General features: G+C 58.9%; 38 protein-coding genes and 1 pseudogene (1 of these 39 cut by a window edge). 19 read left to right on the top strand and 20 right to left on the bottom strand.

Features of this window, described 5'->3' with window-relative positions; genetic code table 11:
- Together ACQ4W7_RS25400 and ACQ4W7_RS25395 are read left to right on the top strand one after the other, a co-directional pair.
- A partial coding sequence (locus ACQ4W7_RS25400; protein ID WP_436534206.1) for a hypothetical protein occupies positions 1–189 on the top strand: 189 nt, incomplete at its 5' end.
- Between the two features lie 442 nt (positions 190–631).
- Positions 632–961 carry a helix-turn-helix domain-containing protein gene (locus tag ACQ4W7_RS25395; protein ID WP_436534204.1) on the top strand — a complete coding sequence of 110 codons (330 nt, stop codon included), beginning with the start codon at positions 632–634 and terminating at the stop codon, positions 959–961.
- A 245-nt stretch (positions 962–1,206) separates the two neighbouring features.
- On the opposite strand, the pseudogene ACQ4W7_RS25390 reads toward ACQ4W7_RS25395, so the two are convergent.
- Together ACQ4W7_RS25390 and ACQ4W7_RS25385 are read right to left on the bottom strand one after the other, a co-directional pair.
- Positions 1,207–1,293 (bottom strand): annotated as a pseudogene (locus tag ACQ4W7_RS25390) (hypothetical protein); the annotation flags it as partial.
- Between the two features lie 32 nt (positions 1,294–1,325).
- Positions 1,326–7,160 (bottom strand): ATP-binding protein, encoded by a 5,835-nt coding sequence (locus ACQ4W7_RS25385; RefSeq protein ID WP_436534202.1) that lies wholly within the window; start codon positions 7,158–7,160, stop codon positions 1,326–1,328.
- A 782-nt stretch (positions 7,161–7,942) separates the two neighbouring features.
- Between ACQ4W7_RS25385 and ACQ4W7_RS25380 the strand changes: the two genes are divergently transcribed.
- From ACQ4W7_RS25380 to ACQ4W7_RS25370, 3 genes are all read left to right on the top strand, one after another.
- Entirely contained in the window at positions 7,943–9,070 is a 1,128-nt protein-coding gene (locus tag ACQ4W7_RS25380) for a Fic family protein (RefSeq protein WP_436534200.1), read from the top strand.
- A 349-nt stretch (positions 9,071–9,419) separates the two neighbouring features.
- Positions 9,420–10,268 carry an HNH endonuclease gene (locus ACQ4W7_RS25375; RefSeq protein WP_436534198.1) on the top strand — a complete coding sequence of 283 codons (849 nt, stop codon included), beginning with the start codon at positions 9,420–9,422 and terminating at the stop codon, positions 10,266–10,268.
- Between the two features lie 231 nt (positions 10,269–10,499).
- Entirely contained in the window at positions 10,500–11,462 is a 963-nt protein-coding gene (locus tag ACQ4W7_RS25370; RefSeq protein WP_436534196.1) for a hypothetical protein, read from the top strand.
- Here ACQ4W7_RS25370 and ACQ4W7_RS25365 read toward each other — a convergent pair.
- Positions 11,418–12,020 carry a hypothetical protein gene (locus ACQ4W7_RS25365; RefSeq protein ID WP_436534194.1) on the bottom strand — a complete coding sequence of 201 codons (603 nt, stop codon included), beginning with the start codon at positions 12,018–12,020 and terminating at the stop codon, positions 11,418–11,420. The two genes, ACQ4W7_RS25370 and ACQ4W7_RS25365, sit on opposite strands and share 45 nt — an antisense overlap.
- 819 nt (positions 12,021–12,839) lie before the next feature.
- Between ACQ4W7_RS25365 and ACQ4W7_RS25360 the strand changes: the two genes are divergently transcribed.
- On the top strand, positions 12,840–13,901 hold the full coding sequence (locus ACQ4W7_RS25360) for a hypothetical protein (protein WP_436534192.1): 1,062 nt from the start codon (positions 12,840–12,842) through the stop codon (positions 13,899–13,901).
- Between the two features lie 43 nt (positions 13,902–13,944).
- On the opposite strand, the gene ACQ4W7_RS25355 is transcribed toward ACQ4W7_RS25360, so the two are convergent.
- A complete protein-coding gene (locus ACQ4W7_RS25355) occupies positions 13,945–14,349 on the bottom strand; it encodes a hypothetical protein (protein WP_436534190.1) in 405 nt (134 codons plus the stop codon).
- Between the two features lie 189 nt (positions 14,350–14,538).
- Between ACQ4W7_RS25355 and ACQ4W7_RS25350 the strand changes: the two genes are divergently transcribed.
- The 3 genes from ACQ4W7_RS25350 to ACQ4W7_RS25340 all read left to right on the top strand — a co-directional run bounded on the left by ACQ4W7_RS25350 (position 14,539) and on the right by ACQ4W7_RS25340 (position 16,662).
- A complete protein-coding gene (locus tag ACQ4W7_RS25350) occupies positions 14,539–15,057 on the top strand; it encodes a hypothetical protein (protein ID WP_436534188.1) in 519 nt (172 codons plus the stop codon).
- Positions 15,058–15,145: 88 nt separating this feature from the next.
- A complete protein-coding gene (locus ACQ4W7_RS25345; RefSeq protein WP_436534186.1) occupies positions 15,146–15,826 on the top strand; it encodes an endonuclease NucS domain-containing protein in 681 nt (226 codons plus the stop codon).
- Between the two features lie 353 nt (positions 15,827–16,179).
- Positions 16,180–16,662, top strand: coding sequence for a DUF1203 domain-containing protein (locus ACQ4W7_RS25340; RefSeq protein WP_426073910.1), 483 nt, complete (start codon positions 16,180–16,182; stop codon positions 16,660–16,662).
- Here ACQ4W7_RS25340 and ACQ4W7_RS25335 read toward each other — a convergent pair.
- Entirely contained in the window at positions 16,659–17,075 is a 417-nt protein-coding gene (locus tag ACQ4W7_RS25335) for a hypothetical protein (RefSeq protein WP_426073909.1), read from the bottom strand. The two genes, ACQ4W7_RS25340 and ACQ4W7_RS25335, sit on opposite strands and share 4 nt — an antisense overlap.
- A gap of 204 nt (positions 17,076–17,279) precedes the next feature.
- Here ACQ4W7_RS25335 and ACQ4W7_RS25330 point away from each other — a divergent pair, with 204 nt between their 5' ends.
- Positions 17,280–17,528, top strand: a complete 249-nt coding sequence (locus tag ACQ4W7_RS25330) for an SDR family NAD(P)-dependent oxidoreductase (protein WP_436534183.1) — start codon at positions 17,280–17,282, stop codon at positions 17,526–17,528.
- Positions 17,529–17,618: 90 nt separating this feature from the next.
- On the opposite strand, the gene ACQ4W7_RS25325 is transcribed toward ACQ4W7_RS25330, so the two are convergent.
- Positions 17,619–21,200 (bottom strand): ABC transporter permease/M1 family aminopeptidase, encoded by a 3,582-nt coding sequence (locus ACQ4W7_RS25325; RefSeq protein WP_436534181.1) that lies wholly within the window; start codon positions 21,198–21,200, stop codon positions 17,619–17,621.
- Between the two features lie 9 nt (positions 21,201–21,209).
- A complete protein-coding gene (locus ACQ4W7_RS25320; RefSeq protein ID WP_436534179.1) occupies positions 21,210–22,124 on the bottom strand; it encodes an ABC transporter ATP-binding protein in 915 nt (304 codons plus the stop codon).
- A 250-nt stretch (positions 22,125–22,374) separates the two neighbouring features.
- Between ACQ4W7_RS25320 and ACQ4W7_RS25315 the strand changes: the two genes are divergently transcribed.
- Entirely contained in the window at positions 22,375–22,884 is a 510-nt protein-coding gene (locus ACQ4W7_RS25315) for a hypothetical protein (protein ID WP_436534177.1), read from the top strand.
- Between the two features lie 6 nt (positions 22,885–22,890).
- Here ACQ4W7_RS25315 and ACQ4W7_RS25310 read toward each other — a convergent pair whose 3' ends face one another.
- Positions 22,891–23,739: a porin family protein gene (locus ACQ4W7_RS25310; protein ID WP_436534175.1), complete on the bottom strand. Its 849-nt coding sequence runs from the start codon at positions 23,737–23,739 to the stop codon at positions 22,891–22,893.
- A 256-nt stretch (positions 23,740–23,995) separates the two neighbouring features.
- Here ACQ4W7_RS25310 and ACQ4W7_RS25305 point away from each other — a divergent pair, with 256 nt between their 5' ends.
- Positions 23,996–24,733, top strand: a complete 738-nt coding sequence (locus tag ACQ4W7_RS25305) for a metallophosphoesterase family protein (RefSeq protein WP_436534173.1) — start codon at positions 23,996–23,998, stop codon at positions 24,731–24,733.
- Here ACQ4W7_RS25305 and ACQ4W7_RS25300 read toward each other — a convergent pair whose 3' ends face one another.
- The 5 genes from ACQ4W7_RS25300 to ACQ4W7_RS25280 all read right to left on the bottom strand — a co-directional run bounded on the left by ACQ4W7_RS25300 (position 24,734) and on the right by ACQ4W7_RS25280 (position 33,217).
- Entirely contained in the window at positions 24,734–26,077 is a 1,344-nt protein-coding gene (locus ACQ4W7_RS25300; protein WP_436534171.1) for a sigma-54-dependent transcriptional regulator, read from the bottom strand.
- Entirely contained in the window at positions 26,070–27,977 is a 1,908-nt protein-coding gene (locus ACQ4W7_RS25295) for a sensor histidine kinase (protein WP_426073900.1), read from the bottom strand. The genes ACQ4W7_RS25300 and ACQ4W7_RS25295 overlap by 8 nt, the downstream gene beginning before the upstream one ends.
- A 109-nt stretch (positions 27,978–28,086) precedes the next feature.
- Positions 28,087–29,079: a porin gene (locus ACQ4W7_RS25290; RefSeq protein ID WP_436534168.1), complete on the bottom strand. Its 993-nt coding sequence runs from the start codon at positions 29,077–29,079 to the stop codon at positions 28,087–28,089.
- Between the two features lie 108 nt (positions 29,080–29,187).
- Complete coding sequence (locus ACQ4W7_RS25285) at positions 29,188–30,501, bottom strand: dicarboxylate/amino acid:cation symporter (protein WP_426073898.1); 1,314 nt, start codon at positions 30,499–30,501, stop codon at positions 29,188–29,190.
- 382 nt (positions 30,502–30,883) lie between these two features.
- Complete coding sequence (locus ACQ4W7_RS25280) at positions 30,884–33,217, bottom strand: catecholate siderophore receptor Fiu (protein WP_426073896.1); 2,334 nt, start codon at positions 33,215–33,217, stop codon at positions 30,884–30,886.
- A 292-nt stretch (positions 33,218–33,509) separates the two neighbouring features.
- Here ACQ4W7_RS25280 and nudC point away from each other — a divergent pair, with 292 nt between their 5' ends.
- Together nudC and folE are read left to right on the top strand one after the other, a co-directional pair.
- Positions 33,510–34,346 carry an NAD(+) diphosphatase gene (nudC, locus tag ACQ4W7_RS25275; RefSeq protein WP_426074003.1) on the top strand — a complete coding sequence of 279 codons (837 nt, stop codon included), beginning with the start codon at positions 33,510–33,512 and terminating at the stop codon, positions 34,344–34,346.
- 77 nt (positions 34,347–34,423) lie between these two features.
- Positions 34,424–34,990 (top strand): GTP cyclohydrolase I FolE, encoded by a 567-nt coding sequence (gene folE / locus ACQ4W7_RS25270; protein WP_426073895.1) that lies wholly within the window; start codon positions 34,424–34,426, stop codon positions 34,988–34,990.
- Positions 34,991–35,038: 48 nt separating this feature from the next.
- Here the strand turns inward: folE and ACQ4W7_RS25265 are convergent, their stop codons facing one another.
- Positions 35,039–35,857, bottom strand: coding sequence for an AraC family transcriptional regulator (locus tag ACQ4W7_RS25265; protein WP_426074002.1), 819 nt, complete (start codon positions 35,855–35,857; stop codon positions 35,039–35,041).
- A gap of 193 nt (positions 35,858–36,050) precedes the next feature.
- Here ACQ4W7_RS25265 and ACQ4W7_RS25260 point away from each other — a divergent pair, with 193 nt between their 5' ends.
- Positions 36,051–36,488, top strand: coding sequence for a hypothetical protein (locus ACQ4W7_RS25260; protein ID WP_426073894.1), 438 nt, complete (start codon positions 36,051–36,053; stop codon positions 36,486–36,488).
- Here ACQ4W7_RS25260 and ACQ4W7_RS25255 read toward each other — a convergent pair.
- Complete coding sequence (locus ACQ4W7_RS25255) at positions 36,482–36,847, bottom strand: hypothetical protein (protein WP_426073893.1); 366 nt, start codon at positions 36,845–36,847, stop codon at positions 36,482–36,484. The genes ACQ4W7_RS25260 and ACQ4W7_RS25255 overlap by 7 nt on opposite strands.
- 325 nt (positions 36,848–37,172) lie before the next feature.
- Between ACQ4W7_RS25255 and ACQ4W7_RS25250 the strand changes: the two genes are divergently transcribed.
- Positions 37,173–38,819 carry a methyl-accepting chemotaxis protein gene (locus ACQ4W7_RS25250; RefSeq protein ID WP_426073892.1) on the top strand — a complete coding sequence of 549 codons (1,647 nt, stop codon included), beginning with the start codon at positions 37,173–37,175 and terminating at the stop codon, positions 38,817–38,819.
- Between the two features lie 4 nt (positions 38,820–38,823).
- Here the strand turns inward: ACQ4W7_RS25250 and ACQ4W7_RS25245 are convergent, their stop codons facing one another.
- Positions 38,824–39,249, bottom strand: a complete 426-nt coding sequence (locus ACQ4W7_RS25245) for a hypothetical protein (protein ID WP_426073891.1) — start codon at positions 39,247–39,249, stop codon at positions 38,824–38,826.
- 188 nt (positions 39,250–39,437) lie between these two features.
- On the opposite strand from ACQ4W7_RS25245, the gene ACQ4W7_RS25240 reads away from it, so the two are divergent.
- Positions 39,438–40,136, top strand: coding sequence for a glutathione binding-like protein (locus tag ACQ4W7_RS25240; protein ID WP_426073890.1), 699 nt, complete (start codon positions 39,438–39,440; stop codon positions 40,134–40,136).
- Positions 40,137–40,150: 14 nt separating this feature from the next.
- Here ACQ4W7_RS25240 and uraH read toward each other — a convergent pair whose 3' ends face one another.
- Both uraH and ACQ4W7_RS25230 read right to left on the bottom strand, forming a co-directional pair.
- Entirely contained in the window at positions 40,151–40,561 is a 411-nt protein-coding gene (gene uraH / locus ACQ4W7_RS25235; RefSeq protein ID WP_426073889.1) for a hydroxyisourate hydrolase, read from the bottom strand.
- Positions 40,562–40,571: 10 nt separating this feature from the next.
- On the bottom strand, positions 40,572–41,066 hold the full coding sequence (locus ACQ4W7_RS25230; protein WP_426073888.1) for a GlcG/HbpS family heme-binding protein: 495 nt from the start codon (positions 41,064–41,066) through the stop codon (positions 40,572–40,574).
- Positions 41,067–41,203: 137 nt separating this feature from the next.
- On the opposite strand from ACQ4W7_RS25230, the gene ACQ4W7_RS25225 reads away from it, so the two are divergent.
- Together ACQ4W7_RS25225 and ACQ4W7_RS25220 are read left to right on the top strand one after the other, a co-directional pair.
- Positions 41,204–41,914 carry a heavy metal response regulator transcription factor gene (locus tag ACQ4W7_RS25225; RefSeq protein ID WP_436534163.1) on the top strand — a complete coding sequence of 237 codons (711 nt, stop codon included), beginning with the start codon at positions 41,204–41,206 and terminating at the stop codon, positions 41,912–41,914.
- The gene (locus ACQ4W7_RS25220; RefSeq protein ID WP_436534161.1) at positions 41,911–43,323 is read left to right on the top strand and encodes a heavy metal sensor histidine kinase; all 1,413 of its coding nucleotides are present in this window, start codon (positions 41,911–41,913) and stop codon (positions 43,321–43,323) included. The genes ACQ4W7_RS25225 and ACQ4W7_RS25220 overlap by 4 nt, the downstream gene beginning before the upstream one ends.
- Before the next feature lie 59 nt (positions 43,324–43,382).
- Here ACQ4W7_RS25220 and ACQ4W7_RS25215 read toward each other — a convergent pair whose 3' ends face one another.
- Together ACQ4W7_RS25215 and ACQ4W7_RS25210 are read right to left on the bottom strand one after the other, a co-directional pair.
- Positions 43,383–46,721 (bottom strand): DEAD/DEAH box helicase, encoded by a 3,339-nt coding sequence (locus tag ACQ4W7_RS25215; RefSeq protein WP_436534159.1) that lies wholly within the window; start codon positions 46,719–46,721, stop codon positions 43,383–43,385.
- A 172-nt stretch (positions 46,722–46,893) separates the two neighbouring features.
- Positions 46,894–47,191, bottom strand: the final stretch of a protein-coding gene (locus tag ACQ4W7_RS25210; protein WP_436534157.1) for a methyl-accepting chemotaxis protein. 1,418 nt of this gene lie beyond the right edge of the window; only the last 298 of its 1,716 coding nucleotides appear in the window; its start codon lies beyond the right edge, outside the window — the gene reads right to left on this strand; the stop codon is at positions 46,894–46,896.

Here is a 47,191-nt window from a genome sequence, read left to right as displayed (position 1 = left end):
GCCAGCGGCGCCACTCGCGCCTCGGCAATGTTCCGCCCGCGTTGTTTGCTGAAAAATTCAGCAAACAACCACAGGCGGCTTGAAACAAGAGTGTCCGCTATTGACAGTACACCTCACCACTCGCGCCTCGGCAATGTTCCGCCCGCGTTGTTTGCTGAAAAATTCAGCAAACAACCACAGGCGGCTTGAAACAAGAGTGTCCGCTATTGACAGTACACCTCAGATTAACTCACGTCCAGTTCTCGCCATGGCCCGGTCGAGACGGAATTCCGTGGCGTATGCCTGGGTTCGAGCACTTTCAACGCAATCTGGCTGAGCGGATATCCAATTCAAGTACTCGGTAACGCGCACCAAATCTGACTGTGCCAAGCCCTTGGTGGCTTCCCTGAACGCTTTCGCCACGGCCTTGCTATCGGCATCGGTTCGGCCTGGTGGCGGGCCTCCGCGGAATGCGGCTACTGCAGCTGAAAAAATGCAGTAGGAAGAAAGGAATTGGGCTGAAGTCATTTCGTAGTTAAAAATTGCGTTGGTCAAAACTTCACGTGGATGCGTTCTGCTAGTAAATGAGAAGGAACAAAACTGCGCCAAACTTCTTTACCCCTATTGATGGCAGTAAAAACAGAGTCTAGAAATGACGCAGAAGCACGTGCCAAGCTTGATTTGCCGCATTATGAAATATTGTATCGTATACTTTATAGACCGGGCAAAGCATATCACTCATGCTGCGACTGTCATGAGCCGCCCTTACACAGTCCAAACAGCCCGAGAACGACTCGCTCGTAATCTAAAGGATTGGCGTGCAAAAAGAGGTATGAGCCAGGATGTTTTGGCGGAGCATTCAGGTCTGTCCCGAGTCTTTCTTTCTCGCATAGAGAGTGCTCTCGACACTGTTTCTCTCGACAATATCGAAAAAATAGCCGAGGTATTGAAGATTGATATCCTCGATTTACTGCAGCACTAGCACCCTCACAGAAATGCCATCTACCGCTATGCCACCATTGCGGTGGCACCTACAACAGCGGATTCGAGTTTTTGTGCTGGCTCCGGTAGGAGCTTAGCCGAGGCGTTTCGGTCATCCCGCTTCGAACTTCCGAATGTCATCTGGGCTAGCCGCACCGCCATCACAATGACCGGCCAACGCTCATCACAATCCTGAACTCGTGCTCGACCTTCCCTCACGGTCGCTAGCTGGCGCATCTCCTCCCGCTAAGCCTGCTCCGCCACATAGTCCTTCAGATACTTGTTGCTGGCCGAAGAGAAGGTGCCCTCGATGGCGCGACGAACTCGCCAGTTGACGCTGCCCGCCTGGTTGTTGTGGGTACCCTTTACTGCATGAGAATGCCGTAAATGGGCGGGTCTTCGTCAAAGGCGCCGTAGCCACTCTGCCGCCTCAACCTAGTCAGGGTCCAGAGATAGAATTGTCCATCCGGGGATGCGTCGCCTTCTTTCAACGCTTCCTCAACTTCTCCAACAAGAGCCGTCCCGCAAAGCCCACTGATTGATGTCGGATGACCTGGTGACCACCCTGCGTTCCAGTAGACACTGGTGGCTACGAGTTTCCCCTCTATTGACACCGTCAGTTCTCCGGCAGACGGGTCCACGGCAACCTCACCATCGTGACCGGTAATGACCGGTAGATACAGCCGTTTTGGATATAGGTCTTTCTGAAGATAACCAACCCGGTTAACGGCATGGATGGTGGCCATTGGGGCGGACTGCGTCTCCTCGTCAAGTACATCGTCGAGTTCTAGGCTGGATACGTGGCTACGTGTGCCCCACGCATGCGCATCGAATGTTCCGTAGACGTTATGCTTCTGGCGGCTATCAAACCTAGCTGCTAACGAGTCGGCGTCGATAGGACGATTCCCCCACATTCTCCAGCGAACAACAGACAGCTCAATAATCTCGTAGGCGCTCACAACAACCGGTGTCACCATTGCCAATAGGACCGCTCCTGGATTATTTACTGTCAAAGTACTTTGTGCTTCGTTAATGAATGCAGCGACCGATGTGTTGTCTTTGACGACATTGAGGCTAAGTTGCGGCATCCACAGCGGACGGGCTGGCCGCAAAAAAGCCAAGGTGGGTTCAAGGGGAAGCGCGTAGCATGCGTAGTGGAATGCTATCTCGTTCGGCATCCTCCACAATTTCCTTGCAACCTCCAGGGTACGCTGAAACGCTGTCAACATCCGAAGAAGGGTCCTACATGCGAAGCCTCCTGTCGCTTTGTCCCCCGCCGGGCGAACGAAGTAGACCAGGTCACCCTGGAGCGGCGCATCAGGATAAGCGGCTTCAGTCAGAGACCATTCGAACGCGAATTGCCTCGTAAACGGTAGGTTCGACTGCTGCTCTAATTCATTCATGAGTGTCAAGTAGATTCGAGGAACGCTGGTTCCTTGGACTCGCTCGAAACCTATTGGTACTTCAAAGTCACGAGGGGCAACTTTCAAGGATTGCGTGATGTTAGATGAGGGCGTTTGACCCATGTCATCCAACAATCGCTCAGTCAACAAAGAAGGATGCCTTACTGCGGCCCCGAGGTCGGGAACGACAACCCAGCCTCGATTGAAGGCCATCCAAAAAATGCTGAGCAGTTCAACTGTCTCTGCTTCCAAACGACAGAGGCGAAGCTCGCTCAATAAGCGCTGGCATACCTCCGCGTGCGAACTAGGCGAAAGAAGCAGCGAGGCCAGCTCTTGCATCGCCCACCAACGGGTCGCGGCAATTGGCCAACGGAGGCGTAGCATCAGCATCTCAAGTTCGACGTTTAGGTCTGGGAGTTTCTCCGCCCAAGACGGCACGCTAAGGCAAAGCGTGCGTGTGTCCTCTTGAACGCATCGAACCATAGCTTCTGCAAACTGAACTGCTTCGGTCGTTCTTCCTTGTAATCCAAGGAAGTAGACCATCATGTCACTGGGGATGACGCGGGTTCGCTTGGGCCTATCAAGCCAGCCGTACGTGGACTTAAGAAAGAATTCATCGCAGCGACGCCTATACGTCTTCACGACCTGCCTCAATCTATCCTGAGTTTTCTCCGACGGCTCCATATAATAGCGAAGCCAGCCTCCCCTGAATAGTTGCGCTTGAACTATGTATGGAAATGCCTTAGCCGGCCCCTCTAATCGAAGTTTGGTAGCAAATGCTAAGTCGAGGAGGTCGCTCAAGTCATTGTCGCGACATGAGTCTGATAGCAAGATAGGTTCCAAGGCCCCAATTAGTTGAGAACCTTGCCCTTGCGCTTCCCAATAGACGTACCACTCGCACAACACGTCTGCTCGCACGCCAAAGTGCTCTTTTAGGTCATTCGTGAGCCGGGGCAGGTCGGTAATTGGGTAGGTTTTAACGTCACCAAGAAAGGGTTTCCAGTCGGTATCAGAGCCTTTGGAGGACTGCTCGTCGATGCGCCCGACGTCCCCTCCTCGATGTTGTTCGACCTCCGCCAACATCTTGGCAGCAATGGCATCACCGCTATCGGCTGCCACTTGTAGTGACTCGATTGCCTCGAGATGGATGCCCGTTCGAAGGACAGCACTTGTGAACTCACACTGAGTTTTCGCGGTTCTGAGAAATGCTCTCAGACAGTTCTCGGCTTCGGACCAGTCGCTGCATTCAGTGTGCTTCCGACATTTTTCGACAAGTGCTCCTCTATCCAAATTCGCTAGCAGGTCATCGGCCTGGGCCAAGACGTGCCTAGTGCCTTTCCCGTCTGTATAGGCTAAGACGTTATGTACCTGTGGGGCCACCTCCACCAGCAATCGTCGGGCTTCATGAGGTTCGACAGGCATGAGATATTCGAGCGCATCCATGACCTCCGATAAAGCTGGGTCCTTACGCTGTGCATATCCAAGGGCAAGCTCCCAGGTCCTGCGGCACAAGTCCACTGCTAGGGGCGCGATATCATGCCGTATCGCCATCTCGCACAACTCTAGCATTGCCATCATACGGATGCCGGTTTCTTCCTGGTTGTCTGCATCAAACCCGGAAAGTTGATGGCGAATGAACGCCTCTGCGGCCCCATCTGACAGCACTTTGGCACAGCCTGACACATACTGTTTTCTGAATTCCGCTGTATCGAACCAGACTTGCTTCATCGCGAGCTGCAAGTCAGCTACCTCAACGAGAGGAGCCTGTCCGAACCGGGTACTCATGAGCTGAATGTCGACAGCAATGCCATGAAGCGCGCGTCTGAAATCAGAGGCGCCTTGGCCAAGGTTATAGTTGTGGTCAAAGCCCGAAAATTTGATTGAGCTGAAGGCTTGGTACAGTTGGGAAAATTTGATAGCGTGGCCGGCTGCCCAGCGCTCTGCAAATTCGCGGCCAATGCTGCCGAGTTGGTCGAGGTAGCTCGAAACGTTTTCGCGGTTCTTGAACTTAGGTACTCTTAGCGTGGACACGTTTTTTCCTGCAGTCAGCTCTAGGTGAGCCGAACCGAAGAACCAATCATGTGCCAAGTTGGACAGCGCTTCGCGGCTCTCTTCATATCCACCTTCCTGCCACTTGTAGTCCAACGGCCTAACCGAAAAATTGACATCGCCCCTCGCCAGTGCGTTGAGACATCCGACAAGAATCCCGCGAGACATTGCAGGAAACTCAGTCCAAGCGGCGAGGTCGACCTCAGCGAGTGCTGCAGCACGGAAAGCAGCATCGCAGACCATCAGCTTTGACTCACCTTCGGGTAGGGCCACGGAAATTTCAACCAATCTACGCAATTGGTTGCTGTCTACGAGCGCTTCTAGGCGCTTGTGTGCCATCGGAGGCCATTGCCCGGCAATCCATTGCGCCTCTTTTTCCGTAGTCGAGTCAAGCACATTGAGTTCAGCAAACGCTCTCGCCAAGTAGAGCATTTTGCCCTGTGCCTCAGAGCCTTGATTTTGCGTTGCAAACCGGCTTTCTCCTCTGTGCCGACGTAATGCATCTTGAGCGCACTCTTTGGCGGCAGACCCGTTGCCTCGCGCAGCGAGGGCCAACCCAAGCGCTGCTACGTCGACCACTGTCGTTTCATGTCGCGAAGCAAATGCCTCGTCAATCACATTCCCATCGGGGGCCAAGGTCCAAGTGCAGGCCTTAAGTCGAGCGGCATCCTCTCCCATTAGTTGATAAGACAGGCTATTGAGCAGCCGGTACTTGAGATGCCGAAGACGATATGCGTCAGCATACTGGGTCCGTTGTACGGCCAGCTCCTCCGCTTCGTCGAGAAGATTCTCGAAAAGGTCCGTTGGATAGCCTTCCTGCAAGCGCTCCAGAACCCAATCACGCTGAAGACCTGCAATTAGCTCATCTGGATGGCCCCTTTTCGCTTTTACTGACCAGAGCCAGTTGACTCGCAGTGCCGTCGGAGCGGTAGTATCCAGCCATGCCTCTACAAAGGCCGCCAATTCATCGACTCGTTGCTCGAAAGTGTCGGTTTGCCTGACATAAACGATAAGACTTTCGTGGAATGGGCGTAGGCCTGCCGAAGATGCATGCAGCAAATGCTCCACAGCAGTTACCTCGGGCCGAGGGGAGCTCGAAAGAACGGCAATTTCCGTAAAGGCGTGCTTTGGCCAGAAGAATGGAAATGCGCAAACGAGTCGCAGGACATCCTTTTGGCTCGCGGTTAGCAGGTGCCATAGCGAGCTGTAGTAGGTTTTGGCATCACGACTCATGTCGCCCGAGAGCTTCTCAACGCTCCACACGGACAACGTTTGACCCGACCTTACGAGCTCTTCTGTCGCATAGATGACATGAAGTGGATGGCCCGAAGTACGTTCACGCAGCTTTGCAGCAGCTGCCTGTAGTTCGGTTTCGGCCATCGGCTTGCCAGTTCGAAGTTGAAGGCGCCCCTGTTGCACCTCTTTGCGCAAGTACTGAAGCACTGCGTCAGCCGACATGGCCGGAAGCTCCAGCCAGGTGCCGCGAGGTGCCTCAATAAGTAAGCGATTTGGAAGTTGAGCATCCTCAACGGGTTGCGTTCCGACGACCAGAACTAGGTTGTCGCAAGCCGGTAATAGTTGATTAAATACCTCGTCAAGAGAGCGTTTGTCATAGCCTTGGCTGCGCCAAACATGGTCGAGTCCATCAAGTATCACCACGAACGGCATTCCTTGCCCGCGGTAGTGTGCTGCACACGCCATTAAGGCGGGCGCAAGTGCTCTGTCGTGTACCACAACGTCATTGTGGAACTCTTTGACCTGTGCAAGGAGTGATTCTTGCACCGCGAAGCTCGTGTATCGGTCGCGAGTGCGGTCGTTTGCCGACAGGTAGTAGTGATGGCGAACGAAAGGGATGTCTCCTTTCTGCAGCAGCTCGCATACCTTACTTAGGTATGTGCTCTTGCCTCGGCCAGGCGGGCCAGTCAGAACCACGGGCTGCTTCGGCGCCGCCTTGAGCGCAGCCATAAACCTGGTGTGAAAGCCCGTGTCAGGTACGCGATAACCCAGCGGAATGACAAAGTCTTCGGGAAGTGGTTCCGGGGCTATGACACGTAACGTGGCTTGAAGTACCTTGAATGTAATCCAGCCGTCTGGCGCCGGTTGGTTTTTCTCGATGGACCAATGAACCGCCCTGTTCTTGAGCGTTTCGATACCCTCAACTGTCGAGTGCCTTCGCAGTCGCTGAGTCAAGTGTGTCTCGATACTGGAGAAGCCTTTGTCGCTGTGCATAACCTCCAGCGCCTGGAAAAGACGCACTGCATTGGCAGCGCCACCGAGGTCCTGTTCCACCTTCTTTTGAATATCTGCAGGTGCAAGCGTGTAGTCAATAAACGCACCACCGGCCAAACAGGTTTCCATTGCAAGGTCGGGCACCCGGTTTGTGAGTAAACGGATATCCCCAACTTTTGCTGGCTCGATTGCGTCGAGCGCATCAAACCACTTGCGTAGGTTTGTTCGCGCTGTCCCACCTGCTTTGCCCTTTTTTTCCAACAACCATTTCCAGTCAAGCGCATGTTTAGCTGGGGATGGCGTGAACTTGACTTGCCAAAGGTCTATTCGACCGTCAGGTCGTTCTGCGACCAAGTCATCTAACCCTTGGGGCGCAATCGCGTCTTCATCACACTCGAAGCGAATTCGCGCGTATCGCGTAGGGGCATCAAGCCAGTCGCAAAGTAGGTTCACGCCTTGCATAGTTTGATAGACGTATCCCGCAGCAATAATTGCTGAGGTCTTGATTTTTGTGCTCACGGGGTCCCTAGGCTATAGGTTGGCAAAATAAAGTAACCGTTGGCTGTCGGCGCCAACTACGTGCATCGCCGTCAAAAAAAGAAGAAGTTGGCCGCGAGCAATGAGGCAATGTAGCATTGATGGAGGGCCGATGCACCCCAGTGCATATTTGTTCGCCTAAGGTCGAGGAAAATATTGTTAAAACACTATTTAATTTCACTGTTTTTAGCGGCTAGACGACATGAATTGCATTTACTTAGTGATTGGGCGACAATTTAGGTCGATTTTCTAGTTTTTTTAGTGATTCCTGCTACGTCTGAGATACGCTGGTGATACTAGGAAAAGGCTAAAACTAAGTGGCTAGACGACAAAACTGACATTTTTTTAGTGTTTTAGCGACACGCCCTTTCAACTTCTAAGTGGAAAACTACATGCGCACAGCCCGGCTCCCACGCCCCATCTCTGACGAGCTGTACTTCGCCGCCTCAATGCCCAAAACTGAAGCTCGCAAGCTCCAGCGACAGGCTGCGGCCGGAATACTTCTGCGAGTTTGCAAAGGAGTTTATGCGCCCCCCATAGCCGCTGAGGAACTCGCTGTTTTGGTTCGGCGGAACTGGCAGGGGGTAGCAGGGGTTGTAGTTCCTGGCGGTGTTGTCTCTCATATCAGTGCTATGAAGGGGGGCATACTGGAGTCGGGTGATGTAACCCTTTCGCATCCAACGGCGTTCAATAAGAACGTGTCGCTTCCGGGACTCCGGCTTCGTGTTGTTCGAGGGCCCGGACCGCTGCCAGGGGATTTACCTATGGGAATCTCCGGACTTCACTATGCCGGCCGCGCGCGAATGCTATTGGAAAACATTGGTCGTAAGGGGGACCTACGAGCGCCACGCGACGAAGTAGAAAATCTTCTCGTCGCAGTGCTAAATGCATCGGGTGAAAAAGCGCTCAACGAAATCCGTGACCTGGCCACAGCCTTAGCGCCCACTCTCGGGGCAGAGAAGGCCTTGGACGAGTTGCGCAGCATCATTGGAGCTTTGTTGGGTACTCACTCAAAAGGCGAGTTGCGAACTATGGCTGGGCAGGCGGTTGCGCAGGGCATGCCTATAGACCAAGAACGCATGGCTCGGTTCGAGACTCTAGCCGCGAATCTTCGGCGTGAGCCATTGCCTAGAATCGAGAGCTCCGTTACCGGCGTGTCAAGGCAAAACTTTGCGTTCATCGAGTCCTACTTTTCAAACTACGTTGAAGGAACGAAGTTCGACATCGAACAGGCACGCGACATTGTCATGCTTAACAGGGTGGTATCGAACAGGCCGAAAGACTCTCATGACATCCTTGGTGTGTTTCGGCTTGCAATTACGTCACCATATCGGGACAGCCCACCAGTAGCGGGGGCGGAATTCATTGAGGGTCTTGAGGGGTGGCACGCAGAGATGCTGAAGATGCGCCCGGAGGCTAACCCTGGCAAGCCCAAGTTGGAGGTCAACTACGCAGGTACAACGCAGTTTGTCGACCCCGCCTTCGTGCGCGGAACACTTGCCGAAGGGTCAAAGCTCGCTCGGTCGGTTCCGGAGGGCCTTGCGCGCGCCATCTATTACGCCTTCCTCATCTCCGAAGTCCATCCGTTTGACGATGGAAATGGTCGGCTGTCCAGGCTTGTGATGAACGCTGAACTCACGAGGGCCGGCGTCGGCCGCATCATTATCCCGACGCTGTATCACCCTCAGTACGTTGACTGTGCGCGTGCCCTAACTCGAGGGAACAACCCTGAGGGTTTTGTGCGTAGCTTAGCGAAGATGGCCCAGTGGTCGAGCCAGTTCGATTATTCGAACCTAGACGTACTAATCGCCGCATTGCGGGGCACAAACGCTCTCGAGGAATCCCCTGCACAGTTCCGTCTGCTGAACGTCGACGGAAGTACTGAGGCATGAAGAACGAATCAAAAAAATCAACAGTGCGCAGTGCCAAGTATCCTTGTAGCTTCCCCTGCGGCTGCCCGGCCGGCGAGCTATGGGCCGCAGGGTTCATGTAGACCACCACGTTTGCGACCGGAGGTTATTGAATGTAGTGGCGAGACCAACAAGGGACGGCATCCTCCGCGCCATGCAGGCGGGTTGGCTTGGTTCGGTCGCCCCTACCTTGCCGTGACAGGTCCTCAACGCTGGTTCGACGGCGTATTGTGTTCGCAAATTCGTTTGACGAAATGTCCATGTCACTGGCACCATGCTTTAAAGCTCCTACCGTGTAGGGCACGAGGTACAGCCATGCTGCCGGATTGTCATGTTCAAGGGAGACTATATGGCACGGACGGAAGACCGTCAACGACGCTGGCAACCCTTATTGCCGGTGCTTGAACAGTCCTTTGAGGGACACCGACTGATACCGGAGAAGTTGACGACAGGCTGGTCAATACTCAATCAGAACAAGCAGCAGTTATGCACCCTTTATTACCGAAACAATAAGGCTGAACATTGCCTTGAACTCGCCGTGTCGCCCAGTCAGCCTTTAGGTATCTGGATGGGAGAACAAGTGGCTTTGTGGGTGGAACAGGAAATTATTTCCAGTGGCCGGCGTGGTAAGGTGCATAGCCATTTCCCGTTTCCTGTTGGGCATTGGCCTACTCTCGGTTTCGTCGACGAGGCCCAGGCCCTGCATTTCTTCGAGCGCGTGCTTGAGAAACGCTTGATGGTTGGGCTTCCTGTAGCCTACGAACATGCAGTCATGGCCCTTCCGGAGCATACGGTTGTTGAGCGGATAACCAAGCAGCGAAGAGGCCAGGCGATGCTGCGCAGAGTCTTGCTGCTAGCACGAGGGGGGCGTTGCGAGCTGACAGGCCTAGCGGTGCCACGACTACTGCGTTGCTCTCATATTAAAGCATGGGCCGAGGCTTCTCGAGATGAACGGTTCAACCTGGACAACTGCCTGTTGCTTTCTCCGCACGTGGATGCTCTGTTCGACGCCGGATTCCTCACCTTCGACCCACGAGGGACTGCTTTGTTTTCCCACCGATTACGACCTGCAGACCTTGCCGCCTTAGGCCTGTCAATTGAGGCGCGACTGATAACTATGCCCAATTTGACTCAACAAAATTTCCTGACGTGGCATCGTAATTATAGGGTTCGCGAGTAGTCAGCCATGGGACATAAAAAGTCGGAATTTTGGAGCGATGTTGACGTTGAGCGCGGGTTCCATGATTTGTTGCTGTAGACAGCCCCGTGGTTGAGGCGCTCGTAGTCGGCAACAACGACATCTGCGTCCATTAAGGAATTCTTAATCATATCAAGGAATTAATCAATAATATTGCCAATGGGCACTATTTGATGCACAGTAGGCTATGTTTGTGATACCTAGGGAAAACGAATGCCTTTTATAGCTTTCAACGAGTTCAACCAAGAGGTGACTGCTTCGCAGTGCCATGATGAGTACATTAGTAACGGAACAATATTCGAGAAATTTCGATGCGCCTTCTGTGAGGTTCGTTACCACTCGAGAAATATTTACAAGGATGCCTTATTAGGTAAGGCGCCGCACTTCTATCTTGCCAAAGGAGTTCGTCATATCGGATTGTGTGATGGTGAACCTATTGTGGCAGTGCCGCCGGCGGCGGCCAAGGAGCCTATTAAGACGGTCACGAAGCGCGAATTCGACTTTCCCGAGAAGTTGACCGCTAGACCTAAGCCACGTCTTGTTAGTGTGCTGCCTGGTGAGGGTATCGTGCCACCAGATGAACAGGAGATTCGCAAACGCAGACTCCGTGCAGGCAAAGAATATGGTGCGTCCTGTTTTACGACAAGTCTGCTACAAAATATCGTTGAATCGAAGAATAAACTCATTTCTTGGTGTTACGAAGAAGCTAAGCGAAAGAAGCTAGCTGTAGGCGTGCGAAACCAGCTAATTAAGGAAACTGCGGAAAGCTATCCCTTGCAGCTTTTTGACCAAAAAGACCTTACCTACAACTCGGCTTTTGGCCGCGCTGATTATGCATGGCGTGATGGAAGCACTCGAATTTTCCATGCCAAGAAAGGTACAGTGACGCTGACGGATGGTGGCTTTATCATTCGCTCTGAGCCAGAGGTTCAAGCCGCCGCAATCGAAAGAGCGGCGCCGAGACGAACGTCGGAAGTTCACTATCACAGCTCCTCTAGTGACTTGATAGGGGAGATACCGCGCTCTCATGTGCGTCTGTTGGAGGAATTGAAGTCAGCGGCAGAGGCCGGCACGGCACTTCAATGGTACGTCTACGGTGGATTGGAGTTTATGAATGAAATCAATATGATTTCATTGGCGAACCTGGACCACCTGTTCTTCAGGAAGGAACGCTAGGCCAAGGCTAGATATTGCCGCGAAAATCAAGTCGATGGTTGGGATACACGCTTCACCCCACCAGGTGAATTCGTTAACAGAAAATGATGGTAGGTGAAATTCATCTGCCAAGTTTTTTGTGGATGTAACGTTGACGGTCGCGGCACCCCCACTCTCGGTGCCAAGTTGGAGAACATGAAAACCGAGTCCGGAGTCCCAAAAAGAAACACAGGAGTGCCTCGGACTGTGCTGATGTAGTACAAGGTCTTCGAGCCACAGAGCGACGTCCTTTTGCGTCGGGCGGACATCTGGCATCAGGTCAGTCGCAACTGATGGTTTAGCGGCAATGAGTCCCCACCTACCGCTACCGTAGTATTTGATACAAAATGATGCGATGTCTACCTCCCACGACTCGGCATCCGAGACCACAATGACGTCGGTACTGACGAATCGGAAAATGACGCCAGGTTCTTGTGGAAAACCATCGGAACAAATTGTCGTGATGGCTTCTTGCCGATTTAGCGGCATGGACTTAAGTTCTCGCTGAGTGCCGTAAATGTCTTCCAAGAAGTGCTTCATGTAGGTTGCTGTCCGAGATAGATAAGCTGGGTATAGCAACCATCTTCAAATCTCCACATCTGTAATGTAGCCGTTCGGTTGCTCGGCCTTGTACTCCTGCGACAGCAGTTCCATCATCGAGCTGAAAGCAGGCGAAGCGAGGGACTCATCCATCGGCCAAATCGCCCGATACATTGGGTGGTACGCGGATAAAGAGGCAAGCCGCCACGGTCCATGTTGGTCGCAAGTGGAATCGCGGAGCCGGTGCGCTGGGCGGAGAAGGCCATTCCTGGGCTAAAGCTGGTGACTTAAAGAGTGCAGCTCGCATTCGAAGAAGCGACCGTGTAAAAAATAAGGGAGACGGTGTCTCGCCTTCCCCCGCCACTTCAGCAGCGTAAGGAGCGCGCCCGCCAAGGACTCGGCCGGTAGAACTGGGTTTATTTAGCGGGGTATGGGCCACAGGGTCCATTTAGACCACCACGTTAGCGCCGCCGGCGGCAACGCCAAGGGTGGTGTCTTCCGTATCGTGCAGAAAGGTTTGGATTTAACGCAAGAACAGTCGTGTGAGTCGCAATCAATCCTTTCACCTACCTCGGTGGGTAAGCCGAGGGCGCCGCTTTCCCCCCTTTCAGGTCAACCCGATAAGCCAGAAAGCCGAGGATTCAATCCTTGACATGCCCGCATGCTGCGGTGTTACTATATGTCAAGGCGTCTGGGCCTAACCTGCTCCCGGGTTAAAGCAGACTTGCAATACACGCAGCACCTGCGTTCCATCATTTTGGTCACAGTGCGTAATCGGGAGACACACGACCTCATGTTTAAAATGATTGGAATTTCACCATGGCTAACTTTGCCTTGTCCTCGACATCCGTGTTTTCGCTCAAGAAAGCCCTGCGAGACCGCTTCCCCACTGTCAAATCGGCCCACCTTAGCGAAGCTATCGCCGCTACAACGGGCTTTCGCACGCACGCAGCACTACTCGCTTACACCCAGGGAACAACGTCCGTGCCTATCGTTTTCCTGGATGACAAACCGTTCGTTCAGCGCCTACATGAACTGGGTTACCCCAGCATCCAGCCATTCTCCTTTAGCTCTGTCTGGCTCGGTGGCACCGGCGTCCCTGATGAATTCAAGGACCTGATTGCCCGTCTATTGACCCTCGAAGAGCGTCCAGAAGGGCGCTACCCCGCAATTCATGCATTGCGCCGCGAATGCGCCACATTGTTCGCGAAGACCTTCGGCGTTGGTTTTGTCGAACCGAACGAGGACGACAAGCGACTGGTGAAACGCTTCGGTGCAGGCATCGACCACCTGGCTTGCAAACCAGGATGGGGCAGTGCCGTCAATACGAACAACTCAAGCCTCGACTTTCCTGGTAGCGACCATCAAGTCCGTTTCTACGAGCGACTCCCGCTGTCCAACGGTAAGTACGTGGAATACAGTACGGCGCTCGTTTCGATGCCGTACACGGGTTCGTTCCGCATTCCAGAGCTGCCGAAGGCCCAAGCTTTGGCTGAGCGTGTGGGGTGGCAGTACGCTGAGCTAGCGGACTGGAGCTGGTACGCAGCCCATGCAACGACTCTCATCTTCTTCCGCCGTACTAGCACGCACGAGGAGATGTTGCGGACGTGGTCGACGTCGTTTAAGCGCTGGCTGATTGAAAATAAGAGTCGACTGCTCAAGGGCGTCAGCAGCGACCGCCGGCATGTCATTGAGGACGCAATCGCCTGTGAGCATCTGCCTCTCGACGTCCAGAGCTGGGATGACCTGCGCGAACGCTATTTCAAGGAGTTTGCGCCGTCGATTTACCACTTTGAAGAAGCACCGATGGCGCGTGCTTTCAAAAAAGTATTCGAAAAGTGGCAGAACGAGACGGCAACGCCGAAGACGATGGCGGCCTGAGCCTAGGAGAGGATTAACAAAGCCGCCCGAGGGCGGCTTTTGTTTAGTTCGCGGCGGATGGAGGAACCTGCCATCCAACCAGTTCGGCGGTTCGGCGCATTACCCACCTGGCCTCTGGCTCGGATACCCAACCCGTTGCAATCAGCCGCGGCAAATATTGGTCGAGAATCTCAGTCTCTGACATGTGCGAGCGTTTCCCGGCTTTGGAGTCAAGGGACGTTACAGCAAGTTGTTGCGCAAGGTCTTCGCAATTGTTCCAGCGCTCAAGTAGCTCCGGCGGCGAGCAGCCAGGGCTGTAGAAACGGCCTTGGTACCGATTCATGGAATATTTAGGCTGGGCGCCTGAAACCGCCCCTAAGTTGCTTGGACGTGGGAAATCTAATGGCAGCGCGGCAAAGAGCACCGCTTCCGATTCATTTTGCTGCTCATCGCCGAGTTCAATATTCATAGTGCCTTTTGCGTCCATATTAACCTCTCGCCATCATACTCCAGCGTCGATTACTCGGACTAGATGGGGGCGATGAATATCCTCGAATGGTCATGTTGGGTATAGCCGGCAGTTCACATACCTCAAAAACTTGTCGTTTACTTTAGCGTCAATATGTCGCATACTTTGGCGACACTAAGGAGGTTTCAAATGACCTACGAACCAATTGAGAGCAACGATGACGACAGCCTGTTCAGCCTCACGTCCGAGGAGCGCACTGAACATTTCAAGAAGCTGCTGGAAGAACTGGACGAAAAGCCCACCGAGTTGGCCTCGAGACTGATTCGGCTGGGCGACTACCGTAATGCTGCCGCCATCATGCGTGGTATCCAGCGGATGGCCGCCGGCGATACCAAAGTGAGCGGCGAGATGCTGGTAATCGTTCGAATGCTCGTAAACCAACAGCGGCTGCAGTACAGTAAGTTGAGTCAAGTGGAGTGGGCACAGCAAGCGAATGGCGCCTGGGTCGCGAAATTTGAGGGATTCAAAATCACCCTTCACCCGCAAACTAAAGACCGCTGGAGCATCTATCTGCGGGTTATAGAAACTGATTACAGCCCCGCGTGTGGCTCGTGGCAGGTTGGCCTGGAAGCTGCAAAACGGAAGGCGTTAGTGCGCTTGGCCGATGGTCAGATGGAGGCGGCTGACTTAGCCGCTGGCCGGCTGTAAAGAGGTACTACTTTGTTGTTGTCAGCTCTTGGGCCAGACATGTAAGCTAGTCGCAGGTTGAAAATTTTATATAAACAAAAAGGCCCGAATGTCACGCTACACCCAGCTCACGCAGCACCTGCTTGCAAACCCCAATGCTCAGTTCATTCTGTCATTTGACGAGCTGGACAAAGTCGTTCTCGGCGGCCTACCTGCGTCAGCACGTCAATACCACGCGTGGTGGGCAAATAACGCAGCAAGTCAGCCGCATGCTAGATACTGGTTAGATGCAGGCCTACGAGCCTCCCCGAACTTCAAAAACGGGTTTGTCGTCTTCACCAATGACGCCGCACTAGAAACAAGCGAACTGGCGGCATCGGTTGTGGACGAATCGACGCAGCAGGAGCTGACTGAGTACGTTGAAAGCAGCCTGAGCCTCGAACGGGACCTGGAAGACCAAATCGTCAGCCACCTTGACGTCCTGGAGCCAGGCCTGACGCTGGTGTCCCGCCAAGAGTCCAGCGACGTCGGTCGGCTCGACTTACTCGCGCGGGACGCCGAGGGGCGCACGGTAATCATCGAGCTGAAAGCAGGCGAAGCGAAGGATTCATCTATCGGCCAAATCGCCAGGTACATTGGGTGGTACGCCGATAAAGAGGGCAAGCCGCCACGGGCCATGTTGGTCGCAAGCGGGTTCGCGGAGCCGGTGCGCTGGGCGGCGAGGGGCATTCCTGGGCTGAAGCTGGTGACTTACAGAGTGCAGTTCGCGTTCGAAGAAGCGACCGTGTAAAAAAGGGTTATCGGCGCCGCATGACGAGTCGGCCAGAATGTAACTAAGAACGTCGTTTAAGGGATGTTATTTACAGAGTTTGAAGGGATGGGCTCTGAAACATCGGCCACCACTCAGTTACACGTCTTAGTTACAAAAAAAAGTTCTCATAACCGTTCTAATCTGCCATTCTGACGCCTGCCGTCAGGCACTGTGGATAAAAAGCCTGCTTCATTCGTGAAGCAGGCTTTTTTTGTAGGCACGGGCTGTCGACGGCAATCCGGGGCGCATCGTCCCATTTCACAGCAAGAAACGGATAGCGACGCTGTCCGGATGCTGGTCTGATGGTGGTTTTGACGACGCTGGAGAACAGCATGGATTTTCGCATCACGGGGCTGTCGCCCGAGCCTTTTCTGCCCCTTTTTTCCTTATCCGATGCCGCGTTAACGGCGCTCGGCATGCGACGCTGTGTGGTCGACCAGCATCCCGGATTTCCTGACCGTATAGCGCTGGTGGATGCCGAATTGGGCGAGACCGTGCTGTTGTTGAACCATGTCTGCCAGCCCGCCATGACCCCCTACCGGGCGTCCCACGCCATTTTTGTCCGCGAGGGCGCTACGCAAGCGTACGATGCCATCAATCAAGTGCCGGAATCGATGCGGCGGCGTTTATTGTCGCTGCGCGCCTATGCTGTTGATGGCATGATGCTCGATGCGGAAGTGGTGGACGGCACCGCCGTGGAAGCCGTCATTGCACAACTATTCGGCCATGCAGACGTCAGTTATATTCACGTCCACAATGCCAAGCGGGGCTGTTATGCGGCCCGCATCGACCGCGTTGGCCGCTCCCTTGCCTAATCGCGCAAGCCGATATCCAGTGTGTACATCGCCACCGCATTCCTGCGCGCCGCATTGCGCATCAAATACACCTGCACCGTGTATTCGCCATCGGCTGGCAGTTTTGCCTGGAAACTGTTGCCGCTGGTCGAGCCGATGAACAGGGCTTCCTCCTGGCCTTGCTGGCGGATGTTGAAGTAATTCGACGGTTGATTCGTCTTGAGCTTGACGCTGAAGGTCTGGCCGGCTTTACCTGTCAACGTGTATTCGGCCGTGGCGTACCCCTTGATCTTGCCTTTGACATTGTGGGCGGATTTGCCTGCCGTCAATTCGACGTTTTCCTTGTGGACAGGATCGGCGCTCCAGGCCGGCGTGGCAAAGACGAGTGCCGCCAGCAGCAGGCTGGCGCGGAGGGACAGGTGACGACGCAGCATAGGGCACTCCTTTGAACGCGGATGAATAAGCAGGCGATGGTGATGCCGCCCATCTTACGCCAGCGGCTGCGCACGTTTCAAGCTGCGGCCAAATGCCAATTTCAGTTAGGCTGAAGCGTCTCTACGTTGCGGAACCGGCCGCGGGCGCTGCTGCGCCGGACCGGTTTTTTGCTGCTCTTTTTCCCTGTACTGAAAGGAACGCAGATGGGTATTTCCGGAAAAGTCGCGCTGGTCACGGGTGCCGCGCAAGGCATAGGCAAGGCCATCGCCTTGCGCCTGGCCAAGGATGGCGCCGATATCGCACTGGTGGATTTGAACCAGGACAAGCTGGACCTTGCCGCCGCCGAAGTGCGCGCGCTGGGGCGCCGCGCCGTCACCGTCATTGCCGACGTGTCGCAGCTCGATCAGGTGGCCGCTGATCGATGGTGGTCTTGTGTACCGTTGATGGATTGATTGCGCGTAACAAACGCATCGAAAAAACAGGCCGCGCACTCATCGAATGCGCGGCCTGTTTGCGTAGCATCAAGCGCCTTGAAGCAAGCCTTATTTAAAACTGACTTCCTTGCGGTTATCGCGCGAGACGCGGTCGATCATCTTATTGTAGGGATCGACGCCTACTTCAAACGGTTTGTCTTTCACCGTAATCGTCACCACCGGGTCGCTGCCCGACAACACGCGCTTGTCCGTGAACAGGACTTTTTCATCCTCTTCCCTGGCGCCCGGGGCGCGCGCGAAGATGGCGATTTCCACCGGCTCGTCATAGACGCGCGCACTCTCCTTGCCCTTGCCGTCGGACTCCAGCTTGGCCAGGTGCAGTTGCATGGTGACATCCCACTGGCCGTCCGGGCGTTTCACGGCCGTCGCTTGCGTCACGCGGTTGTCGTAGAAGACGATTTTCTCGAACAGGTCTGTGATCAGCGTCTGCTTGTCCTGTGGCGCTTCGGCACGGATGTACGCCAGCAGTTCGCCCGAGGTGGTGAATGGCGCCTGCTGGTAACCTTTGTCCTGCAGATAGCGTTTCAGGGCACGGTTCAGGGCTTCCTCGCCGAGCTCGTCACGCAGGCGGTAGAACACCAGGCTGCCTTTGTTGTAGTGGATGTATTGCTGTCCCTCTACGCGCGCCAGCGGCAGTTCTTCGATGGCTTCGCCGCCGCGTCCGCTCAGGTAGCGGTCCAGTTCATAGCGCAGGAAGCGGCGCATTTTAGTGCGGCCGTATTCCTTTTCCATCACCATCAGCGCCGAATATTGCGCCAAGGACTCCATCAGCATGCTGGCGCCCTGCACATTGGCGCCGATCACCTGGTGGCCCCACCACTGGTGCGCCATTTCATGCGCCGTGACGTAGAACACGTAGTCGATATCCTCCTTGTCGCGCAGGTCGGCGATGAAGCCGATGCCTTCCGAGTAGGGAATCGTGTTGGCAAACGACTGGGCAAAGCTCTGGTAGCCGGGGAATTCCAGGATGCGCACCTGCTTGTGCTGGTAGGGCGTGAACTGGGTGCTGTAGTAGTCGAGCGACTTTTGCACGGAGGTGATCATGCGCTGCGTGTTGTAACCATGCTTTTTATCGAAATAAATTTCGATCGGCAGGCCGTTCCACTCGCCTTTCTTGACTTCCCAGCGCGCCGACAGGTAGGCAAAGAATGGCAGCATCGGCTGGTCCATCTTGTAGCGGTAATAGCGGCGGCCATCCTTTTCCCAGTTTGCCTGCAGGTAACCAGGCGCCAGCGCGATCTGCTCGCCGCTGGTCGAGACGGTGGTGTCGAAATGAATCCAGTCCGCCTCGCCGCCCAGTACCGTGTTGCCATACGCGGACTGATCTTCCAGCTTGGCCATGCGCTGGGGTTCGCCCAGGCCCCGCTTGCGGCGCTCATTGCGGTCCAGCAACTCCATCTCCTTCGCATAGCCGAAGTGGGGGAAGAAGGCTTGGTTGTTGAAGAAGCTGCCGTTCAGGTTGACCTGGTCCGGCGTGCCATCGTTGGTAAAGCCCTGGTGCGTGACCGTCACCGTGAAGTCCAGCGGCAGGGTGGCGCCCGGCGCCAGGGGCTGGGCCAGCTTGAGGATGCTGAAACCGAGTTCCTTGTCGTCCAGCATCACCTTGTGCTCAGGCAAGTTCAGCCAGGTCGTCTTGCGCTGCGGATCGAGCTGGATGCGCAGTGTGTCGAGCGGCTGTGCGGTCTTGTTCTGTAACACGTAGTGGCCCTTGATCAACACTTTACGTTGCTCAGGATAAATATCCACATCGGCCTTGACATCCGTGATCTTCGGTTGCGGCAAGTCTTTGTATTGTTTGTACAATTTCTCGTAGCGCGCCTGCTTGTCCATGCCGATGTTCGACGGTTTGTACTGATTCAGCACATTCGTGTTGTAGAAGATCCAGCCACCCGTACCCGCCCAGCACAGCAGGACTGCGGCCAGCGCGGCGCCGGCACGGCCGTTCAGGCGCTGCCCCGCCAGTCGCACGCGGGCGCGCCAGCCGGTGGACAGGCCGCGCACCCAGAACGCCTGCGCCAGCATGACCAGTGCCACGGTAAACAGGCTCCAGTACAGCGCAAACCAGGCCCAGCCCGTCAAGAAGTGGCCATAGCCATTCATGTCCGAGTACTTGATGGCCGGCGTGCCGCCGAAGGCGTACAGATTGTGCTCCAGGTGCAGCATGCCCAGCACGGCTTGCGCCACCATCAGCAGGATCACCAGCAGGTAGCCGATGAACTTGTTATTCGACAATACTTGCAGGGTGAGCGCGCACAAGCCCATCAGCACGAAGAAGAGGGCGCCCAACAGGGTGCCTTTCAGGTACAGGCCCAGCTCCACGGGCGCGCCGCCCTTGACGAGCTGGAAGCCGATCGCGGCGATGACGCCCACCAGCAGATAGCCGCCGATGACGCCGATCAGGGCCGTGCATTTGGCCAGCAGGGGCACCCAGTCAGGCACGGGCATGGCATCGCTGACATCGGCGATCCTGGCTTGCCGTTCCTTGAAGATCAATTCGCCCGCGTAAAACGTGACGATGATAATTAACAGGAAGCTGAAGCTGTTGTTGATACTTTGCAGCATCAGATGCGTCATCGGATACACGGCCGTGCCGTACATGTCCTTGGCCACGCTGGAGCCGGCGATCAGGTTGATGACGCCGAACAGCAGCATGACGAGGAAGGGCAGGCTCTTGAAGACGCCAGCCGCGTCGAAGCACAGGATGTGCCACCACTGGCGCCAGGCCGTCGCCGGGGTAAAAGTGGGAATGCTGCGCGGCAGCTGCAGCGGCGGCGTGACGGCGGGGGCGGCGGCCACGGCCTTGTGCTTGCCGAACAGCCGTTTGCCCGTGCCCGTGCGCTGCGGCTTGAACAGGACCACGGTGGCGGCGAACAGTACGGCCGTGATACCCAGCCACAGCAAGCGATTGGCCAGCAGGAAGCCGGACAGGGGCGGCAGGCCCGCGTTCGCTTCGGCGGACGTGAAGTAGCGCGTCATGCGGCCCAGGGCGCGCATGCCGAACGGGTCGAGCAGGACGGCGATCCATTCGTTGTTGATGTCGCGCGTAAAGGCGCCGGCCGTGCCCCACAGCACGAAAAAGCCCAGCACGCCCACGTAGACGAGCAACATCGAGCGCGTGGTGGCCGCCAGCAGCATCAGCAGGGCGCCGATGAAGAGCAAGTTCGGGATCACCATCACGGCGAAGCTCCACGCATACGCATGCAGGGAGAACGCCCCCACGCGCTGCGCATCGACCCAGGGCATGAGGGGGCCGAGCATGAGGGCCAGGGCAATGGCGGCAAAGATCACCAGACAGGCGACAAAGCCGGCGGCGAAGCGGCCGAACAGGTAATCCCACTTGCGCATCGGCGTGGCGAACAGCATGTCGGCCATGCCGATTTCGCTGTCGCGCAGCACGGCGCCGGCGATGAAGATGGTGATGAGCAACATCGAGAGCAGGCTGAACATCGTCAGCAGCTGCGCCACTACGGTGGGCGCATTGCGGTTAATGTTGCCGATGGCACCGCCGATCTGGATCGAATCACTGCTGCTGGCGCCAAAGGCCAGCAAAGCCAGGATGACGGCAAATATCCACAGCAGCGGCTGTTTCAGCTGATAGCCGAGGTCAAACTTGAAAAATTCCTTCCACATGGCGGCCCCTTATGCTGCGACTGCTACCGGTGCGGCGGGAGCCGCGGCGCCATGGCGGGCAGCGTTGCGCACGTGCAGGAAGTACACGTCTTCCAGGTCCGCGGCGATCTGCACGAAGCCGCTGTCGGGCTGGCTGTCGGCAAACACATTGATTTGCGGCTTGCCGCCCACCAGGCGCGTCGACAGCACGTTCAAGGTTTGCTGGTACTGCGCCAGTTCTTCCGTTGTGACGCTGCGGCGCCAGACCTTGCCGTGCAGAGTGTCGATGGCCGCTTGCGGCTCGCCCTGCACCAGCACTTGGCCCTTGACGATCATGGCCATGCGCGGGCACAGGTCCGTCACGTCGTCGACGATGTGCGTCGACAGGATCACCACCACCTGCTCGCCGATCTTCGCCAGCAGGTTGAGGAAGCGGTTGCGCTCGTCCGGATCCAGGCCGGCCGTCGGTTCATCGACGATCACCAGGCGCGGCACCCCCAGCAGTGCCTGGGCGATGCCGAAGCGCTGGCGCATGCCGCCCGAATATGTCCCCAGGTTGCGCTTGCGTGCTTCCCATAGATTGGTTTGCTGCAACAAGGCTTCCACGGCTTCCTTGCGCGGCCCTTTCTCCGTCAAGCCTTTGAGCACGGCAAAGTGATTGAGCAGGGTTTCCGCACTCACTTTCGGGTACACGCCGAAATCTTGCGGCAGATAACCGAGCTGGCGGCGCAAGCCTGCCTTATCCTGCAGTACGTCGAGGCCATCGAAGTGGATGCTGCCGCTATCGGGGTCTTGCAAGGTGGCAATGGTACGCATCAGCGAGGACTTGCCTGCGCCATTCGGTCCCAGCAAGCCGAACATTCCGTTGGGAATTTCCAGGCTGACATGGTTGATGGCCTTGACGCCATTGGCATATGTTTTGTTCAGCTGTTTGATCGATAGCATGTGCAGCATTCTCCAGAGCTTGGGTCTAAAAGCCGGCAGATACCTGCCTGCCGGTCTGTAAAAGGGGATCACCTTGTTTGTCAGCCGTGATGGCGGACGTTACTTAAAGGAAATAATATATAAGCAATTGGAAAAAAGTAATCTTTTTGCGACCAGGGGTGGAAATGCAGGGCTGAAAGACAGGAGGGAAGGATGAGTGACGTGGTGCTACACTCGCCATTTCAGCGACGCCAGATGGCGGAAAGGCGGGATGATGCCGGTCGTACAGAACATGACATTGCGCGCCGTTGCGCCCGGCGAAGAGGGCGCGCTGGCGCAGTTGTTCCAGCTGTATTGCTACGATAATTCGGCCTGGAGCGGCGAGGCGCTGCTGGCCGGTGGCCGCTATGATGTGTGCGATGCGGGGCTGGCGTCGTATGTGCATGCGGCCGGCTATACGGCCAGCTGGATCGAGGTCGATGGCGAACTGGCGGGCTTTTTTCTCACGGAGCCGGGCATGGCGGGTGAGCTGGCCGTGCAGGAGTTCAGCGACTTTTTCATTCTAAAAAAATACCGGCGCCGGGGCGTGGCGCTGGAGGTGGTGCGCAGAGTGTTGCTGGGTAGCGCGCAGACATGGATGGTGGCGATGTTTCGCGCCGATGCCGCTGCCTGCGCGTTCTGGCAGCAGGCGTTTGCGCGCCTGCCGTTTGCCAGGGTCGAGGCGTGGGACGATGCCAGCCTGCCGCAGTTTCAGCTAACGCTGCTGAAACCGGCGGCCTGAGCCGGTTTAGAAGCGTACTTTGACATACGCTGACGGTCCCGTCAGGCGGATGTTCAGGTCGGCATCACGTTCGCTGTCGCGGTGCAGCTTGATTTTCGACATGCCGTAATCGGCCACGAAACCGATATTCTTGAACGGAAACCATTCCACGCCGACATTCCCGCCGTAGATGTGACCGTTAATGCGTCCGCCATTTTTCTTGATGCCCGACACTTCCGCATACATGCGCAAGTCCGGCGTGAAGGCGTGGCGCCAGCCCACTTCCAGCAGCGGCGCTAACGCATGCTCGCCGATGGAGTCGCGTGCCGTGGCCGTTTCACCATTGACGACGCCGGTGGCCGTGCCGTTCAGGCTGGCATGATAGTAAGCGGCGCCCAGGCCGATGCCGAAGGTGTCGTTGCCGCTGCCCAGCCACCATTTATAGGCCAGCTTGGCCAGGTCCAGTTTCAGGTCGGCATTCGCCGTGGCCGTGCCCGTGACGGGCTGGCCATTGATGATGGTCTCGCCCGTCAGGCTGGGCGTGTAGGATTTGTCGTAGCGGTAGTAGTCGAATGCCAGGCCGTGGCGGTCGCCGATCAGCAAGTCCGCCTTGATGCGCGGGATGGTGGTATGGCTGGGCTTCGATTCGGGCGCGTCGATGCGGCCAAACTGCGTGTCGGCGCCGATATTGATGCGCGGATCGGCGGAAAACGCCCCTACCGAGATGCTGGCACGGTCCAGGGCGGGCGATGGCTCGGCCCGCGCCGTGGCGGCCGCCGTGGCCATGCCCAGCACGCCCAGTATCATGCTGCCGCGCAAGGCCAGATGCTGCAAACGGGGTGGGGACAGGCGGGCGGGGACGGACGTAACAACCATGGGACTACTCCTTGGAAAGATGATGGGTGGGCCGCGACGCTGGGGCGGCCTACAGCTGAATGCAATAAGGAAATGGTAGCAATTGTTACATTTGAATCACGTAGCCGCACGGCGCAAATTACCGTCGGATTTGTCCTACCGAGCCTAACAGCTGCTACCTGTGCCAGGCCAGCTTGCCAGGCCGACTGCAGCGTGCCGGCATTGTCTGCAACGTTGGACGCGTGCAGAATGGTGTGTAAAAAGAGGAGACCTGCACATGAAAATCGCTGCCATTTCCGATATCCATGGCAACCTGGATGCGCTTGAGGCCGTGCTGGCCGACATCGCCCGCCAGGGTGTGGATGTGATCGTCAACCTGGGTGATATCGTCTCGGGCCATCTGCAGCCGCGCGCCACGGCGGCGCGCCTGATGGACCTCGGCTTGCCCAGCATCCGCGGCAACCACGAGCGCCAGCTACTGGCTGATCCGGCCCGCATGGGTGTCTCGGACGCCTTTGCGCGCGCGCAACTGCTGCCCGAGCAACTTGCGTGGATAGGCGCGCTGCCGGCCACCTTGCGCTTGCGCCACGATGTGCTGCTCGTGCATGGCACCCCGACAAGCGACCTCGTGTATTTTCTCGACAGCGTCACGCCGCAAGGCAGCCGCGCGGCCACGCCTGACGAGGTGGCGGCGCGCGCCGGCGAGGCGAACGCGGCATTGATCCTGTGCGGCCACACGCACATGCCGCGCCAGGTGCGTCTGGCCGATGGGCGGCTGATCGTCAACCCGGGCAGCGTGGGCTTGCAAGCGTACGACGATGACCACGGTTATCCGCACGTGATGCAGAACGGCACGCCGCATGCGCGCTATGCGATCGCCGAACAGGGCGCGGACGGCGCCTGGACGGCGCACTTTCATGCGGTGGAGTATGACTGGGAGAAGGCGGCGCGGCTGGCGCTGGCGAACGGACGGCCCGACTGGGTTGTGCCCTTGCGCACGGGCCGGGTCGCCTGATTATCTGAATTCTTCGGCCACCAGATTGTACTTCTGCATCTTGTGGTACAAGGTCTGTTTCGGTAAGCCCAGCACCGTGCTCACTTCGCTGACGTTGCCTGAATATGCGCGCAGTTCCTGTTCGATCAGCGCACGTTCGAAGCCGTTGACCTGCTCCGCCAGCGACAGGGGGCTGGCCTGGCCGCCCGCCAGCAGGCTCGAGGCGCCACCGGCGATGCCCAGTACGAAGCGGTCGGCGATATTGCGCAATTCGCGCACGTTGCCGGGCCAGGAATGGGCCATCAGGTTGCGCATCTGCGTGCTGGAGACCACGGGCGCGGCGCGGTTGTAGCGGGCGGCGGCGGCCAGCACGAAGTGCTCGAACAGGATGGGAATATCCTCGCGCCGTTCGCGCAGCGGTGGCAGATGCAGCACGATCAGATTCAGGCGGTAGTACAGGTCGCTGCGGAACTTCTGCTGCTGCGACAAGTCTTCCAGGTCCAGCTTGGCCGCCGCGATGACGCGCACGTCGACGGGCGTGGGCACGTTCGAGCCGAGCCGTTCGATATAGCGTTCCTGCAGCACGCGCAGCAATTTCACTTGCAGGGACAGGGGCAGGCTTTCGATTTCGTCGAGGAAAAAAGTGCCCTGGTCGGCATGCTCGATCTTGCCCACTTGCCGCTTGGCCGCACCCGTAAACGCGCCCGGTTCATGGCCGAAGACTTCGCTTTCAAAGATGCTTTCGGGAATCGCGCCGCAGTTGACGGCGACGAAGTTGTGCTTGCGGCGATGGCTGAAGTCGTGCAGGCAGCGGGCCACCATTTCCTTGCCCGTGCCCGTGTCGCCATAGATCAGCACGTCAGCCGGTTCATCGGCAACGTCGAGTATCAAGCGACGTATGTCGCGCATCGCCATTGAATTGCCCAGTAATCGCGCTTCGATGCCACCACCGTCCTCGAGCTGGCGGCGCAGGCTGTGCACTTCCAGCGTCAGGCGTCGCGTTTCCAGCGCGCGCAGGATGACGTCGACCAATTGCTCGGATGAGTATGGTTTTTCGATGAAATCGTAGGCACCTGTGCGCATGGCGTGCACGGCCATGGTGATGTCGCCGTGGCCCGTGACGAGGATCACGGGCAGGTTGGCATCGAGCGTCTTGACCGCTTGCAGCAATTCCAGGCCGCTCATGCCGGGCAGGCGCACATCGCTGACCACGATGCCGGGAAAACCCGGCGTCAGCAGTTTATAGGCCAGCTCGGCCGAGTGGAAGGCCAGCACGTCCAGCCCGGCCAGCTGCAGTGCCTGCTCGCTGCCTTCGCGTACGGTGGGGTCGTCCTCGACCAGCAAGACCTTCAAGCCGTCAAACATGTTTTTCCTCCTGCGTTGCAATCTGTAGTTCGATGGTGAAGATGGCGCCGCCGCCAGGGGCGTTCTCGGCGCGCAGCACGCCGCCGAACTGGCGCGTGATCTGTTCGGAAATGGCCAGGCCCAGGCCCAGTCCCAGTCCTTGCGGCTTGGTCGTGAAGAACGGTTCGAACAGGTGTTCGCACACTTCCGTCGACAGGCCTGGCCCCGTGTCGGCCACGTGGATCAGCACGTGTTCCGACGTGCATTCGACGGCCACGCGCAAGCTGCGCACGTCGCTGCCATTCATGGCGTCGAGCGCATTCGCGTACAGGTTGACCAGCACCTGTTCCAGGCGGTTGCTTTCGCACATGGCGAAGAGGTCTTCAGGCGGCAGTTGCAGGGTGAAACGTACATTTTCAACCTGCAGGCGGCGCTCGACCAGGAACAGGGCGTTGCTGATCGCCGTCGGAATCGACACGGAGGTCAGGCTGGTGGTCGATTTGCGCGCAAAAATCTTCAATTGCCCCGTAATGGTCCCCATCCTGGCTGCAATTTGCGAGATCTTCGCCAGGTTGCGTCGCGCGTCGTCGAGCCGTCCCCGCTCGAGCAGGATGACGGCATTGTCGGACATGGTGCGCAATGCCGTCAGCGGCTGGTTCAGTTCATGCGTGATGCTGGCCGACATTTGTCCCAGCACGGCCATCTTGCCGGCTTGAAACAGTTCGTTTTGCGTGATGTGGAGTTTCTGCTCGGCCTTGCTGCGCACCTCGATTTCCTGGCTCAGGCTTTGCGTCATGGCATTGAGTTCCGACGTGCGTTCCTCGACCATGGCTTCCAGGTTGTCATAAGCATGCTGCAGGTCTTCGCGGGCGCGCAATTTTTGCGCCACGGCCGCGCGGCGCTGGCGCAGGTAAAAGAACAGCAGCATGAAGAAGCCCAGCAGCACGCAGGAGAAGGCCGCCGCCGCGCGCGCGCTGGCCTTGGCCTGCGCCAGGTCGGATAAATAGATGAAGGTCCAGCCTTGCGGGGACTTGAGCTTGATCTGCGTCATGACGCTTGAGCTGGTCTTCGGTGGCGTGTCGGCGTGTTCCTGCTCGCGCACGCTGATCACGCGCGCGCCATTGCCCAACTGGCGGTCGGAAACGAAGGGTATGGCTTCCAGCTGCTTTGAGTAATACTGGCGCGTGCGGTTGAGCTCTTCGACGATGGCGGGCGACAGCGGCGCCAGGGTCTTGTACTTCCAGTCCGCCATGGAACTGAGGAAGATCACGCCGTGCTCATCGGCCAGCATCACCTTGTCGGCGCCCTGCACCCAGCGTTTTTCCAGGTTTTCCAGGTTCACCTTGACCGTTGCCAGGCCCAGCATGTGGCCATTCTGGTAGATGCCATGGGCAAAGAAGTAGCCGGGCTCCAGCCGCGTCGTGCCCACGCCATAGAAGCGGCCCGGCGTGCCGCGCAGCGCGTCCTGGGCGTAGGGGCGGAACGAGATATTGTCGCCAATAAAGCTGTCGGGCTGCTGCCAGTTGCTGGCGGCCCGCGTGTTGCCGTCGAGGTTGCTGATGAAAATGGTCGACGATTTCGCCTGGGCATTCATCTGCTCGAGGTAATGGTTGACCGTATCGACCAGTACCGGGTCTTCCGGGTGCTGCAGCAAACGGATGACGTCGCGGTTCAGCTCCAGGGTCTTGGGCAGGAAGTCGTATTTCTCCAGCGCATTTTCAAGACTGCTAACATACACCTCCAGGCGCTGTGCGCCGCTCGCCTGCAGCTTGCCGATGGCGATGCGTTCGGTCCAGAAATACACGAGCCAGACGGTGGCCAGGCAGGCGGCCAGCACCACGCCCCAGGCCAGCGTTTCGCGGCCCGACCGTTGCGACAGGCGCTGGCGCCAGGAAAGGGAGGGTTTGTTACTGCTATTCATAAAATCAGCTGCCAACTTGCAAGAATCCACAGTATCGCATTTAAGTAATCGCGGAAATAAAAAAGCCGCCGGATGTGCATCCGGCGGCCTGCGCTAACGTGAGCCGTGATTAGAACGTATGACGCATACCTAAATTGAAACCGCTGTTGCCGGTGCCATCGTCAGTGGCATTGCCGACGACGAAGGTGGCGCCGTTCTTGTTGCTGATGTGGCCGTAACCGGTGTACAGGTCGCTGCGCTTGGACAGGGCGTAGAACGCGCCGATGGCCCACTGCTGGGCGTCACGGTTTGCGTTGCTCTTGTCGTTGTGGCGGATGTAGGACGCGACCAGCTTGGTGGCGCCGAACGGGGCGCTGAAGCCAACCAGGATGTCATTGCTCTTGCTGTTGTCGAGGGCGCGGTTGTCGGCGTAGCCGAAGTTACCTTGCACTACGCCAAAGTCGTAGCGCGTGGCCAGCAGGGTGTTGCGCGTTTGCTGGGTCGCCAGCGCATTTTCCTTGCGGTGGTGCGTCAGGGTCACGTTCAGCGGGCCGTCGATGTAATGCACGGCGCCGCCCATGCTGCGGTTTTTCGCATTGTCGCCGGCCACTTCGCCGAAGCCATACGCCAGGTCGGCCGACAGCTTGCTCCAGGTGGGCGTGGTGTATTGCACCATGTTATCGACGCGGTAATTCGTCGCCATAATGTTCGATGCCGTGCCGGCCAGGCCGATGACAAACGGATCGGCCACGTCGCGCAAGGCCAGGTAGTACGGAGAGTATTGGCGGCCCAGGGTGACGGCGCCGGCGCTGCCGGTCAGGCCAACGTACGCCTGGCGGCCGAACAGCCGGCCGCCCTGGCCCGAGGTGCCAGTGTCGATATTGAAACCGCTTTCCAGCACGAAGGTAGCAGCCAGGCCGCCGCCCAGGTCTTCCTTGCCTTTGAAGCCGATGCGTGAACCAGAGGCGACGCCGGAAGCGACGCGGTTCAGGCGGTCGCCGGCCGCATCCTTGTCGAACACCAGGCCGGCATCAGCCACGCCATACATGGTCACGCTTGATTGGGCCAATGCGCCGCCGGAAGCTGCGCCAAGGGCCAGCAGGGTAAACAGGACTTTTTTCATGAAAATCTCTCTAATAAGTTGGAATGACTACTGATCGCACTACCTGACTGCTTGTTACTCAACATGGACAACAAATAAATGGCCCGCTTGTGGCGGACCATGGCGCTATCAGGCTTTGCTAGCGTGGTCAGCTTCGCCCCAATGGCTTTCCGTGTTCTGGTTGGCGGCGTTAGCCGCGGCTGCTTCTTCCTCGGTGGCCAGACCACCTTCCCATTTGGCGACGACGGCCGTGGCGACGGCATTGCCGACCGCGTTGGTGGCCGAACGGCCCATGTCGAGGAATTGGTCCACGCCCATCAGCAGCAGCAAGCCCGCTTCCGGAATATTGAACTGGTTCAGGGTAGCGGCAATCACCACCAGGGAGGCGCGCGGTACGCCGGCCATGCCTTTCGAGGTCAGCATCAGCAGCAGCAGCATGGTGATCTGCGTGCCGAGCGACAGGTCGATACCATAGGCCTGGGCAATGAACAGCACGGCAAAGGTGCAGTACATCATCGAGCCATCGAGATTGAAGGAGTAGCCCATTGGCAACACAAAACTGGAAATCTTGCGGTCCACGCCGAATTGGTCGAGCGCCGTCAGCAGTTTTGGATAGGCCGCTTCCGAGCTGGCCGTCGAGAATGCTAGCAGGAACGGTTCGCGGATCAGGCCGACGAGCTTGAAGATGCGCGGGCCAATGACGACAAAGCCGGCGCCGATCAGCAGTGCCCACAGGCACAGCAGACCCAGGTAGAAGCCGCCCATGAATTTGGCAAACGTGATCAGCACGCCCAGGCCGTGGGTGGTAATGACGGAGGCCATGGCGGCGAACACGGCCAGTGGGGCCAGGTTCATGATGGTGCCGGTGATGCGCAGCATGACTTGCGCCAGCTGGTCGACGACAGCCGTCAGGGTCTTGCCCGATTCGCCCAGGCCGGCCAGTGCGCCGCCGAAGAAGATCGAGAACACCAGCACTTGCAGGATTTCATTGTTGGCCATGGCCTCGATCGGCGACTTCGGCACCAGGTGCGTGAAGAAATCTTTCAAGGTGAAGGCAGCCGTTTTCAAATTGGTCGAAGCGTGTACGTCCGGCAATGGCAAGCCCAGGTTCGTGCCCAGCTGCATCAGGTTCGACAGCACCATGCCCAGTGCCAGCGAGACGAGTGAAGCAACGACGAACCAGCACATGGCTTTCAAGCCGATGCGGCCCGCTGTCTTGCCGTCGCCCATGTGGGCGATGCCGACTGTCAGGGTGGAAAATACCAGCAGCGCAATGATCATTTTGATCAGGCGCAGGAAGACGTCGGTGACGATGGAAATATTGCCAGCGATTTGAGCGCTGAGCTTGGCATCAGGGAAGGCGGTGTTGCATCCATAGCCGACGGCAATGCCGAGGATCATGGCAATCAGGATGTACAGGGTTAATGGCCGTTTCTTTTTCATTTTGACTCCTCCGGTGAAACGCCGCTGTGAGCGGATTATTGATAGCGAGCAACTCAAGCTTGGAGTCAATATTTCTCAAAAACAAGCTTTTGCGTGCTAGCGATTATTTGCAGCAAAACCTGTACATAGCAAAGGATATGCCTGAAATGGGAATTTGGTAGCTAACTTCTTAAGTTGTTGATTTAAGGAAGATTTTTTGTTGTTAAGATGTCGCAACTTGGCGTGCTTGCGCGAAATATTGGACGCGGCGGGGCATCGCTGTATGACTTTTCATACGCTAGTCGCGGCACGGTGGCGGTGCGCCAACAAGGCAAGATTATCAGGACAATAAAAAAGCCCCTCCGAAGAGGGGCTCGATGTGGCGCAATGCGTGTTCTCGATGTTAGAACTTGATATTCGCCGTCAGGCTGAACGAACGTGGCTGGCCCGGGGTGTAACGGAAGCCGGACTTGTTGATGGCCGCCACATAGGTCTTGTCGGCCAGGTTGTAGGCGTTCAACTGCAAGTCCAGGTTTTCGTTGACTGGATACGTTGCCATGGCATCGAAGACCCAGTAGGCATCGACGCGGGCCGGCGTGCCGACGGCGCCGTCGGTGCCGCGCAGCATTTCGCCCACGTAGCGCGCGCCGCCGCCGATTTTCAAGCCAAACGGCAGGGTGTACGAGGTCCAGCTGGTGAACGCCTGTTTTGGCGTGTAGGTGAGGTTCTGGGCGCCGCTGGCCGTGAAGACTTTGTTCGACTCGACCTTGGTGTTCATGCGGGTATAGCCGGCGCTGACCAGCCAGTTCGGCATGATCTCGCCCACCACGCCCAGTTCCAGGCCTTGCACGCGCTTCTTGCCGGTCTGGTAAAAAATGGTCGGGATGACAGGATCCTGCTCCACTTCATTCTTGACGGTGGTCTGGTAGACGGCGGCCGACAGCGACAATTTTTGCTTCAGGAAGTCCCACTTGGTGCCGATTTCCTTGGTGATGGTTTCCTGTGGATCATAGTTCGGGTTTTGCGCGCTGTTGGCGTTGGTGCTCAGCGCAAAATTGGTGCCTGGCGGCGCTTTCGACGTGGCCAGCAAGGCATACACGCTGCTGTCCGGCGTCGGCTTGTACATGGCCGAGATCTTGCCGTTGGCAAAGGTGTCGTTTAAGGTGATATGCACCGGAATCGGCGTGCCGACTGGCAGTTTTTGTACTTGGCCTTGCGCCACGGCCGTTTGCAGGGTGACGGCATCATACGTGGTGTTGAAGTGGTCGAAGCGCACGCCGCCGTTGAAGATCCATTTGTCGCCGAACTTGACGGTGTCGAAGACATATGCGCTTTGGGTATTGACTTCGCCTTGCGCGTAGGCACCGCTGCGTACTGGTTTATAGCCGCTGACCGGGTCGCGCGGATTCGGATTGTACAGATTGGCATCCGGCAAGGTGCCCAGGCTGGCGGGCACATAGCTGTAGTTGGTCTGCTTTTCGCTGGTGAATTCGGCGCCGGCCACCAGGGAGTGCTTCAGCACGCCCGTGTCGAATTGCGCGCTGACCACGGTCTGGTTGGTCAGGATGGTGTTTTCCTGGTCCTTCACAGTGCGCAGCGAGCGCGCCATGGTCCAGGTTGACGGATCGGTGACAACCGGCGTCTTCAGGCCGGCGGTGTTACCCATAAAGGCCGTCAGCAGGTAGTCCTGCTTGGTCTTGCCGTAGCGCGTGGTGTTCTGGAGCTGCACGTTGGGCGAGAAATCATGGTCGATGCGCAAGGTGCCCATGTCGGCCTTGACCTTGTTGTAGTCTGAAGTGGAGCCGTAGAAATTCTTTGGATCGACCTTGGCCGCGCCGTTCAGGAAGGTGCGGATGACCTTGTTTGTGGGCGTGATGCTGTCCGGCGTGGCGTAGCCAGGCAAGCCGATAGTCGGCACGCCGCCGTCGGGCACGTTGTTTTGATCCACGTGCAGGTAGCTGGCCGTGATGCGCGTCGGCTTGCCGATGCCGAAGGTGACGGTGGGCGCGAAGGCCCAGCGCTTGTTTTTGACTTCATCGCGGGCCGGATCACCGCTGTCTTGCGTCATCAGGTTCAGGCGCAATGCCGTACCGGTATCGGTGTCGAGAATGCGGTTCCAGTCGGCCGTGGCGCGTTTCTGCTTGCCGCTGCCCGCCGTCAGCAGCGACTTGAATTTGTTTTCCATAGTGGCGGTCTTGCTGACCAGGTTGATCGAACCGGTAGGCGAGCCGCGGCCGCTGTCCGTGCCCGCCGGGCCCTTCAGCACATCGATCTGTTCGATGTTGAAGACGTCGCGCGAGATGGACCCGACATCGCGCACGCCATCGACATAGATGCTGCCCGAGGAGTCGAAGCCGCGCATGTACACTGCGTCGCCGGTGTTGGTATTACCGTTTTCACCGAGGAAGAAGGTACCCACGCCTGGCGTGTTGCGCAGCGCTTCCGTCAGGGTCAGCGCGCCTTGCTGTTCGATCAATTCCTTCTTGATGACGACGATGGTTTGCGGCGTGTTGACCAGCTCTTCCGTGTATTTCGGCGACGAGGCTTTTTCGGCCTTGAAATCATTTTCCTTGGAGCCCACGACCTTGATTTCGTTCAGGGTTTGTTGCGAAGACGGCGCGCTTTGGCCTGCGGGATCGGCGGCCTGGGCGGCCACAGGCAGCAGCATCACGGCCAGGGCGGCGCCGATGTGCTGGTTGAAACGGGTTGGGGCGTGTTTGCGGCTCTTGATTGCCATCTTGCTCTCTCGATAAGGTCAGGGTAGTGGTTCCTGGCTGGCTCTGCGCCGCAGTGCTTCGGCACGCGGGCAAGTGGCTGGCGATGGAGACGGAAGGCCGTATTGTAATAACTGGGCGCTACTTCGTAAATGAGAATCGTTATCAGTATCGTTTACGCAACGGATTGGGTGTGCCGCAAAAAAAACACTGTCATGGTGCATGAATGCTTGCTTTGCTGCCTGGCCGCTGCTATGCGCGCAAGCGTTCTGGAGCGGGAGTATGATGAGCAACCTTTACAAATCTCCGCCCAGCATGCTGCAGACTCCCGATGCCTTTGTCCCCCTGATCGACCTACCCGAACCGGCCCCGGCCGCCACCGAGACGCTCACCTTTGTCTTTTACCGTGGGCGCCTGCTGTTGCGTACGCCCGAGCTGATCCTGCCCACTGCCGCCGAGGCGGCCGCGCTCGATATCGACTTGAGCCGCGCCCAGCCCGTGGGCCTGTGGCAGGGCCGCTATTGCCAGACCGTCTGGACCGATGACGAGCTGCTGCCCGCCGACAGCGGCTTGGCCTGGCACGGCATGCGCTCGTTGTTCCATGCTGTCGACGACGCCTTCCTGGGCCTGGCCAGCCGCGCCGCGCAGCTGGCCGAGTGGGCGCGCACGCACCGCCATTGCGGCGTGTGCGCCGCGCCCATGCAGCGCACGCGCGGCGAACGCTGCTTCACGTGCGCCGCCTGCGGCATGCTCGCCTATCCACGCATTTCGCCAGCCATGATGGTACTCATCCGCAAGGGCGACTGCGTGTTGCTGGCCATGCACAAAGATTCGCCATCGCAGCGTTTCAGCCCGCTGGCTGGTTTCCTGGAAGCGGGTGAATCGATCGAGGAAGCCGTGCACCGCGAAGTGATGGAAGAGGTGGGTTTGCGCGTGCACAATCTGCAGTACTTCATGAGCCAGTCCTGGCCGTTTCCCCATTCGCTGATGATCGCGTTTACAGCCGATTACCTCGATGGCGAGATCCGCCTCGACGAGAACGAGATCGCCGAGGCGCGCTGGTTTGGCCCCGGCGATGCCTGGCCGGAAGCGAGTTCGAGCGTGTCGATTTCGGCGCTGCTGGTCGGCGCGCACCGTCCGCCAGCGGCATAGGAAAGGCAGGGCGGTTCGGGCAGCTTGTCGCATTTTCTATATACTGGCGGCAATTGCAAATTTTAGGGTGGTTTAGCATGTCTCAAGAAGAATTTTCCGAAAACGACTGGCGCCGGCTGATTAGCAGCTTTGGTGAAGATCCGCAGCGTCCTGGCTTGCTGGAAACGCCGATGCGCGTGGCCAAGGCGTGGAAGCACTGGACCTCCGGCTATAGCCAGGATCCGGTGGACTTGCTGAAAGCCTTTGAAGATGGCGCGGAACAGTATAACGAGTTGATCGTCGTGCGCGGCATCCCCGTCTACAGCCATTGCGAACACCATCTGGCGCCCTTCTTTGGCAAGGCCACCATCGGCTACGTGCCCAACGGCAAGATCGTCGGCCTGTCGAAACTGACGCGCCTGGTCGATTGCTTCTCCAAGCGCCTGCAAGTGCAGGAACGCATGACGATGCAGATCGCCAATGCCCTGATGGAAGTGCTGGAACCGAAATCGGTGGGCGTGGTCGTGCGCTGCCGTCACCTGTGCATGGAAAGCCGGGGCATCCGCACGCCGGGCGAAGAAACCATCACCTCGGCCATGCTGGGCGAGATGCAGCCGAACCTGGCGCTGCGCACGGAATTTTTGGCCCTGGCACGCGAAAGCTGATTGTTTTCGGCGGCGATGCAGGACGAAGGCGGCGCGATGCCGCCTTTTTTATGTTTTTCCGGATTCCCGTTGCGCCAGATAGCGCGCCGGTGGTTTGCCCACCGCCTTGCGGAACATGGTGACAAAACCGCTGGTGTTTTCATAGCCCAGTTCCAGCGCCACCGCTTTCACGCTGTGGCCCCGCGCCAGCCCTTGCAAGGCAAGAATGACGTGCAATTGCCGGCGCCAGCGGCCCACGCTCATGCCCATTTCTTCCAATGACTGCCGGGTCATGCTGCGCTCGCTCATGCCGATGCGGCTGGCCCATTCCGCCAAGGTGCTTTTATCGGCCGGCTGCGCCAGCAGCAGGGCGGCCAGGCGGCGCAGCCGCACATCGCGCGGCATCGGCAAATGCAAGTCTTCCACGGGTGCCGCGGCCAACTCATCAAGCAGGGTGGCCACCAGGCGTTCCTGCGCGCCATGCAGCGCGGTCAGGGTGGGAAAGCCGGCTGCCTTGGCGATGAGTTCGCGCAGCAGCGGCGAGACGGCCACGGTACAGCAGACGGCGGGCAAGGCCGGTGCCATGGCCGCCTCGACAAACAGGCAGTAGCATTCGGCCTCGCCCACGCCCTGCGCGGCATGCATCAGGCCGCCCGGTATCCACACGGCGCACTGGGGCGGTACGATCCACACGCCGCTTTCTATTTCGCAATGAATCACGCCCCGCGTGGCGTACAGCAACTGTCCCTTGCGGTGCTGGTGCGGCGCTTGCTCCCATTCCTCGCGCACGCTGGCCAGGCCCAGGGCCAACAGGGGGCGCAGCACGCCGTCGACGTCGAAATCGATGATGGAGGCGGACCCGTCAAGGCCCAACTGGGTGGAGAGCATGCTAGGCAGCAATGGATGTGGCATGGGCGGCGTTTTGGCTGGATTGAATAATATTGTGGCTATTTTATGCAATGACGTCGGGCGCCGCCATCGGTATCGTGTCCCTATCCGCAGCCCCGCTTCAACGGCAACCGCTGCCGCCAGTGTTCTGATGAAGGCCGGGAGGAACGGCAACCCCCCATAGGAGTCTCCCATGCAACTCGATATCACCGATTTCCCCCTGGTCTGGATCCGCCGCGATCCTGCCGCACACCATCACGACGCTGCCTTGTTCGCCCAGTTCGAGGCCCTGCTGGCACGCCAGCAGGCGTTTGTCATTCTCAGTGAAGAAGGCCTGGACGAGGACGGGCATGCGCATCCGCAGGATGAGCGCAAGCGCGCCGTGCTGTGGATGAAGCGGCACAAGGCCGCTCTGCGCGCGTATATCCAGGGCATGGTGCTGGTCGAACCGAGCGCGGCCAAGCGCCTGGCGGGCAAGGCCTTTGCCGTCATGTTTGGCCAGTTCTGGGGCTACCCCCTGCATTTTGGCACCAGCCGCGACGACGCGCTCGATATCGCGCAGCATTTGCTCAAGGCGTGGTTGCCGCCGCGGCTGCCGTCAGGCGACGGTAGCACGGCCGTGCATCAATAACGATAGTCGTTGACAAAATGCTTGGTGAAGTTGTACTTGCTGCCGCCGTCGAGCAGGTCGACCAGGCGTTTCGGCGCCGAGGCCGACATGAAGGCGTCGGCTGCGCCGCCCGTGCTGCGGAACTTCATGCCGGGGCTGAGGATCTGGTTGGCGCCGATTTTCAGGTGCTGGAAGCTTTTCGTCTTTTCATTGTTGAGGACGAAGTGCAATTCCTGCTTGAAGGTCAGGAAGGGAATCTTCAGCCACCAGCCTTCGTCCGTGCCATAGCTGGCGACGCTGGCAAAATGCGTGTTCTTGTCCGTCAGGGTGGGTTTGCCCAGGCGGTCGTTGATGCGTTTCATGGCTTCATTCTTGGTCATGCTGTTCTTTCGTGATTCATCGTGATTCGTCGTGTATCCGCCGGTGTGCATTTTGACACACGCACGCCACCCTCGCCTGCCTTGCGGTAGCCTGTCTGCCTGCCTTTTTATTGCAACGCAGCATGAATTCTCATCAATTGTCTCAACGCATTAACAACACCGGGCAAAAATCATTGCTTGCCGGCATTGTAAATATTGGTCGTTCGAGCGTATGCTGGAGACGTCTGAACGGTGCCGCCCGAGCACCGTCGCCGCCGCATTCCTGGCCTGCCGGGCAGGAAGCGGGCCACGCCCCTCGCCAAAAATAGATAGTTGGAGACACAGCATGAAAAAATTGACGTTCCAGCAGAAGTTATGGATCCCCCTGATTTGCAGTCTGTTATGCATCACCGTCATTTTTGTCTATAACGCCCTGGAAATTCGCAAGATCCGCATCGAAGAGCGCAGCGCCGACCTGAGCAATGCCGCCGACCTGGGCTTGGGCGCCGTCAAGATGTTCGGCGACCTGGCCGCCAGCGGCGCCTTGACGAAGGAAGAGGCGCAAAAGCAGGCGACCGCCGTCATCAAGAGCATGCGTTTTGGCGAGACCGGTTATTTGTCCATCATCAACCTCGATGCCGTTGTCGTGATGAATCCCGCCGCGCCGCAAACCAACGGCAAGAACATGGCGGACTTCAAGGATGCCAACGGCACTTATCTGTACCGCGACATCGTTGCTGTCGGCAAGAGCGATGCGGGCAAGGGCTTCGTCCACTATTATTTTCCCCGTCCGGGCCAGAAAAACCCCGAACCGAAGATGAGCCGCGTGGTGGCCTACAAACCGTGGGCCTGGACCCTGGTGGTGGGCGTGTATATGGACGATATCGATGCGGCCTTCCGCCAGTCACTGCTGACTTCGCTGGGCGTGCTGGTGCTGGTGTGTGGCTTGCTGGCTGCCGTCGTCGTCGTGATCAACCGCAGCCTGCGCCATGCGCTGGGCGGCGACCCGGAGTATGCAGCCGACGTGGCTGAAAAGATCGCCAACAACGACTTGAGCGGCAACGTGCGCACGCACGCCAACGACCGCCACAGCGTGCTGTACGCAATGAAAACCATGCAGGCCAACCTGGTCGATGCGATCAGTGAAATCCGCCACAGCGCCGAGACGATCGCCACGGCATCGAGCGAGATTGCGAGCGGCAATATGGACTTGTCGGCGCGCACGGAAATGCAGGCCAGTTCGCTGGAAGAAACAGCGGCTTCGATGGAGGAATTGACCTCGACCGTGACACAAAACGCGGGCAATGCCGTGCAGGCCAATGAACTGGCACAGTCCGCTTCTGCCGTGGCGCGCCAGGGTGGCGCCGTGGTGGCGCAAGTGATCGGCACCATGGACACCATCAACGCCTCGTCGCGCAAGATCGTCGACATCATCGGCGTCATCGATGGCATCGCCTTCCAGACGAATATCCTGGCTTTGAACGCTGCGGTGGAAGCGGCGCGTGCCGGCGAACAGGGCCGCGGCTTTGCCGTGGTGGCGTCGGAAGTGCGTAATCTGGCCCAAAGATCGGCTGGCGCAGCGAAGGAAATCAAGGAACTCATCGGCGCTTCCGTCGACAGCATCGCGGCCGGCAGCACTCTGGTCGCACAGGCGGGTACGACCATGGATCAGGTGGTGGCCAGCGTTTCGCGTGTGACCGACATCATGGCCGACATCACGGCCGCCTCGCACGAGCAAAGCACGGGCATCGGCCATGTCAACCAGGCGATCACGGAAATGGATAGTGTGACGCAGCAAAATGCGGCACTGGTGGAAGAGGCGGCAGCGGCGGCGGCCAGCATGCAGGACCAGGCGGCCGTGCTGGCGCAACTGGTGGCGCGCTTCAAACTGTCGGCGCAGGAACCGGGAACGTCGCCGCGCCTGGCGACAAGTTCGGGTGGCGCGCCACGCGCCGTGGCGAAAAAGCCGCTGCGCAGCCTGGCGGCGCGCTAAGAAGTTATTGCGCTGGTGCCGCCGCTTGCGGCGCCGGTTCGAATTCCAGCTTGTCATCGACGACCACGAATTGCCCGACCGGCTGGCCCAGGTCGGCTTTCGGGTCGTTTTCCATTTCGGTCAGCGCATTGCAGGTAGTCGTTTCCGCCTGCCACAGTTGCTTGCCCATGCGGATATTCCACAGGCCATCGCCGGCAGCAAACAGCTCGACCTTGATGTCGGCGGGTGCGTCGGTCGACAGGATATGCAGGCGCTGGCATTGCGGCAGATTGGTGGCCATCAGCTGCACTTCCACGGTATCTTGCCAAAAATAACGTTGCTGGCGGCGCACGGTCAGGGAATGGTCCTGGCCGTCGAACAGATAGATGGCGAAGTCCTGGACACAGCCTGACAGCAGGACGGACAGCATGACGATCAGGAGTTTGCGCATGGTCGGCTTTCTTGGTTTGTTCTCTGGAATGTCGGGATGCCTGCGTGACGGCGCTAGTGAATGCTTGCCTTGCTTGGGCGCCGTCTTGTTTTTCGCTTACGTGGCATTATATCCATGCATATCAGTTGCGGCGCGACAATAGTTAGGCCAAGTTCGCCTGCCCTACTTATCTACCTGGAAAGACCACGATGATCGACCTGTATTACTGGACCACGCCCAACGGGCACAAAGTGACGATGTTCCTGGAAGAAGCGGGCATCCCCTACAACATTATTCCCGTGCATATCGGCAAGGGCGAGCAATTCAAGCCCGAATTTCTCGCCATCGCGCCGAACAACCGCATCCCCGCCATCGTCGACCAGGCGCCGGAAGATGGCGGCGCGCCCTTGTCCCTGTTCGAGTCGGGCGCGATCCTGCAATACCTGGCCGAGAAAAGCGGGCAATTCCTGCCGGCGGACGTGCGCGGCCGCGCCGAGGTCATGCAATGGCTGTTCTGGCAAATGGGCGGACTGGGTCCCATGGCCGGGCAGAACCACCATTTCGTGCAATACGCGCCGGAGCCCATCGACTATGCGATCACGCGCTACGTCAATGAAACGAACCGCCTGTATGGCGTGCTGAACAAGCGCCTGGCGGACCGTGCCTTCGTAGCCGGCGACAGCTACTCCATCGCCGACATGGCGATCTACCCGTGGATCGTGCCGCACGCACGCCAGCGCCAGAAGCTGGAAGATTTCCCGCACCTGGCGCGCTGGTTCGCGGCCATTGCCGCGCGTCCCTCCACCGTGCGCGCGTATGCGCGCGCGGCCGAAATCAACGTGCAGCCCACCGTCAGCGGCGACGCGAAAAGCGTGTTGTTCGGGCAGACGGCGAAAACTATCGGCTAAGCTTCATTTCCCCCTCAGTTACCCCGATACGTGGAAAAGCCGAAAGGACTGAGCAGCAAGGGAATGTGATAGTGCTGGTCAGTCTTTTCCACGTGAAATTGCACGGGGATTTCCGGGAAGAAGGTTTCTTGTTTCAGGCGCGCATAGTGTTCGCCTGTTTTAAACACGATGCGGTAGTCGCCCGCCTGCATGGGCGTCTCGGCCGGATACATGGCCGCGATGCGCCCCTGCGCATTCGTGACGGCGCTGGCCAACTGTTGCCAGCCTTCGCCTTTCTTTTGCTCCAGGGTCACCGTCACGCCCGCCGTCGGCTGGCCGCTTTGCAAGTCGAGGATGTGCACGCTCAAGGGATTGGCGGCGGCCAGGGCCATGCTGGACAGGCTGGCGAAGGTCAGGGCGGCAGCGGTTTTTTTCAGGTAGTTCATCGTGTTCCTTTCAAGGTGTAGGGAGATCGAGTTCAGGGATGGAGGACAGGGCTGCCTGGGCGCAGGCGCGGTCTTGCTGCGCGCCACCGCCGCCAGCGACGCCGATGGCGCCGACCACTTGCCCCTGCGCCATCAACGGCAGGCCGCCACCCAGCAGCAACAGCTCCGGCACGGTGCTCAGGTTGGCCATGTCCGGATTGTTGCGGGCAGCCACGGCCAGCGTGTAGGTATCACTTTTGGTGGACAGGGCTGTGTATGCCTTGCGCCGGCTGGCATCCGTGTTGTGGGGACCGACGCCATCGGCGCGCTGTACGACGACGACATTGCCGCCACGGTCCAGTACGCTGACGACGATGTGCCGCCCTTGCGCCTGGCAAGCGGCCATGGCCGCGTTGGCCAACTTGTTGGCCGCTGCCAGCGAGAGGTCATCGACCGTGCGTAATTGAGCGTGGGCTGGGCTGGCCAGCAGGCACAGCAGGGTACTGCCGAGTAACAGGGTTTTCATCTGGCATCCATGGAATAAAGTGGTGCCAGTATGCCCAGTGTTGCCCTACGCGAAGATGATCGCCGCATGACATTTTTATCATCCGCAGTGGCCTGCGTGCGGCGTAAAATACTTCAATTTCCCTTAAGAAAGCTGCCATGCGTATCCTGGTCATCGAAGACGAACCGAAGACGGGCGACTATTTGCTGCGCGGCCTGGCCGAGTCCGGCTTTACGGTGAGCCTGGCGCGCAATGGCCGTGATGGCTTGCACATGGCCAGCACGGAAGCGCCCGATCTCATCGTGCTCGACGTCATGCTGCCCATCATGGACGGCTGGCAAGTCTTGCGCGCACTGCGCCTGCAAGAGGGCGGCGCGGACGTGCCCGTGATTTTCCTCACGGCGCGTGACGAAGTGCAGGACCGCGTCAAAGGGCTGGAACTAGGCGCCGACGATTACCTGGTGAAACCGTTTGCCTTTGCCGAGCTGGTGGCGCGCATCCGCACCCTGCTGCGGCGCGGACCGCCGCGCGAAGATGACGTCATCCGTATCGGCGACATGGAAATCGATGTGATGAAACGCAAGGTCAGCCGGCAAGGCCAGCGCATCACCCTGACGGCGAAAGAATTCGGCTTGCTGCATTTATTGGCGCGGCGCCAGGGCGAGGTCTTGTCGCGCTCCATCATCGCTTCGCAAGTGTGGGACATCAATTTCGAGAGCGACACCAACGTCATCGACGCGGCCATCCGCCGCCTGCGCAGCAAGCTCGACGACCCGTTCGAACCCAAGCTGATCCACACCTTGCGCGGCATGGGCTATGTCTGCGAATTGCGTGCGCCCACGGTGCCTGAGAACGGCGCCACGCAATGAAGCTGGCGGAACTGCGCCGTTCGCTGACCCTGCGCGTCACCGTCGTCTTCGTGCTGATCGTGGCGCTCGTGTCGGCCGGGCTGGGCATGCATCTGTACCGTTCATTCGTGGCGGAAATCGAGCGTCGTGACGACATCTTGTTGCTGGGAAAACTGCGCCAGATCCAGCAGCTACTGGGCAATGCGGGCACCCTCGATATCATCCGCGAGCGGCCCCAGTATTTCCGCGACACCATGAGCGGGCAAGAAAATTCCCTCGTGCGCATCGTGCGCGCCGATGGCACGCGTTTGATCGATGTCAATCCGCATGGCGAGACGGTGGCGCATGCTGTTCCCGTGGCCGTCGATGCGCCGGTCACGGCTGCCGCCATCGTCAGCTGGACCAGCCGCGACGGCTATCCGGCCAGGGTCGTGGCGGCCAGCGCGCGCATTGGCGACCCGGCGCAAATGGTCGACATTTCTGTCGCCAGGGTCTACGGCGACCGCACGGCCATGTTTGCCGCCTACCGCTGGCAGATCGTCGTGTCGGTGGCCGTCAGCGCGCTGGTGGCGGCCATTCTGGCCAGCGTGATGCTGTTGCGGGGGCTGCGGCCGTTGCGCAATATCGCCGCCCATGCGGCCTTGGTGCGGCCCGGCAAGCTGGGCCAGCAGCTGGAGGCGCGCGGCGCGCCGACGGAACTCTTGCCTTTGATCCAGGCGCTCAACGCCATGCTGGCGCGGCTGCAGGAAGGCTATGCGCGGCTGTCGCAGTTTTCCGCCGACCTGGCGCATGAATTCCGCACGCCCGTCACCAATCTGCTGGGGCAAAGCCAGGTGATGCTGGCCCGTCCCCGCAGCGCGCACGAGTATGAGCAGCTGGTGTCGTCGAATGTGGAAGAGCTGGAACGGCTGTCGCGCATGATCGACAGCATGCTGTTTTTGGCGCGCGCGCAGCAGGATGAAATGCTGCTCGTTAAGCAAGTCTTGCCCGTGCAGGAGGAGTTTTTGCGCCTGGCCGATTTCTTTGAAGGCTTGGCCGAAGAGCGGGGGCTGGCGCTGGCCTGCCACGGCAGCGGCGCAGTGACAGCCGAGCCGCAACTGCTGCGCCGCGCACTCGGCAACCTGCTGTCGAACGCCATCCGCCACGCGGCGCCAGGCAGCACCATCTTGCTGCGTTCGCACACGACGCACGAGGGCGTGGAATTGAGCGTGAGCAACCTCGGTCCCGCCATCCCCGCGCGCCACCTGCCGCACCTGTTCGAGCGCTTTTACCGCGCCGACCCGGCCCGCAGCGACTCGGCCGCTTCCACAGGCCTGGGGTTGGCCATCGTCACGGCCATCATGCAATTGCATGGCGGCAGCGCGACCGTGGCGTCGGATGCGGCCGCCACGACGTTTTCCCTCGTTTTCCCAGCGCAGGAACGCGCGTAGGTCGGATTAGGCCACGGGCCGTAATCTGACCTACGCAGCAAAGCATGGTCACGTGGCCTTTAGCCCATCTCCACCAAAAACTCATGCATGCCCGTATGCGGCAGTTGCGCGCAGGCGGGCGCAAAATGCGGCAACTGTCCCCACAGCAGCGGGTTGCCGACGATGTACACATAGTGTTGTGCACGCGTGAGGGCCACGTTGAGCAGGTTCGGCGTGCTGGCCGCCCACTGCGCGGCGCCCGCCGTGCTGTCGTCGGCGCCGAGAATCAGCATCACCACGCTTTGCTCCTTGCCCTGGAAAGTATGCACGGTGCCCACCATCTGGCTGCTCCACTGGCGCAATTCGCGCACCGTGGGGGCCTTGCCATAGCCGAGGCGGCGGTCCCAGTCCAGGTCGACGATGCGCGAACGCAATTCCTTGCGCACGGCCTTGAACGGCGTAATCAGATACATTTCCGGCAGCTTGCCGTCGCGGCGGTACAGTTTCAACAGCACTTCCAGCACGAAATCGAGCTGCACGGGCACCACCTGCTTGTAGCTGACGGGGCCGACGGCGTCGATCCAGCGGCTGGGACCGCGCGTGAGGCCGCGCGCGCTGGCCGGCGGCGTGCGTTCGCTCAAACCATAGACCATCTTGTCTTCATAGGCGATGCTATTGGCCAGCGAAAACATTGGCTCCACGCAGCGGCGGTGCACGCGCAAGGGGCTGCCTATCCACAGGGGCTGGGCGCTGCCGGCGCCGACATGCGCGCCATAACGATTGGCCTTGTCGGCCAGGGTCTGCACGGAAACGCTTGTCGGTGCGTAACTGCCATCCTGCGTATGCGGCGACAGGGCGGACAGGGTTTGCACAAGGCGGCCCGGTACAGTAAATACGGGTTCGATTTGCAGCGGGTCGCCCACGACGACAGCGCGCCTGGCACGCCACAGGCTACCCAGCGCCGCTTGCGGCACGGCCTGGCCCGCCTCGTCGATGAACAGCCAGCCCAGCGATTCGGGACCCATGCCCTGGAACTGGCGCGCGAACGAGGCAAACGTGGTCGACACAACAGGCACCACCATGAACAGGCTGTGCCACACCATGGCGATATGCGACTGGTCATAGGCGCGCTTGTTTTTCAGCAATTTCGACACGGCCAGCAAGTTGCCGCCAAAGCCGGGTCCGCCTTTTTTCGCCACTTCCGCCAGCCAGGCTTCATGTAGCGCCAGGGCCTTGGCGAACAAGCGCGAGCGCAGTCGCGCCAGGGCTGGCTCATGCCACAGGCCGGCTATCTGCAGCGCGTCGCCGTCCAGCTCGTCCAGGGTCGCTGGCGCGATAATGGTGGGGAAACGCATGCGCGCGCGGCGCAGCAGTTCCGTGCTGTCATCCCATTCGCGCTGGCGCGACTGCGCCGTGCGCAAGGCGATGTGCAGGCAGTTGCGGGCGCGCTCGCAGCGCGGCTCCAGTTCGCCTTTCAGCAGCAGCTTGATGGCGGAGACGTCGCGCGCGGCCTGGCGCTGCGCCTCGGCGTTGGCGATGACGGCGTCCTTGTAGGCGCGCGCCGGTGCCGTGCGGAATAAACGAGCAAAGAAACCCGGCTGCGTCAGCGCCACCAAACGTTCCTCTTCCAGCAATTCCTTCTTGCTGGCGAGCAAGGTGTCCTGTTGCGCCAGCGCGCTGGACAGGGCGCCATTCGCCGCATCCATCTCTTGCTCGGCAGTAATCAGCGCTTGCTGGCTGGCCTGGGTGAAGTCGTTTTCCGTGCAAGTGCCCACGGCTTGCCAGAGGGCCGCGTATTGGGCGTGCTCGGCCAAGGCCTTTTCCACCACGTGTTCCGTCTCACGAAACTCGCGCGCCGCCTGGGCGAAGCTGACGCCCTGGTAGCTGGCCAGCCACTGGCGGATATTCTGCGCGTTCGGCGTTTTGCGCGCCGTGCTCTTGTCCCAGTCGTCGTCATAAAAATTGCTGACGAAGCGGCGGCGGTTGGCACTATTGCCCAGCGCACAGGACATCAAGCCCCATGGCGCCTCTGCATCGCTCAAGGCGCGGTTGGCGCCATTGCCGTCGGCCACGACCCGGCGCGCGACGCTTTCGAAATAGCGCGTGCGCGCCCATTCCTTGCCCAGCTGTTTGGGTTTTGGCAAGTCGCCGGAAATGTTTTCCACCGCCGCATTGTTCGACGAGGCGACGACCATTTCAAAGCCCGTCAGTTCCGGGCGCAGGCGGGCAATCGTGATGGGGTCGCGCACGCCTTCGAAGGCCACGGCGACCTTGCCGATGAAGGCGTCGCCGGCGCGGTCCAGGCAAGACAGCACGGCCGCGCGGCGCACGATGTTGTCGGCGAACAATTCGCGCAGCAAGGTCGTCTTGCCCGTGCCGGGCGGGCCGTTGACGGAAAAGATACCCCGCTCGCTCAAGCCCGTGCGCGCGCCGTGGATGGCGAACTGCTGCATCAGGCTCATGGCGTAGCTGGCGTCTTCCAGCCAGTGTCCGCGGTTCATGTTGGCCGGGTTGAGCATGGCGGCCAGCGCCTGGCGTCCGGCCGGGCTGTACAGGTCGATGCGTTCATCCTGCGCCAGCGGCGTCAGATAGGCGGCGACTGTCGCGGGCAACTTGCCGCCGCGCAAGGCGCGGATGATCTGTTCCAGGTCATCGAGGTAAAAACTGTTGAGGATATCGATGCTTGGCTCCACCGCGTCGCCAAAGTCCAAGGTGCGGTTCTGGCTGGACTCAAGCGTATCGGCTTCCGTTACGGCGGCGCGTTTTTTGCGCGTGCGCAATTCCAACACGGCCAACGGCTGGCCGGCCGACGGGTGGAAGCCGGCCCAGTCGCGCAGCAGGTCGGCCAGGGCCGCGATTTCCATGCCGGAAAGGGGCGCCGACACATTGCCGGCCTGGTCCGTCACTTGCTGCGGGGCGCGGGCGGCGGCGAAGTTGCGCAGACTGTCTTGCAGCGTCAGCTGGCTGTCGCTGAAGGCATCCAGGCTCAGGCCCGACCAGTCCGGCGTGCGGGCGCGGCCCAGTGCCCACGGCAAGGTCGACACGGAAACGGGATCGAACTGCGGCTCGCCCAGCGCATTGAGGTTCAGGCGGGCAAAGCACGAGCGTCCGGCCAGTTCCGTCTTTTCTGTTTCGGCAATGTTTTCCGGGCCGTTGGCTGGCGGACAAGCCTTGTTGATTTCGGCCTTGTCGAACACGCCGAGGAACAGCGAGAAGCCGTCGATTTCGCGGTCGGACGGTACTTGCCATTGCGTGGCGAACTGCAGCGGCAGTTGCGCCAGCTGTTCGCGCTGCAGGAGACGCACGGTGGACTGGTCTTCAACGTCCGTGATTTGATTCAGGTCAAACGGGATAAAGAATTCGATCTTGTGCCAATACTCCAGGATAGCCAGGAGGCGCTGCTGTTCTGCCTGATTCATGATGACCAATATTTTGTAAAGCGAGCGAGGATTGTAAAGCGTATGCGCGCTGCACGTTTTGCACTTTCACCTATTGCGCGGGCTTTGCCGCAAAAAAAGTGCTGTTTGCAGACGAAAAAAAGCCAGGCAGCAACTTCCTGCCTGGCCTGCACGTCTGGAGGTGTTGCTCTACTTAAAATTCTTCCCATTCGCTCTCGGCGGCGGCATTGCTGCGGCGTGCCGGTGCGGCGGCCACGGCTTGGCGCACGGGTGCCTTGCGGGCCTCGGGGCGCGCTGGTGCTGGCGCCGCGATGCTGCTGCGGGCGGCGGCCAGCTTGACTGCGGGTTGAGATGCGGCAACGGCGTTGCCGGTTTTAAAGAAACCCACCACGTGCGCCAGCTCGCCTGCCTGTTCCTGCATGCTTTGCGAGGCGGCCGCCGCTTCCTCCACCAGGGCGGCGTTTTGCTGCGTCACTTCATCCATCTGGGCA

It is taken from the genome of Janthinobacterium algoris (assembly GCF_051380935.1).
Classification (GTDB): Bacteria; Pseudomonadota; Gammaproteobacteria; order Burkholderiales; family Burkholderiaceae_D; genus Janthinobacterium.
The sequence above is the reverse complement of the archived record's forward strand: the minus strand, read 5'-3'. Positions and strand labels throughout refer to the sequence as shown.

What these genes read in the sequence shown, in the direction of transcription:
- ACQ4W7_RS25220 (WP_436534161.1), top strand. Translation starts at nt 41,911, where the DNA reads ATGAAGCTGGCGGAACTGCGCCGTTCGCTGACCCTGCGCGTCACCGTC.
- ACQ4W7_RS25350 (WP_436534188.1), top strand. Translation starts at nt 14,539, where the DNA reads ATGACCTACGAACCAATTGAGAGCAACGATGACGACAGCCTGTTCAGC.
- ACQ4W7_RS25370 (WP_436534196.1), top strand. Translation starts at nt 10,500, where the DNA reads ATGCCTTTTATAGCTTTCAACGAGTTCAACCAAGAGGTGACTGCTTCG.
- ACQ4W7_RS25330 (WP_436534183.1), top strand. Translation starts at nt 17,280, where the DNA reads ATGGGTATTTCCGGAAAAGTCGCGCTGGTCACGGGTGCCGCGCAAGGC.
- uraH (WP_426073889.1), bottom strand. Translation starts at nt 40,561, where the DNA reads ATGAACTACCTGAAAAAAACCGCTGCCGCCCTGACCTTCGCCAGCCTG.
- ACQ4W7_RS25265 (WP_426074002.1), bottom strand. Translation starts at nt 35,857, where the DNA reads ATGCTCTCCACCCAGTTGGGCCTTGACGGGTCCGCCTCCATCATCGAT.
- folE (WP_426073895.1), top strand. Translation starts at nt 34,424, where the DNA reads ATGTCTCAAGAAGAATTTTCCGAAAACGACTGGCGCCGGCTGATTAGC.
- ACQ4W7_RS25335 (WP_426073909.1), bottom strand. Translation starts at nt 17,075, where the DNA reads ATGCTGCGTCGTCACCTGTCCCTCCGCGCCAGCCTGCTGCTGGCGGCA.
- ACQ4W7_RS25340 (WP_426073910.1), top strand. Translation starts at nt 16,180, where the DNA reads ATGGATTTTCGCATCACGGGGCTGTCGCCCGAGCCTTTTCTGCCCCTT.
- ACQ4W7_RS25240 (WP_426073890.1), top strand. Translation starts at nt 39,438, where the DNA reads ATGATCGACCTGTATTACTGGACCACGCCCAACGGGCACAAAGTGACG.
- ACQ4W7_RS25290 (WP_436534168.1), bottom strand. Translation starts at nt 29,079, where the DNA reads ATGAAAAAAGTCCTGTTTACCCTGCTGGCCCTTGGCGCAGCTTCCGGC.
- ACQ4W7_RS25255 (WP_426073893.1), bottom strand. Translation starts at nt 36,847, where the DNA reads ATGACCAAGAATGAAGCCATGAAACGCATCAACGACCGCCTGGGCAAA.
- ACQ4W7_RS25230 (WP_426073888.1), bottom strand. Translation starts at nt 41,066, where the DNA reads ATGAAAACCCTGTTACTCGGCAGTACCCTGCTGTGCCTGCTGGCCAGC.
- ACQ4W7_RS25260 (WP_426073894.1), top strand. Translation starts at nt 36,051, where the DNA reads ATGCAACTCGATATCACCGATTTCCCCCTGGTCTGGATCCGCCGCGAT.
- ACQ4W7_RS25285 (WP_426073898.1), bottom strand. Translation starts at nt 30,501, where the DNA reads ATGAAAAAGAAACGGCCATTAACCCTGTACATCCTGATTGCCATGATC.
- ACQ4W7_RS25310 (WP_436534175.1), bottom strand. Translation starts at nt 23,739, where the DNA reads ATGGTTGTTACGTCCGTCCCCGCCCGCCTGTCCCCACCCCGTTTGCAG.
- ACQ4W7_RS25315 (WP_436534177.1), top strand. Translation starts at nt 22,375, where the DNA reads ATGATGCCGGTCGTACAGAACATGACATTGCGCGCCGTTGCGCCCGGC.
- ACQ4W7_RS25245 (WP_426073891.1), bottom strand. Translation starts at nt 39,249, where the DNA reads ATGCGCAAACTCCTGATCGTCATGCTGTCCGTCCTGCTGTCAGGCTGT.
- ACQ4W7_RS25280 (WP_426073896.1), bottom strand. Translation starts at nt 33,217, where the DNA reads ATGGCAATCAAGAGCCGCAAACACGCCCCAACCCGTTTCAACCAGCAC.
- ACQ4W7_RS25295 (WP_426073900.1), bottom strand. Translation starts at nt 27,977, where the DNA reads ATGAATAGCAGTAACAAACCCTCCCTTTCCTGGCGCCAGCGCCTGTCG.
- ACQ4W7_RS25380 (WP_436534200.1), top strand. Translation starts at nt 7,943, where the DNA reads ATGGGAATCTCCGGACTTCACTATGCCGGCCGCGCGCGAATGCTATTG.
- ACQ4W7_RS25365 (WP_436534194.1), bottom strand. Translation starts at nt 12,020, where the DNA reads ATGAAGCACTTCTTGGAAGACATTTACGGCACTCAGCGAGAACTTAAG.
- ACQ4W7_RS25250 (WP_426073892.1), top strand. Translation starts at nt 37,173, where the DNA reads ATGAAAAAATTGACGTTCCAGCAGAAGTTATGGATCCCCCTGATTTGC.
- ACQ4W7_RS25360 (WP_436534192.1), top strand. Translation starts at nt 12,840, where the DNA reads ATGGCTAACTTTGCCTTGTCCTCGACATCCGTGTTTTCGCTCAAGAAA.
- nudC (WP_426074003.1), top strand. Translation starts at nt 33,510, where the DNA reads ATGCTGCAGACTCCCGATGCCTTTGTCCCCCTGATCGACCTACCCGAA.
- ACQ4W7_RS25325 (WP_436534181.1), bottom strand. Translation starts at nt 21,200, where the DNA reads ATGTGGAAGGAATTTTTCAAGTTTGACCTCGGCTATCAGCTGAAACAG.
- ACQ4W7_RS25375 (WP_436534198.1), top strand. Translation starts at nt 9,420, where the DNA reads ATGTTCAAGGGAGACTATATGGCACGGACGGAAGACCGTCAACGACGC.
- ACQ4W7_RS25355 (WP_436534190.1), bottom strand. Translation starts at nt 14,349, where the DNA reads ATGAATATTGAACTCGGCGATGAGCAGCAAAATGAATCGGAAGCGGTG.
- ACQ4W7_RS25305 (WP_436534173.1), top strand. Translation starts at nt 23,996, where the DNA reads ATGAAAATCGCTGCCATTTCCGATATCCATGGCAACCTGGATGCGCTT.
- ACQ4W7_RS25215 (WP_436534159.1), bottom strand. Translation starts at nt 46,721, where the DNA reads ATGAATCAGGCAGAACAGCAGCGCCTCCTGGCTATCCTGGAGTATTGG.
- ACQ4W7_RS25345 (WP_436534186.1), top strand. Translation starts at nt 15,146, where the DNA reads ATGTCACGCTACACCCAGCTCACGCAGCACCTGCTTGCAAACCCCAAT.
- ACQ4W7_RS25225 (WP_436534163.1), top strand. Translation starts at nt 41,204, where the DNA reads ATGCGTATCCTGGTCATCGAAGACGAACCGAAGACGGGCGACTATTTG.
- ACQ4W7_RS25320 (WP_436534179.1), bottom strand. Translation starts at nt 22,124, where the DNA reads ATGCTATCGATCAAACAGCTGAACAAAACATATGCCAATGGCGTCAAG.
- ACQ4W7_RS25300 (WP_436534171.1), bottom strand. Translation starts at nt 26,077, where the DNA reads ATGTTTGACGGCTTGAAGGTCTTGCTGGTCGAGGACGACCCCACCGTA.
- ACQ4W7_RS25395 (WP_436534204.1), top strand. Translation starts at nt 632, where the DNA reads ATGACGCAGAAGCACGTGCCAAGCTTGATTTGCCGCATTATGAAATAT.